Here is a 55,092-nt window from a genome sequence, read left to right on the forward strand (position 1 = left end):
TTGGCTACCGGGGGGCGGTGTCGGGTATTGTCTGGCGGCCGCCCCCCTTCCCCCCACTCGGGCCAACCCGCCCCCGCCAGTTAATCGGGGGGGGGGGGGCCCCCCTCGGGCCCCCCCCCCCACCGCTCACGAGGCCGGGGTCAGACCCGGGTGAGGCGTACGGCGTCGGCGATGACCAGGCCGGCGGTGTTGCTCCACCGGCTCACGCCCACCCGGTTGGCGTCACCGGCCGAAAGTGTGAACGTGCCGAGGACCCGCCACTGCCCGCCGGTGGCCCGTTGGTCGACCCGGACGGTCTGGTTGCCGGCGCTGGTGGCGACGATGTACGGGGCGGCGCTGTTGTAGCCGGAGTTCGCCGGCCACCATGCCTCGACGCGGTAGCTGGCGGTGGCCGGGACGTTGAACCTGTACCACGCGACGTCGCTGGCGGCGACCGGATCCGCGTAGCGGTAGTCGGCGCCGTAGCGCTGACTGGAGTACGACGACACGCCCCAGTTGGCGCTGGCGGCGAACCGACCGGTGGTGGTGTTGTCCACAGTGGAAGACCAGGCCGTGCCGCCACCGGCCATTCTCGCCGCCACGTCGGCGCGCATGACGTTCAGGTCGATGAAGGACGGGTCGATCTTGCCGGTGGTGCTGGTCTCCCGGTGGCCCCGGGCGTAGCTGCTGTCCCGGCCGAGCCGGGTGAGCACGGCGGCGGTGGCGGCGAGCGACGCGTTGTACTGCGCGGCCGTCATCTCCTGGTTGACGCCGTTGTAGTCGATCTCCCATCCGATCATCAGGGTGTTGCCGTCCCCGGCCGGGATCGGCCCGCTGCCGCCGCTGACCCCGGCGTGGTTGCACCGGCCGGCGGAGATGACGTGGAAGACGCCGTTGTAGTCGACGAGCGCCTGGCACAGCGGGCCCGGCAGGTCGGACCGGCCGTTGATGCAGATGCCGAGCGCCGGGTGCGGGTTGCTGGCGCTGGAGGTCGAGGCGGTGTGGTGCCAGAGCACCCCGATCGGGTCGAACGAGCCGGGCCGCATCCGGTTGAGCCAGTCCCCCTCGACCACGACCTGGACCCCGGCGGCGCGCAGCACGTCCACCAGCCAGGGAATGGTGGCCATCAGGCGTCCTGAAGCAGGTCGGCGAGGCACTCGGCCTTCGGCGCGGCGCTCGCGGAGGCGGGTCGGGTGACGACGGTCAGCGCGGCGACCACCAGGGCGGGGATGCCGAGCACCCCTCGGCGGGGCAGACGGATGGACGGGGTTCGGGCCATGGCGATCCTCCAGCGACGGCGGGTACGAACGGATCGACGAACGTGATGACGGGACGCTATACCGTCACGTACGTCGATGTCGATACCCTTCATTGCCGGGTCACGCGCTGAAGGAATTCGCCGATTCAGACCTCGCCGAGCGCGTCGATGTCGCGCATCTCCTCCGCCGTGAGCGAGAAGTGGAAGACGTCGAAGTTGGCGGTGATCCGCTCCGGGGTCACCGACTTCGGGATCACCACGATCTCGTGGTCGATGTGCCACCGCAGCACCACCTGCGCCGGGGACACCCCGTGCGCGCCGGCGATCCTGGTCAGCACCGGGTCACTGAGGTCGCTGGTCTTGAACGGGCTGTACCCCTCCAGCACCACGCCCCGGTCCCGGTGCTCGGCGTGCCGCTGCCGGTCGTACAGCGACGGGCTCCACCGGATCTGGTTGACCGCCGGGTTCTCCTCGGTGGACTGGATCAGCTCGTCGATCTCCGCGGTGCTGTAGTTGCTCACCCCGACCGCTCGGGCCAGGTTCTCGTCGCGAGCGGCGAGCAGCTCGCGCCAGAGTGGGATGCTGTCCCCCGGCGACGACGGCGGCCAGTGGATCAGCCAGAGGTCCACGTGCTCGACGCCGAGCGCCTCCAGGCTGGCCTCCAGCGTCGCGCGCTCCCGGCCCACCCGGTCCGGCGGGAGCTTGGTGGTGATGAAGAGGTCCTCCCGACGCAGCCCGCTCTCCCGTACCGCCCGGCCGACCTCCCGCTCGTTGCCGTACACGGTGGCGGTGTCGAGGTGCCGGTAGCCGGTGTCGAGCGCGGCCAGCACGGCGTCGTAACCGGCCTGGCCGGTGGCCTGCCAGGTGCCGAAGCCGAGCAGGGGCATCCGCACGTCACCGGGGAGCAGTGCGGTGGGCTGGTCGGTGAGGTCCATGAGGTCCGTTCTACCCCGCCGCGCCCCCGGCCGCCGAGCGAACCGGACACTCCGGCGTCCAGCGCACCGGTCCGGTTTGCCGGAGAATGCGGGTGTGACCGACCGGCTGGACGAGTACCGGCGACGGCGGGACGCGGCCCGCACACCCGAGCCGGTGCCGTCGGAGAGCCCGTCGCCGTCCGGCGCTGACGCCGACGCCGAACGCTTCGTCATCCAGCAGCACCACGCCCGCAGCCTGCACTGGGACCTGCGCCTGGAGCACGAGGGGGTGCTCGCGTCCTGGGCGGTGCCACGCGGCCTGCCCCGCGATCCGGGTCGCAACCACCTCGCCGTGCACACCGAGGACCACCCGATGGAGTACCTCGACTTCGCCGGTGAGATCCCCGCCGGTGAGTACGGCGGCGGCCGGATGCTGATTCACGACCGGGGCACCTACCGCTGCGAGAAGTGGCGCGACGACGAGGTGATCGTGACGCTCTCCGGAGAGCGGACCGCCGGCCGTTACGTCCTCTTCGCCACCGGAGGACGGGACTGGATGGTCCGCCGCACCGACCCCGCGCCGCCGGGCTGGACGCCGATGCCGGACGTGGTCCGACCGATGCACACCACGCCCGCCGCCGGGCTCCCCCGCGACCGCGCCGCCTGGGGGTACGAGCTGCGCTGGGACGGCGTCCGGGCGATGGCGTACGTCTCCGGTGGGCGGCTGCGGCTGCTCTCCGAGACCGACGAGGAGATCACCGGCGGGTATCAGTGGCTACGCGCGATGGCCGAGGCGCTCGCGCCCACCGAGGCGGTGCTCGACGGTGTGCTGGTCCGCATCGACGGCGCCGGGCGGGTCCGCCCGGTCCGGCCGGCCACCGGCAGCCGGGTCCCCGCCGGCGCCCAGTACCTGATCGTCGACCTGCTCTGGTTGGAGGGCGTGAGCAGCGTAGACGTGCCGTACGCGCAACGCCGGGAGCTGCTCGATGGGCTGGTCTTGTCCGGTACGCACTGGCAGACTCCGCCGTGGTTCCCGGGCGCGGGCGACGAGGCCCTGCGTGCCGGGCGGGAACAGGGCCTGCCGGGCGTGGTCGCCAAGCGACTGGACTCGGTCTACCAGCCGGGGCGGCGCAGCCGGCACTGGCTGAGCATCGACGCGGTGTGACGGCGAGGAGCGACGTGTACCTGACTCACCTGGACTGCCCGCGCTGCGGCAAGGAATACGCCGCCGACCGGTTACAGAATCTCTGCGGGTGCGGGTCGCCACTGCTGGCCCGCTACGACCTGCCGGCCGTGGCGAAGGCGGTCACCCCGGAACGCTTTCCGCTGCGCCCGGCCGACCTCTGGCGTTACCGGGAGGTGCTGCCGGTCGCCGACCCTCGGCACGTCACCACGCTGGGTGAGGGCTGGACGCCGCTGTTGCGGGCTCCGGCGTACGGCACCGAGATCGGCATCGCGGACCTGATGGTCAAGGACGAGGGGCTGGTCCCGACCGGCTCGTTCAAGGCCCGGGGCGCGGCGGTCGGGGTGAGCCGGGCCCGCGAGCTGGGCGTCGAGCGGATCGCGATGCCCACCAACGGCAACGCCGGGTCGGCCTGGGCCACCTACGCCGCGCGGGCCGGAATCGGCGCGACCATCGTCATGCCGCTGGAGGCGCCGAGCATCTGCCGGCGCGAGTGCGTGGCCGCCGGTGCCGACCTGCGCCTTGTCGACGGGCTGATCGGCGACGCCGGTCGGCTGGTGGCCGAGCTGATCGCGGAGTCGAACGGGGCGATCTTCGACGCCGGCACGCTGCGCGAGCCCTACCGGCTGGAGGGCAAGAAGACGATGGGGTACGAGATTGTCGAGCAGCTCGGCTGGCAGACGCCGGACGTGATCATCTATCCGACCGGCGGTGGGGTCGGCCTGATCGGCATTCACAAGGCGCTGCACGAGTTGCGCGAGCTGGGCTGGATCGGCGACAAGCTGCCCCGGCTGGTGGCGGTGCAGTCCACCGGCTGCGCGCCGATCGTGCGGGCCTTCGCCGCCGGCGAGGATCGGGCGCAGCCGTGGGCGGACGCGCACACTGTGGCGTTCGGCATCACGGTGCCGGCCCCGCTGGGTGACGAGCTGATCCTGGCGGCGCTGCGGGAGTCCTCCGGCACGGCGGTCGCCGTCGACGACGCGGACATCCTGGCCGATCTGCGGGACTTCGCCGCCCGGGAGGGGCTGCTGCTCTGCCCGGAGGGGGCGGCCTGCCTGACGGCGGCCCGGCAACTGCGCGCGGGCGGGTGGATCCGGGCCGGCGAACGGGTGGTGGTGCTCAACACCGGTGCCGGGCTGAAGTATCCGGACACTGTCGACGTCTCCGGCGTACCCCTGATGGGGTGAGGTGGCGGCGCCCCGCGGACCGGGCGGTACGCGGGGCGCCGTCGTGCCGCTCTACTGGTAGGTGATGTCCGAGGGTGAGTAGAGGCAGTTGACGCCGTCGGCGCCCTCGCCGATCTCGGTCGGCTCGCTGCCCTTCGGCACACCCTTGTACTTCACGCAGATCGAGGTCTCCCGGTCCGGGTCGCCGACGATGGTGATCCGGCTGAACCGGGCGGTGTCGCCCCAGTTGGTGTTGATGCCGGCGATCGCGTCGGTGTTCCGGACGATCACGTTGTCGATCACCACGTGCCGCTGGTACGACGTGGAGCAGTTGCCGCAGGCGCGGTAGAGCTTGCCGGCGTTCTCCACCCGGAAGTTCTTGATGTGGACGGTGCCCGAGCCGTTGTGCTGGAAGACCTTGTCGCTGGCGGAGCGGGCCCCGCCGCCGTCGACGGTGTACGTCGTGCCGCCGCGGAAGGTCGCCGCGTCCTCGCCGACGTCCTCCCACCAGACGTTGATCAGGGTGCAGTTGCCCTCGCAGTGCACGCCGTCGCCGGCCGGAGCACCGATGATCACGTTGCGCAGGGTGGCTCCCGCGGCCAGCTCGAACATCGGGTCCTGGCTCTCGCTCTGCCCGCCGTCGCCGATGCCGTAGTAGCGCTTGAGCCCACCGTCGAAGGAGCCGGAGACCGGGATCGTGGCGTCCACCTTCTGGCTGCCGGTGGGCGTCGGCCAGCCAGCCGGCGGAGGTGTGGTGGTCGGCGGCGGCGTGGTGGGTGGCGGCGGCGTGGTGGTCGGCGGCGGCGTGGTCGGGGTGCCTCCGCCGGACGAGTCGACCAGCACGTCGTCGAAGCCGCCACTGGCGTACGCGGTGACCAGGCCGATCCGGCCCGCGCCGGCCAGGCTGTTGCTGCCGGACGCGATCTGGGTGCCGTTGACGAAGCCACGGATGGTGCTGCCGCTGGTCTCGATGCGCAGGTTGTACCAGGTGCCGGTGCCGATGCTCAGCGCGGCGGAACCGATCGCCGTGACGGAGCTGCCGTTGACCGCCTGGAGCTCGGCGCGTCCGGAGCCGAGCAGGGCCAGCCGGTACATCTTGGTGCTGCTGGTGGAGCGGGCGGCGAGCCCGACCAGGGCACTGGACGAGCCGAAGCTCGTCGGCCTGACCCGGGCCTGCACGGAGTAGTTGGTCCAGCTGGTCTGGCCGGCGAACTGCCGGGCCAGCTCGCTGCCGGCGTTGGACTGGTTGAGCACGCCCGAGCCGTCGACGGTCCAGGTGCCGCCGGACTTGGACCAGCCGGAGGTGTCGCCGTCGGTGAAGTCGTCGCTGAAGACGGTGGCCGCGAAGGCCGAGGTCATGCCGGCGGCGAGGGCCGCCGCGGTCACCCCGGCGCCGACCGCCAGCAGGAGTGGTCGGCGGCCGGAGAGTCGTCTTTTCTGCACAGGTGTCCTCCTTGACGCATGTGGTGGCGATCCCTCGGCGGCCGTACCGAGACGTGTCGGCACGGCGTGCTGCGCTGAACGGGATCGGTGTGCGCCCCGCCGGACGCCCGGATCCGAAGCGGAGCGAAGTGGGATCAAAGCCCTGGGGAAAGGGCTTTCCCACTCCTTCGAGGCTAGGACCGCCCAACCATGAGCGTCAATGCCTGGCGTTTGCAGGTCTGTTGCAGGATTCCGGCCGGGACGAAACCCGGACCGATCAGTAGCTCTCCGGCTCGGTGATCCGCCAGGCCGCGTTGATCAGCCCGATGTGCGAGAGCGCCTGCGGGGTGTTGCCGAGCTGCGCGCCGGTGGTGAGGTCGATCTGCTCGCTGAACAGCCCCACGTCGTTGGCGTACCCGACGACCCGCTCGAAGAGCGCCTCGGCGCGCTGCGGCTCACCCGTCATCACCAGGCACTCCACCAGCCAGAACGAGCACAGCAGGAATCCGGCCGGGTCGGTCGTCCAGCGCCGCAGCAGGCCGTCCTCGGTGCCCAGCTCGCGCTCGACCATCGCGATCGTCGAGCGCATCCGCGGGTCGGTGGCCGGCAGGAAGTGCGTGACCGGCAACGCGAGCACCGAGGCGTCCAGCTCCGCCGATCCGAACGCGCCGGTGAACGCCCCGATCCGTTCGTTCCACCCCTCGCGCAGCACCGTGTCGCGGATCTCGTCGCGTATCCGCGCCCAACGATGGAGGTCGGCCCGATCACCGAGCCGGTCGGCGAGCCCCACCGCCCTGTCCATCGTCAACCAGCAGGACACCTTGGACGAGACGTAGTGGCGCTCCTCGTCGCGGGTCTCCCAGATGCCCCGGTCCGGCAGGTGCCACGTCGCGGCCACCTGCTCGGTCAGCCCGAGCACCATCTCCCGCAGCTCCTCCTCGAACCGCGCGCCCAGATAGTCGCGCAGCCGCCACACCGCCGACATCACCTCACCCGGCACGTCGAGCTGCCGCTGCCGCCAGGCGTCGTTGCCCACCCGCACGGGTCGACTGTCGCGATAGCCGCGCAGGTGGTCGCAGTGGTGCTCGGAGAGGTCACGCTCCCCCTCCAGCCCGAAGATCACCGGCACGGGCTCATCGCCGAACCGGCCGATCGAGCGGGTCGCCCAGGCGAACAGGCGGGACGTCTCGTCGGGGCAGGCCGCCACCCAGAGAGCCCGCATGGTCAACGAGAAGTCCCGCAACCAGGAGTAGCGGTAGTCGTAGTTCCGGTCGCCGCCGATCTGCTCCGGCAACGAGGTGGTCAACGCGGCGGCGACAGCGCCACTGCGGGCGTACGTGAGGCCGGTCAGGACCGTCGAGCTGTGTTTGACGAGTTCGGGGTAGCGGCCGGAGTACCCGTGCGTCTTCCGGAACGCCTGCCACGCCTCTGTCGTCTCGGCGAGGGTGGTCAGCGGGTCCACCCGGGCCGGCGGGTCGCCGTACGCCTCGCCGAACGCGAGGTCCATCCCGATCACCTGACCGGCGGAGACCTCGAACTCGTGGGTCACCCGGTCGGTGCCCGCCCGCAGGTGCAGACCGGCGGCGCGCAACATCAGCACCACCGGGCCGGCGCCGGCCAGCACGCCGCCGTCCGGCTGCTCGTGCAGGTACGGCGTGAGCAGGCCGTACTCCGGGCGGGGCGCGAAGTCCAACGCCATCCGTACCCGCCCGGAGAGCCCCTCGACCACCCGGATCAGCACGGCGGGTGAGTTCTTGCCCAGCTCGTGGGCGCGGGCACCGACCTCGGCGGCCAGCGCGTCGGTGACCGCCACGCTGCCGTGCGGGGTGTGGTGCACCGTCCGCAGCACCAACGTGTCCGGCAGGTACGCGCGCTCCATCCGGTGACCCGGGCCGCCGACCCCGACCGGCGCCAGCCGGAAGTGGCCGGCTCCCGGGTCGAGCAACCGCGCGAACACGGACGACCCGTCGAACCGGTGCGGGCACCACCAGTCGATCGAGCCGTCCTTGCCGACCAGGGCACCCGAACGAGAGTCCGAGAGGAACCCGTAGTCGGAGATCTGCGGCTGCTGCTCCACCCGCCGGGGGTACCCGCATCGGCCCGGATCAGACGGATCACTCGGTCGGTGGCTCGTCCTCGCCCGCCGCCTCGGCCGCGTCGGCCTCTTCCTTGGTCTTGTGCACCGCCTTGTCGGCGTGCTCCGGCGGCCCGTAGACCGTGTAGAGCACCAGCGGGTTGGGACCGGTGTTGACGAAGTTGTGCTTGGTGCCCGCCGGCACCACTACCAGGTCGCCCGCGACGACCTTCCGCTTCGCCCCGGCGACCCGCGCCTCGCCGACGCCGCTCACGAAGGTGAGGATCTGGTCGATGTCCTCGTGCACCTCCTCGCCGATCTCGCCGTCGGCGGGGATGGTCATGATGACCAGCTGGGTGTGCTCACCGGTCCACAGCACGCGCCGGAAATCCGGGCTCTTCTCGGCGACAGTCGCGATAGTGAAATGCTCCATGTCCACGCTCATACCCCGTCCGGGGGCGCGTCACGCCGGGACTGGCGAATGGTGCAATTCCCCACTGCTGGCGGGTTTGGATCCTCCCGGACCGGGGATCGACAACGCTGACCGGCGCGAACGGCCGGTCGAGCCAGGTCCCCGCCGACGTACCGCCGAACGGCTGCGGTGGTGGGAGACGGCCAGAGCACGGCGACGTTCCGACCACTGTCGAAACGGCGCCGTGCGCTCTTGTGGGCCTGGGGCCTAGCGGTGCAGCCAGGTGAGCAGATCGGATGGGGCCAGCGCCGCGACCCGTTGCTGGTAGCGGGCCAGACCGGTCTCGTCCAGCAGGTCGCGTCCCTGGCCTGAGCCTCCCCGGCGAAAGAACGCCTGTCGGTCACGCAGCACGCCGAGCGTGTCCGGTGCGAGCCGGTCGGCGCGCTCCCGCATGCGAGCGAAGGTGGCAGCCTCAACCAACTCCGGCCCCGGGCTGGGGAGCCTCCACCTGTCGGCCAGCCGGCGCATCTCACCGCCCAGATCCGCCAGCAGGTCGTCGTAGTGCACCAGCTCGACGTTCGGCTCGTGCCGGCGCGCCCACGCGTCACTGAGGTGCATCAGCACCCCGGGCAGCGAATCCAGCTCGACGCGGGGGTCCACCTCCCGGTCGACCCAGCTCAGCAACCACTCCCGCACCGGGAGCCGCTCCCGGGGCGGCCCGTCCGGGGCGGGTTGGCCGGTCAGCTCGGCGATGCGCGCCCGGTCCAGGTTGGCGCTCTGGTGGTAGAGGGAGACCGCCAGGTCCAGCGGGTGCCGGGCCACCACCACGTAGTGCGCCCGAGGGGCGAGCGGCACCCCGTCCAGCGGGGTGTGCGTCTTGATGAACCGCCGGTGTGGTTGGGCGGCCAGCCGGGCGTACACAGTGGCCTGCGGCTCGCCCAACCAGTCCAGCCACGGCGACAACACGGTCAGCGGCGCCGGCAGCTCCGGGGTACGAAGCACCAGGAGCGCACAGATCATCTGCATCCAGGTGGTGCCGCTCTTGGACCGGGTGCTGATCACGAGGTCGCCGTCGCGGAACGGGAAACCGGTCCACCGCGCGCTGTCCTCTTCGTCGGACTGGTAACGGCGAATCGGCGTGGGCACCGGTGGATGGTAGTCGCCGAACCGACAGTCGAGCAGCCGAATTCCGGCTTACATTCCTGGGGCATGTGCGTATGCCTGGCTAGATTGAAGTATGGTGCCCGCCCACGGGGGCCGGGCGGCGACACCGGTCTACCGCCCCATCCTCGCCAACCGACGAGGCGAGCTTGAGGCCCTGAGCCACCTCGATCCCGCGTACGCCGCGCTGGTCGCCCCGGTCCTGGAGATCGGCGCGATCGGTCGGTCCACGATGGACGCCATTCGCCGGTTGCCGTCCGGCCTGCTGCCCGCCATCGACGTCAGCGCGCTGCCCGACATCCCCGAGGCGGAGCTGACCCGTTGGGGCGTACCGGTGGTGCCGGTGATCGGGCTCTCCGAGAGCGACCACCGGCTGGTCGCGCACGGCGCGGCGGCGCGGGCGTACGGCCGGTGCGCGCTCGTCCGGCTGCGGGCCGGTCGGGACCGGGCCGGGCCGGACGCGAGCACCACAGCTGTGGAACCAATCTGGCGGTTCACCGGCCTCGCACCGGAGGAGTGCGACCTGCTGGTTGACGCGGGGGACGTCTGCTGCCCGGCGGACGTACGGACCGCCGAGCCCCGGGTACGCCACCTGCTGGACTGGGCACGCCGACACGCCTGGCGGTCGGTGACGGTGGCGGCGGGCGGTATGCCGCCGACGCTGTCCCGGTTGCCCACCGACGAGCCGGTCCGGCTGGACCGCTGGGACTGGCAACTGTGGCGACGACTGGCCGACGCCGGGGTCGACTACGGCGACTACGGCGTCCACCCGGCAGGGCCGGGCACCGGTGACCCTGGCGACCGGCTGCCGACCGTGCGCTACACCGACGACGGCAGCTGGTGGGTCTACCGGTGGGCGCGACGCGGCGGCCGGGGCGACGACCGGTTCGCCGACCTGTGTCGCACGCTGGTGTCGGCACCGCACTGGCCGACCACCGGGGCAGCCTTCTCCTGGGGTGACCATGAGCTGCTGCGCCGGGCCCGCCGGGGCGCCGGGGCCGGCTCGACCGCCAACTGGGCGGCGTGGAGCACCTCGCACCACCTGGCCCACGTGCTGACCACGCTGTTGCACCCGGCTGGGGAGAGCGCGCCGCGGTGGCACCCCGGGCAGGGGCCACCGCAGCGGGGACGATCGCTGCGGTGAGGCCGGGTCTACTGCTTCTCGGTGAAGCCGAACTGGATGATGCCCTCGTCATCGACGGTGGCGTCCACCGACGCGTCGCCGAGCAGTTCGGCGGCGTCCTCGTCCAGGAAGATCCGGGCGCCCTGGTTGTCGACCACCCGATCGCCCTGTACCGGTTCGGGCACCAGCTCGACGGTGAGCGAGCCGGCCTCGGTGTCGGCGGCGATACGCACGCCGCCGTCCTGGGCGACGTCCTGTTGGTTGGCGAGGTCACGGATGACGAGCACGGCGTTATCGGTCATGGTGAGCATTTATGGAACTCCTCGTGAATTGTCGGCTCGCGGTCGGAAACCGCGCGGACCGGACAGTCGGCCCGCGTACGAGCACACGTGGGAGGCGACAGAGGGGCGAACGGTCATCACCGTCGCATCGAATCGGGGCAGCTGACGGCCCCGTCACTCCCACCGTGCCCGCTGGCCGACCATCCGTCAAATAGAGCCAGGTCAGTGGAGAGCGGCGGCCGGCGCCAGCCAGGCGCGAATCTCGTTGACCGCCGCGCGGCCGGCCCGGTTGGCACCGATCGTGCTGGCCGAGGGGCCGTACCCGACCAGGTGAACTCGCGAATCGGCGACCACCCGGGTGCCGTCCATCGTGATACCGCCCCCGGGCGCGCGCAGCCCCAGCGGGGCGAGATGGTCGATGGCCGCCCGGAAGCCGGTGCACCACAGGATCACGTCCGCCGGCACGAACCTCCCGTCCGTCCAGGCCACCCCGTCGGGCGTGATCCGGTCGAACATGGGTAGCCGGTCGAGGACGCCGCGCTCGCGCAGTCGGCGTACCTCCGGGGTGACCGGAAGCCCGGTCACGCCCACCACACTGCCCGGCGGCCGGCCGGAGCGGACCGCCTGGTCCACCCGAGCCACAGCGGCGCGGCCCAGTTCCGGGCCGAACTCCTCGTCGTTGAACGTCGGCGGCCGGCGGGTCACCCAGGTGGTGGCCGCCGCGACGGTGGAGACCTCGCCGAGCAGTTGCACGGCCGAGGTGCGGCCGCCGACCACCACCACGCGCAGGCCGGTGAACTCGGCCGGCCCTCGATAGTCGGCGGTGTGCAACTGGCGTCCCCGAAACGTGGACCGGCCCGGGTAGTGCGGCCAGAACGGTCGGGTCCAGGTGCCGGTGGCGTTGATCAGGGCGCGGGCGGTCCAGGTGCCCCGGTCGGTGTGCACGTCCAGTCGTCCGTCCGGGCGGGAGTGCACCCCCCGGACCCGTACCGGCCGCCGCACCGGCAGGTCGAAGGCCCTCTCGTACGCGGCGAAGTAGGCGGCGACCTGCTCGGAAGCCGGGCGATGCGGCTCGGTGGGCGGGAGCGGCAGCCCGGGCAGGTCGTGGAAGCCGTGCACCCGATCGAAGACCAGCGTCGGCCAGCGGTGCTGCCAGGCGCCACCGGGCCCGTTGTCGGCGTCGAGGATGACGAAGCCGCTGCCGGGCGCGAAGCCGGTGCGGTGCAGGTGGTAGCCGGCGCTCAGGCCGGCCTGCCCGGCGCCGATCACCACGACGTCCGCGGAGTGGGTGTCCACGTGGGCTACAACGCGCCGGCCGTCACCGCTGTGCCCGTCCCCGACCGTCGCGCCGATCACAGCCGGCCATTCCGGCTTCGGCCACCTGACCTGCACCTACGCTGAGTGAATGAGCGACTTCCGTCGGTACGCGGGCGAGTTCCTCGGCACCCTGCTGCTGGTGTTCTTCGGGGTGGGCAGTGCAGTCGCCGCACGGGTCCAGGGCGGCGTGGTGGTGGTGGCGCTGGCCTTCGGGTTCGTGATGGTGGCCCTCGTCTACACGATCGGCCCACTCTCCGGCAGCCACGTCAACCCGGCGGTAACGCTCGGTGTGCTGCTCTCCGGCAAGATCTCGGTGCTCGGGGCGGTGGCGTACTGGATCGCGCAGTTCGTCGGCGCGACCGTAGCGGGCTTCGTGCTCTGGGCGCTGACCCGATGGGGTGACGTCGCGGACCAGACCGGGGCGCTGGGCACGAACGGTTACGGCGCGCACATCAACCGGGGCGGCGCGGCCGTGCTGGAGGTCGTGCTGACCTTCCTCTTCGTGCTGGTCGTGCTGGTGGTGACGAGTCGGAGCGAGAATCCGGGCACCGCCGGGCTGGCCATCGGGCTGGCCCTGGCCGTGACCCAACTGGTGGGCGTGACGCTGACCGGAGCTGCGGTCAATCCGGCCCGCGCGTTCGGTCCGGCGGTCTTCGAGGGCGGCGTGGCGCTGCGGCAGCTCTGGGTGTTCATCGTCTTCCCGCTGCTCGGTGGGGCACTCGCCGCACTGGTGGCGCCGCTGGTCATGGGGGCGCAGCGGCACTACTGGGGTGGCCACGAAAAGACGGTCGGTGGGCCGAAGTAGCCCAGACGGCATTTTCTTTCGCCTGAGGGCCTTCTCCGGCGAATATCTCCGTGACAGCATCAGCGGATGCATCGCCGTCACTTTCCCCGGGCCCTCGCGCTGCTCGCGCTGGTAGCCACTGCGGCCACCGCCGCCGCGCCCGGTGCCACGGCCGAATCGCCCACCCCCGCGACGACCCACCTGCGTGCCACCATCGACACGATCCTCGCCGACGCCCGCTTGGCCGGCGCGCAGGCGTCGGTGGTCGTGGTCGACACCAGCACGGGACAGCCGCTCTACGACCGCAACGGTGACCGCCGGCTGGTCCCGGCGTCCAACACCAAGCTGCTGACCTCGACGGCCGCCCTTGAGCTGCTCGGCCCGGGCCACCGCTTCAGCACCGACGTACGGGCCAGCGGCAAGCGCCGGGCGGGCCTGCTCTCCGGCAACCTCTACCTGCGCGGCGGGGGCGACCCGACAATGCTCGCCGCCGACTACGACGCGCTCGCCGCGCAGGTCGCCGCCGACGGCGTACGGGTGGTCACCGGAAACCTGGTCGCCGACGACACCCGCTACGACCGCACCCGGCTCGGCCCCGACTGGACCTGGGACGACGAGCCCTACTACTACGCTGCCCAGGTCTCCGCGCTGACCGTCGCCCCGGACACCGACTACGACGCGGGCACCGTGATCGTGCACGCCGCACCGGCCGACCGGGCCGGCGCACCGCCGGTGGTCACCACCACCCCCGCCACCGGGTACGTCCGCGTCGACAACCGCGCCCAGACGGTCAGCGACGGCGACACCTCGATCTCGATCGAGCGCGAGCACGGCGACAACACAGTCGTGGTGACCGGTCAGATCGCCGTCGGCGACGAGCCCGCCAGCGACTGGGTCACCGTCTGGGAACCCACCGGCTACGCGGCCGACGTGTTCCGGGCGGCGCTGCACCGACACGGCGTCCGGGTGCTCGGCCGGACCGTGCTCGGTCAACCCACCCCGGAGACGGCCGACCCGGTGGCGCGCCACGACTCGATGAGTCTGGGCGAGCTGATGACGCCGTTCTTGAAGCTGTCCAACAACGGGCACGCCGAGGTGTTGACCAAGGAGATCGGCCGGGTGCTCTCCGGTTCAGGCACCTGGACGGCCGGTCTCACAGCGATCAGCGAGTACGTCGCCGACACCGGAATGGACACCGGGAGACTGCGCCAGCGTGACGGCTCAGGACTGTCCCGGCGCAACCTGATCCCGGCGGCGGAATTCGTCGACCTGCTGAGCGCCGTCCGCGCCGAACCGTGGTTCGCGACCTGGTACGCGGCGCTGCCGATCGCCGGTCAGCCCGCGGTTCGTCGGCGGCACCCTGCGCAGCCGGATGGCCGGCACGCCGGCCGCGGGCAACGTGCACGCCAAGACCGGCAGCCTGACCGGTGTCTCCGGGCTCTCCGGCTACGTCACCAGCGCCGATGGTCGGCTGCTGGCGTTCTCCATCCTGCTGAACAACTACCTCACGGCGTCGGTGAAGTCGTTGGAGGACCAGATCGCCGTGGCACTGGCCGGCTTCCGCGAGGGTGGTGCGTCGACGGCTCGGGTGGCCGCGCCGGCGGTGCCGGAGACGCCGCGCACCCCGGAGGGCGTCGAATGCTCCTGGGTCAAACCGATCACCTGCTGAGCGACGGCCGGGAGGCGCGAACGCGCCTCCCGGCCCGGCGAGCGCTCAGGCCGGACGGTCCGGTGGGGGGACCACCGCCGTCGGGTCACCACGTTCGATGAGCGCGGCGATCTCAGCGGCCCGCAGCCCGCGCAGCGCCAGCACCCGGGTGCCCCAGCGGTGCAGGCGGCACGGGTGCGGGCTGGCATCGTTACGGCAGACCACGCCCCCGGACCACCGTCGGGGGGCGTGCACCACCACCGCCCGTACGGCGAACTGGGTGTCCTCGCCCGTCACGTACGGCGGCAGGGGAATGTCGCGAAGAACCTCCCCGGACGCTTCACCGGTGCCGGACGAAGCGGCACGACGGACGCGGTGGGCGGTGCTGCTACTCATCTCCGCTGCCTCCACACTGGATGGTCGGATGGGGACAGCAGAAAGTTACGGCGCATTCGACGGTCCGCGACGGACAAACTGTCCCGCTGTCCGAACGCACAGCGATCAGTCAGTCAGTCAACGCACCGCCACGGCCTGGAGGCCGACGTTGCCGCAGTGCGGCGTGAAGACCTTCTCGACGGTCCAGTTCAGCAGCAACCGGGCACCCTTCGGCAGTGTGAAACGGATGGTGAACTGGGCGCTCTGACTGGTGTACGGGTCTTCCAGTCGGGCGGTGCTGGCCGGCCCGCCGGTGGACAGCCGCGCTTCCAGTCGCCCCCGCGCCATCCAGATGCCGCCGTAGAGCTGGACCGTGCGCGGCTCACCACTGCCGGCGACGGCGAGGCTGAACCCGTTCCCGGCACCGCAGGCGTAGACGCCGTTGGAGCTGCCGTTCGTCGACCGCTCCGGCGTGCCGTCGGCCCAGCGCACGTACTCCTGGTTGCCGTCCCAACCGACCCGCCGGCCCGGGCCACCCCGGTCGACGATCTCGCCGGAGCCGGAACGCTTGCGGTTCGTCGACCTGCCGCCGCGCTCCCCCCAGTGCACCCAGTCCCGGGCGCCCACGGCGGTGAGGTCGACGATGGCGGGCATCTCGCCCCGGCTCACCGTCAGCGCCGGCGAACCGGGCTTCGGCGGTGGCGGGGCGGGCGCGCTGGCCGACGGCGTCGGGTCCGGTGAGGGTGGGCGCTGGCGCGGACGCAGGCCGGGCGTCGCCGGCCCCGCCTCGCCGGTGCGCGCGTCGGCGGCCGGAAACCCGGGGGAACGGGCGGGGACAGCGCCCGGACCGGCCTGGTCGTCGTCCGGCGCCGGACCGGACCGGGTGGCGAGGTACGAGATCAACACCACCAGGCAGACGAGTACGGCGGCTCCCTCCACCGCCCAGCGCCGCCGCTGTCGGGCGCGGCGCAACACGCTGCGGGTCGTCCCGGCGGCAATGGCACGCGGACGGTGCTTCGGCGGCTCGTCGCCAGCCCTCGAACCAGCCCGCGTGCGGTCTTCGTCCGCCACCGACCCCTCCAACTCCGCCGCCCGGCCGTTTTGGACCGCCGAGGACCACACCATCCACTGTGGGCAGTTTCACGTTTGCCCGGGCGTGGACGACACGCTAGATCCGGACTGCCGGACGTGTCCAGCCCACAATGGGACGCCGCCGGACAACCCGGCCGCCCCGGACGGGCACCTGGGCAGACCACCAGCGCCTTTCGGGTCAGCCGATCCGGAAGCCGAGCAGTTGCGCGACGACCACGGCCTGCTCGACGTCGATCACGGCGCCGGCCCGCTCGACGACCGTCGGGTCCAGCGCTGTGAGATCGCTGCCCCGCAGGTCGGCGCCGCCGAGCCGGACGTTTGTCAGCTGCGCCCCGGAAAGATCGACACCGGTGACCGTAGCACCGGTGAGGTTGGCCCTGGTGAGGTCCACCTCCCGCATGCGCACCCCGGTCAGCCGGACGCCACGCAGGTCGGCACCGGGCAACGCGACGAAGGACCAGTCACCGCCGTCCACCGTCAACGGACGCAGATCGCACTCGCTGAAGGTGCTGCCGACCAGCTTGCAGCCGGTGAACTCGGCCTCGAAGAAGTTGCACCGCCGAAAGACGCAACGGGTGAAGGCGGAGTCGACATGCCGGGAGGCGTTGAACGCCACGTTGCCGAACGTGCACCCGGTGAAGACCGCGCCTCTGCTCACCGCCTCGGTCAGGTCCATCCCGAAGAACTCGCAACCCACGAAGTGCCGGTCGGTCAGCTCCTCGCCGTACCAGTCCTCGTTGCGAAAGGTCACGTCCTCGGTCAACTCCGGCATCCGGCCAGGCTAGTGGGCGCCGCCGACAGCCGACGGCCGGCGGGCCGGCGCCGACCCCCTTCCGGTGTCGGTCTACCGGCGAGTAGGTTCGGCGGCGTGAGTGTGGCTCGGAGCAAGGACCCGGATCAGATCGGCTTCGACAGTGTGCGGCTGGCACGGATCGACGAGCACTTCGGCCGGTACGTCGACGACGGCCGACTGGCCGGCTGGCAGGTGGTGGTCACCCGTCGCGGCGAGGTGGCGCACTCCTCGACGTACGGGCTGCGCGACCGGGAGTCGGGCGCACCGGTAGAGGCCGACACCCTCTGGCGGATCTACTCGATGACCAAGCCGGTCACCTCGGTCGCGGCGATGATGCTGTGGGAGGAGGGCCGGTTCGAGCTGACCGACGAGATCAGCCGCTGGCTGCCCGAGTTCGCCGACCTGCGGGTCTACTCCAAGGGGTCGGCGCTCAAGCCGTACACGGTGCCGGCGGTCGAGCCGATCCGGGTCTGGCACCTGCTCACCCACACGGCCGGCCTGACGTACGGCTTCATGCAGACCTCGGTGGTCGACGGGCTCTACCGGGCTGCCGGCTACGACCTGTACCCGCCGGCGGACGTCGACCTGGCCGGCGCCTGCGCGGCCTTCGGCGAGCTGCCGCTGCTGTTTGAGCCCGGCTCGGCGTGGGGCTACTCCGTCGCCACCGACGTGCTGGGCCGACTCGTCGAGGTGATCTCCGGGCAGAGCCTCGACGCGTTCTTCGCCGACCGGATCTTCGGCCCGCTGGGCATGACCGACACCCGCTGGTGGGTGGAGGGCGACGAGGCCGACCGGCTGGCCGCGCTCTACGTACCGGAACCGCGCAGCGGCCGGGCCGTCCGCTACGACAGCCTGGGGTCGCTCGCGTTCAACAAGCCGGCGCTGCTCTCCGGCGGCGGTGGCCTGATCTCCAGCGCCGCCGACTACCACCGATTCACGCAGTTGCTGCTGCGCGGCGGCGAGCTGGACGGCGTGCGGCTGCTCGGGCCGCGCACGGTGCGGTTCATGACCCGCAACCACCTGCCCGGCGGTCAGGACCTGGGCACCCTGTCCACCGGCGGCTTCGCCGAGACCACCCTGGACGGGATCGGCTTCGGCCTCGGCTTCGCGGTGGTCGACGACCCGATCCCCAGCCGGGTGCCGAGCAGCCTCGGCGAGTACTACTGGGGCGGGGTGGCCAGCACCGCGTTCTGGGTCGACCCGGCCGAGGAGATCACCGCGCTGCTGTTCACGCAGCTGATGCCGTCGAGCACCTACCCGCTCCGCTCCCAGCTGCGCCAGCTCGTCTACGCCGCCCTGGTCGACTGAGCGCTGACGGAACGGTCAGTCGGCGAGGCGGGCCGGGAAGCCACCGGTGGCGATCGGACCCCAGGCGTCGATAGTGACCCGGATCAGCGACTTGCCCTGACGCACCATCGCCGCCCGGTAGTCGTCCCAGTCCGGGTGCTCACCGGAGATGCTGCGGAAGTATTCGACCAGCGGTTCCAGTGCCTCGGGCAGGTCGAGCACCTCGGCGGTGCCGTCGATCTGCACCCAGGGGCCGTTCCAGTCGTCGCTGAGCACGCAGGCCGAGACCCGGGGGTCGCGGCGGAGGTTGCTCACCTTGGCCCGCTCCGGGTAGGTGGAGACGACCAGCCGCCCCTGCCCGTCGACCCCGGCGGAGACCGGGGAGGACTGCGGTCGCCCGTCCGCCCGGGTGGTCATCAGCACGACGCGGTGTCGCGGCCGGAGGAAGTCGAGCAGGCCGTCCCGGTCGACCCGGGTGTTCCTTGCGATGCTGCGTGCCATTCCCCGTTCCTACCAGGGTGCGGGCGCAGCGGGGTCGGCGGGTCAGCGGGGTCGGGCCGCGGCGCGGTGCACCGCCTGGGTGGGCACCCGGGGACGGCCGGACGGACGCCAGGCCCGACCGTTGGCGTAGATCACCCGAAAGCCGAGGTACGAGGCGAGCGGCGCCCAGTGGGCGGAGCCCATCCGCAGCTCGGCGGCATTGTGTCGTTGGCCGTTGGCGAGCACGTCGAGGAGCACGGTTTCGAAGGCCGCCGATTCGACCCAGTCGACTTCGCGGGTGAAACCGCAGATCAGAGCGGCTCCGGTGACCTCCAGGAACTCGCGCAGCACCGCGTCCGAGGCGCGCAGCACCGAGCAACTACCGAAATAGAGTCGCCGTCCCTCCGCGCGGCCGGCCATCAGCTCGGCCACCTCGTTCAACTCCACCGACTGCCAGTCGGTGAGGCAGAGCCGGCTCGGCTCGCCGTGCATGGCGAAGAAGCCGACCCGGTGGTCGGCGTACTGCTTGAGCAGCCAACGGTCCAGGAAGTAGAACAACTCGTCGCGGGTGGCCGCGTCCTTGTGGATGAAGCGGATCTTGCCCAGCCGCTCCAGCAGCTCCAGCGTGGGCAGCACCGAGCCCCGCTCGTTGAGGTCACGGTGCCACTGACCCTCGACACAGAAGACGCCACCGCGTGCCATGCGCACCTCCGCCAGTCCGCCACCCCGGAGCTGACGGTACCGGCCGCCATCACCCCGGGAACATCACCCACCGTGTGGCAGATTGCGACGTTCGGTGCCCTTGGCCGTAGGAGAGGTGATCGGCCGGAAATGGCTGTTTCGCAAATCAGCCGAATTCCCAGCCAATACCCAGGGACAGCAGATTGTGAGCACGATTCTCGTTAATCACCTCCAACGGCACTGATCGGTGCGAGGGTGGAAATCACGGGACTTCTCGGTCGATGTCCTGGAGCCACCCCATTCGCTCTCCTATCGGGAGGACTTCTGTGCGCGTAAACACCTTGAAGCGGGTCGCCGTCGCATTCGCCCTGGCACTGCCCGGGGCCGCAATCGCCACGGTGGTCGCCGCACCGGCGGCGCACGCGGACGGCTGTTACACCTGGAACCGCACCCTGACCCAGGGGCGCTCCGGTGACGACGTCCGCCAGTTGCAGATCCGGGTCGCCGGGTGGGCCGGCTACCGGGACATCGTGGAGAACGACGGCCGCTACGGGCCCAAGACCGCCGCCGCGGTCAAGCGGTTCCAGCAGGCGTACGGGCTGCGCGCCGACGGCATCGCCGGCCCACAGACCTTCGCCAAGCTGTACCAACTCCAGGACAACGACTGCACGCCCGCGCACTTCACCTACGGCGAGCTGGACAACGGGTGCGGCGGGAGCGGGTGGAGCGGCGGCCCGCTGTCGGCGAACCAGACCAAGCAGAACGCGCTGCGCACCATGTGGAAGCTGGAGGCGCTGCGCAAGAGCCTCGGTGACAAGCCGCTCAACGTGTCGAGCGGTTTCCGCAGTCGCGCCTGCAACAACCAGGTCGGCGGCGCGTCCGACAGCCAACACCTGTACGGCAACGCGGCCGACGTGACCTCACGGACGTCCTCGCTGTGCCAGGTCGCCCGCAGTGCCCGTAACAACGGCTTCAGTGGGATCTACGGGCCGGGCTACCCCGACCACGACGACCACGTGCACGTCGACTCGCGTCGGGAGAACAACAGCGACGACAGCTCGAACACGACGAGCTGGTCCGCCCCGGACTGCGGGGTCGGCAACTGAGCCCACCGCTCGAAGCGACGTCGGCCCGACGCGGAGGGGGAATCCTCGCGTCGGGCCGACGTCGTGTCGCCCCGGGTCGGGTGGGCGGAGGGGTAGCGCGCTCAGCTCGCCCGGGGCCAGCGCGGCGCGGTGACGGGGGGAGTCACCGGCCGGCCAGCAGCGGTGGGCCGTACCCCCTGGGGGACGACCCGAGCGGCCTGTTGCCGCGACGGCCCGGTCGCCGTGAACGGGAACGGCACGTGCACGAACGGATTGCCATGCCGGATCAACGCCTCGATCTGCCGCTCGTTGAGCCCGTGTGTCTCCAACACCCGACGCCCCCAGCGGTGCAGCCGGCACGGATAGGAAGCGCCGTCGTTGCGGCACAGCGGCCCGGTGGGCCACTCCTCGGCGGTGTGCACGACCACCGCCCGGACCGCGAGCCGGACATCCTCCGGGGTAAGTGGTGCCGGCATCGGCACCTCACCCAGTACCTGATCGATGGGATCCGTCGACTGCTCACCAACTCGCACGGCAGGCCTCCCGCAGTTCGGCAGCGGTACGGCGGACCTACCGCACCGACATCCTCGGCCATGGGTACGGCGGACACCGGACGAAAGTTCAATTCCGGTACGCGGTAAGCAGATCCTCCGCCGACAACACCCGGATGCCGTCGACGGCGGTGCCGCTGCGCGACACGGCGACGACCGGCACCGATTCGTCGGCGCCGGGAAGCTGAGACCGGTGCTGGAGCAGCCGGCCCAGGTCATGCGCGTCGAAGGGTCGGTTCTCCTGCCACTTGACCGATCCGACGAAGCTGATGCTCCGAGCGACGGGAGCACGGTCGGCGCCGACTATGTCGATCTCCGGGTCGTTGGTCCGGGTCCAGTAGCCGCCGATCGTCGCCGCCTCCGCCGGTAGATGGTCACCGGGCAGCCGGCGCAGCGCCTCCCGGACGACAGGTTCGATGGCCCGCCCCCGCCAGGACGTCCACGACCGGTCGATCCGGTCCAGGGTCAGGTCGCCCCGCCCCCGCTCGATCTCGGAGAGGTGTGGCCCCAGGAACGACAACCAGAAACGCAGGTACGGATCGGCCACCGCGTACCGGGTCTCCCGCGACGGCTTGGTCGACAGCGGAACGGTGACCTCCACGGCCCGTTTCTGGGTCAGCAGGCGCAGGGCGCGGTTGAGGGACGCCTGCGGAAGATTCCCTGCCGCGCGGGAGATCAGCGAGAAGGTCCGCTCACCGGAGCCGATGGCCCGCAGCACCAGACCCGCCTGGGACTGGGGCGGGAACTCCGCCGCCAGTGCCCGCTCGCCGCTGACCAGCAGGGCAGAGGTCGGATCCCGTACCGCGTCGGTCAGATACTCGTGGACGGATGCACCGGTCGGCCACTCGTCGAGGATCAGCGGCAGACCGCCGGACACCAGGTAGGCGTCGAACGCGTCGGCGGCGGACAGGCCGAGCATGTCGCTGACGTCGGCCGGGCTCAGCGGCGGAATGACCATCTCCGTGGCTCGCTGGTGGAACGGCTGGCCGTAGTCGTTGAGGGCTTCCATCATGGCCAGGTCCGATCCGACGCAGATCAGGAGGACCGGTCGCCGGGACAACTCGCGATCGAAGACCTTCTGCAACGTTCCCTCGAAGCCCGGGTCGCCCGCGATGAGGTACGGCATCTCGTCCAGGACCACGACGCTCGGCCGGTCGGACGGCAGCGCGGCGGCGAGCAGGGTCAGCGCGGCGTCCCAGGTCTGTGGTTGCTGCTCCCGAAGGATCTGCGCACCCGGCAGTGTCGAGGCGGCCGCCTCCTCCACGAAGAGGGCGAGCTCGGCTGCGACGGTCGGCTGCGCGGAGGCGGTGAAGAAGAGGTACGGCACCTCGGCCCGCTCCACGAACTCCTCGACCAGTCGGGACTTGCCTACCCGCCGGCGACCGCGCATGAGAAGGGCCCGCCCAGGCCGACCAGCACGGCCACCCCGTTGCACCCGAGAAAGCACGCCGCCCAGGAGGTCGAGTTCACGGTCCCGTCCGACAAAGCCGTCCACGATCACTCCTGACACAACCAGCGATGGAACAACCAAAAATGAGTGTAAGCTCATCCGCGTTGGTATGTCCGCCATTGGCCCCGGCAACGCCTCGTCAGACGAGGCCGGCGTCGTGCACGAGCAGCGCCACCTGGACCCGGTTGTTCAGCTCCAGTCGGGTCAGCAGCCGGGAGACGTACGCCTTCACCGTCGCCACGCTCATGAACAACTCCCCCGCGATCTCCGCGTTGGTGTGGCCCCGCCCCAGCGCGACAGCCACCTGCCGCTCGCGCTCGCTGAGCCCGGTGAGCAGCCGCAGCGCCCGTTCGCGGCGCGGGTCCGGGCCGACCGGGCCGGGGGCGGCGGCGGTCACGTGGGCGATCAACGTCCGGGTCACCGTCGGTGAGAGCGTCGCCTCGCCCGCCGCGACCCGGCGTACGGCACGCACGATCTCCGCCGGTGGGGTGTCCTTGAGCAGGAAACCGGCCGCCCCGGCGCGGAGCGCCCGCAGCACCTGTTCGTCGGCGTCGAAGGTGGTCAGCACCAGCACCTCCGGCGGGTGCGGTTGGGCACGCAGCGCCTCGGTGGCGGTCAGCCCGTCGACCCGGGGCATCCGGATGTCCATCAGCACCACGTCCGGGGCGTACGCGGCGACGGCCGCCGGCACCTCGCCACCGTCGGCCGCCTCGCCGACCACGACCAGGTCCGGCAGACCGCCGAGGATCATCGAGAGCCCGGCCCGGACCAACGCGTCGTCGTCCACGATCAGCACGCGTACCGGTGGAGCGGCCGCCCCGGTCGCGTCCGGCGGTCCGGCTGCGCCGGCAGGGCTGGTCACGCCGGCCACGGCAGCCAGGCGGCCAGCCGGAAGTCACCGCTGTCGTCCCGACCGTAGGCGAGCCGCCCGCCGGCCAGGGTCACCCGTTCGCTGATGCCGACCAGGCCGGTGCCGGCACCCGGCAGCGTGCCGCCGGCCGGCGCCCCGACCGGCCACCGGTTGCCGATCGCCACGGTCAGCCCGGCGCCCGGCCCGCCGGCCACGTCCACGGTGACGGCCGCGCCGGCAGCGTGTTTGCGGGCGTTGGTCAGCCCCTCCTGCACGATCCGGTACGCGGCCCGGCCCAGCGCCGCCGGCACCTCCCCCGGGCTGGCGACGCTGTCGCTGACGTTCACCCGCACCCCGGCCGACCGCGACTCGGCGATCAGGGCCGGCAGGTCGGCGAGGGTGGGCTGCGGTGGCTCGGGGGCGTCGCCGGCACCGTCGTCCTCGGCCCGGAGCACCCCGATCACCTCCCGCAGGTCCTGGAGGGCGGCGTGCGCGCTGCCCCGGATCACCCCGGCGGCCCGGGCCACCTCGTCGGCCGGCGCGTCCGGGCGGAACTCCAGCGCACCCGCGTGCAGGCTGAGCAGCGAGATCCGGTGGGCCAGCACGTCGTGCATCTCCCGGGCGATCCGGGTGCGTTCGAGGTGGCGGGCCTGGGTGACGCGCAGCTGCTGCTCCGCCTCGGCCCGCTCGGCCCGCTCCCGCAACGACACGATCAACTGCCGGCGGGCCCGGACGAACATCCCCCAGGCCAGCACGGCGAAGCTGAGCACCACGCCCCAGGACGCGGTGGCCCAGTACGACATGGCTGGGTCCGGGCGCAGCCAACTGAAGACCATGTTGGTGACGAGGCCGACGCCGGTGACCGCGATCGCCACGGCGGTCCGTCGGTGCACCACCACAGTGAAGTAGAAGATCAGCAGTGGGATGGCCGAGGCCATCGAGAACAGCGACAGAGGTGTCGTGGCCACCAACAGCCCGAGCGGCCACCGTCGACGCAGCCAGAGCAGCCCGCAGCAGACCAGCCCGAGCAGGGCGTCCGCGCCGGTCATCCAGCCGTGCGGCAGCGCGGTGGCCATCGACGGGTCGGGCGACAGGGCGTCGGCGGTGGCGAACAGCACCCAGAGCAGGGAGACCAGGAACGCGATGGTGTCCACGAGCCAGTCCCGGGTGGTGCGGCGCGGATGGGTGCGCGCACGGTCGACCGGCACGGCCAGCTCCCCCGGCAAGAGCCAGGGGTGCTCCGGGACGGCGATGCTGGTCACGCGCCCATGCTAGGCAGCATCGGCGCCCGACAACCAGCTACCAAAGTCGAGATCCGATGATCGACCAAGGTCGACGGGGCACCGACCGGTGGCCGCAGCGGATGGCCGGGCGGCGCGGGCAGGCTCAACCGCATGATCACCGTTGAGAACCTCACCAAGCGATACGGGCCACACCCGGCCGTGGACGACGTGTCGTTCCAGTGCGAGCCGGGCACCGTCACCGGCTTCCTCGGCCCCAACGGCGCCGGCAAGTCGACCACCATGCGCATGATCTGCGGGCTGACCGCGCCGACCGCAGGCCGCGCCACCGTCTCCGGGCACCCGTACCGGGAACTGCCCAACCCGGGGCGGGAGGTCGGGGTGCTGCTGGACGCCTCCGCCCAGCACGCCGGGCGCACCGGCCGCGAGGCGTTGACGCTGTCCGCGTACACCATGGGTCTGGACCGGCGCGAGGTCGCCGCGAAGCTCGACCTGGTCGGGTTGAACGCGGTGGCCGCGAAGCGTCGGGTACGGGCGTACTCGTTGGGCATGCGCCAACGGCTCGGGCTGGCGCACGCGCTGCTCGGCGACCCCCGGGTGTTGATCCTCGACGAGCCGGCCAACGGCCTGGACCCGGAGGGGATCTTCTGGATGCGCGGCCTGCTGCGCGACTTCGCCGACCGGGGCGGCACCGTGCTGCTCTCCTCCCACCTGCTGCGCGAGGTGGAGGCGGTCGCGGACCGGCTGGTGGTTATCGGGGGCGGCCGGATCGTGGCCCAGGGCGACAAGAACGAGCTGCTGGCCGGCGGTGGCACCGTGGTCCGGGCCCGCGACGGCGCGGCGCTGCGCCGGGCGCTGGAGGTGGCCGACCTGAGCGCCGCCGACAGCTCGGAGGGGCTGCTCGTGCAGGCCGACGCCGAGGCGGTCGGCCAGGCCGCCGCCGATGCCGGCGTCGCGTTGGCCGAGCTGCGCCCCGCCAGCGGCGGCGGCCTGGAACAGCTCTTCCTCACCCTGACCGCCGGCGAATCGACGAAGGAGTCCGTCCGATGACCACCACCACCGCGCCCGCTGCCGGCACCGTAGCGCCCCGGCACCACACCCCGGTACGCCGACCGTCGCTGCTCCGCCTCACCGGCGTTGAACTGCGCAAACTCGTCGACACGCGGGCCGGCCGCTGGCTGTTGATCACCATCGGCCTGATCGCCGCCGTGGTCGTCACCCTTCAGTTGATCTACGCCGACGAGGCCGACCAGACGTTCGGCAACTTCTTCGTCCCCTCGCTGCTGCCGGTGGGCGTGCTACTGCCGGTGCTCGGCATCCTCTCGATCACCAGTGAGTGGTCGCAGCGGACCGCCCTCACCACGTACGCCCTGGTGCCCCGCCGGGAGCGGGTGGTGACCGCGAAGCTGGTCGCGGTCATGGTGGCGGCGCTCGGTTCGGTGCTGGCCAGCCTCGCCCTCGCCGCCGTAGGGACGCTGGTCGCCTCCGCCACCGGCGGCGCGGGCACCTGGCAGCTCGACGGCTCACTGATCCTGAACGCGGTGATCCTCCAGGTCACCGGCGTGCTGATGGGCGCCGCCTTCGGTCTGCTGCTGCTCAACCCGCCGCTCGCCATCGTCGGCTACTTCCTGCTGCCCACCGTCTGGGGAGTGCTGGGCGAGATGGTCCGACCGCTGCGCGGCCCGTCCGAATGGCTGGACACCAGCAAGACCATGGAACCGCTGTTCAGCAGCGACGCGCTCAGCGGGGAGCAGTGGGGGCGGATCGTCGTGTCCCTGCTGGTCTGGATGGTCCTCCCGCTGGCCGCCGGCCTGTTCCGGACGATGCGCCGCGAGGTGTCCTGACCATGGACATGGCCAGCTACCGTCCGCGCACCGTGGTCAGCGGCGGCCCGCTGGAGCTGGCGGTCATGTGGGGTGGCTTCCCGCTGCTCGGCGCGGGCGCCGGATGGCTCCTCGCGGCGGCGACGGGCTGGCTCGCCCGGCTGCCCTGGGTGCCGTTCGGCGACCTGATCGAATGGTTGGACCGGCTGCCGGAGCCGCAGGCCACCGCCGCCACCATCGGGGTGGGCGTCCTGGCCGGTCTGGTCATCGCCGGGATCGGCACCGCCGAACGGTTGATCGTCACCGTCGACGGGGCGCAGGTCCAGCTGCGCCGCTCCGATGAGAACCGGACCATCGCCCGGGTCGACACCCGGGTGGTCTTCCTCGCCGACAAGCACCTGGTGCTGCTGGACGCCGACGGCGCGGAACTGGTCCGGGAGTCGACGGACCTGCCGGCCGCCCAACTGGCCGCGGCGTTCCGGGCGCACGGCTGGGGCTGGGCGGACGACGACCCGCACCGGTCGGCGTACCGGCTGTGGGTTCCGGACCTGCCCGGGTTGCCGGCCGGCGCGGACGCGCTGCTGCGGGCCCGGGATCGGGCCGTCGAGCGGGACCGCCGCGACGACGCCCGAGAGTTGCGCCGCGAGCTGGGCCAGATCGGGGTGGTGCTGCGCGACGAGGGCAAGCGGCAGTACTGGCGGTTGACCACCCGGGCCCTCGCCCCCGGGCCGGAGCGGCCCACTTCGGCCGAGCGGGAGCCGGACGGGCGGTAGCGTCTGTCCCAGCAGACCCTGGGAGCCGCGCCATGACCGAACAGCAGCCGTACCGGGTGGTGTCCCGACACCCCGGCTTCGAGCTGCGTCGATACCCCGCCCACCTGGTGGCCGAGATGCAGATCCAGGCGTCGTTCACCCGGGCGCCGATCGAGGCGTTCCGGCCGCTGGCCGCGTACATCGGTGGCGCCAATCGGGCCCGGCACCCGATCGGCTCCGCCGCGCCGACGATGGCGGCGGCCAGCGGCTCGGAGAAGATCGCCATGACCGCGCCGGTGGTGCAGATCGAGGGTGAGTGGCCGGGCGCGTACCTGATCCAGTTCGTCATGCCGGCCAGCTTCACCACCGCCACCCTGCCCGAGCCGGTGGACGCCCGGGTGCGGATCCGCGCGGTTCCGGCGCGGCTGGCGGCGGCGATGCGGTTCTCCGGGCGGTGGACGGAGCAGGCGTTCAGCCAGCGGGCCACGATGCTCGGCCGGTCGGTGACCGCGGCCGGGCTGCAACCGACCGGCGCCATCCGGTACGCGCGCTTCGACCCGCCGTGGAAGCCGTGGTTCCTGCGCCGAAACGAGGTAGTGCTGCCGGTCGTCGAGTGAGCTAGCGGAGCCGCCGACGGTCTTCGACGCTCGGCCGAGCCAGCAGCACAGCCATACCCAGCCCGGAGAGCAGCCCGGCCAGGGAGACCAGCAGGTCGGAGTCGGCGGCGTGGATCGGGCTGTTGCCGGCCAGTGCGGTGAACGTCGCGCCGATCGGCATCATGATCATCATGGGGATGGCCGTGGCCACCAGAAACACCAACGGGCCCACGAGCGCGACGAGCGCGGCCAGGGCGTGGTGCGACCAGATCGGCCGACCACCGGGCCAGTCCCAGGCCAGCACTGTGACCCCGGTGAGCAGCACCGCCCCGAGAGCGACCTCCGGCAGGAGGCGTGTGCCGGGCGCTGTGTCACGGACCAGCCCGACGCCGAGCAGAGCCACCACGGTGAGGCCGGCCGCCAGCCCGACGCGAACCCGGGTCCGCGTCGGAGCCGCCGCCAGCGCGGCACCGACGGCCAGTGCCACCAGCAGCGCCGCCGTGGCCAGGGCGCCCTGGTTCAGCTCCGGCTCCCGGTCGGTCGGTGACTCCATAGCTGCCGCCACCAGTGTCAGGACCCCGGCCACGCAGGCCGCCCCGGTCAGCACCCGCCGGTCGGTGGCCGGAGGCGTGCCGCGCTCCCGCCCCGACGACGTGTCAGGCTCGCGTGCTGGCGGGGTGCGGCGCTCCCACCACAGCAGAAGCGCCGCGACCACACCGAGCACGGCGCACCCGGCGACGGCGAGCAGCACCGTCGCGTCGGAGCCGATCGGGTCGGCCCGGTCGATCGCCACGTCGGCGGCGACCCAGCAGCCGCCCAGCACCACCGCCGGGCCGCTCCACCGCATCTGCCCCCGCCCGGCCAGCACCAACCCGAGCGGCACCGCCATGATCGCCATGAACCGCAGGTCGCGCGCCCAGTAGGCGTTGTTGCCCGGCAGGTGCTCCGACCACGGGCCGAGCGGCTCGGTTAGCGGTTGCCACCTGGTCATGCCGTACGCCCAGAGCACGACGGCGGCGGCGGAGAGGAGCAGCCCGACCGGGCGCGCGGATCGCATCCGTGGACGGTAGCGGCCCAACCGCCCGTGCGGGGGCGCGGTCATCCACCGACCGGTGACCGGGCGGGACGGTGGCGCAGCAGCCGCCACGTCGGCAACACACTGGACAGCACCGCGAGCAGCAGGCACAGGCCCACCACCCCGGCGACCACCGACCACGGCATCACCAGGTCGACGGGTGCACCGACCTGCTCGGCGAGGCCGGCGCTGATGCTGAGCAGACCGCCGAACGCGACAGCCCCACCCAGCAGCGCACCGATCAGGACCACCAGTGCGGACTCCGCCGTGACCAGCCAGATGACCTGCCGTCGGGTCGCCCCGGCCATCCGGATCAGCCGCAGGTCCGCGGCGCGGCCGGCGGCGGCCAGCAGCAGCGTGTTGGCCACCGCGATGGCCCCGTAGCCGGCGGACACCCCGATCAGCAGCACTGTGAAGAGCCAGACGAGCCGGTCCTCGGCGGCGTCCGCCTCGGCCGCCCAGCCCGGGACGTCGAGGATCCGCGCGCCGACCGGTGGATCGACGCGGTCCCGGACGTACACGGTGGACGTCAACGCCGAGGGGTCGTGCGCCCGCACCACGGCCCGGGGCACGAGCAGATCGCCGGGGATCGAGGTGTCGTCGACCACGGCGACGACGCGCAACGCCACCGTCGTCCCGTCGGCGAACACCACCGGGTACGGCTCGGACGGCAGCCGGTTCGCCGAGACGCCGACCACCACCGTGTCGTCACCCCTCAGGTCGTTCAGCGAACCGGTGACGACGGTGAGCACCCGGTTCGCGGCGGCGAAGCCCTCCGGGTCCACGCCGAGCGCGGTCATCGGCCGGTCCTGCGGCGACGTTCCGGGGTCGGTGCGGTAGACGGTGGTCGGCAGGAGCGCGGTGCCACCGGTGGCGGCGACGGCCCGGTCGGACAGGCCGGGTGCGCGGTCCGGCACGACGATCCAGCCTGCGTTCACGTTGTCCGCCCGACCCGCCGCGTACGCGGCGGTGCTGGTGCGCACCATCCCGGACACCAGTACCGCGAACGCGACAGTGAGCAGCACCGGCGCGGCGATGGCGGCGGTCCGCCGGGTCGCTGTCAACGCCCCGCCCCGGACCAGCATCCCGATCGCGCCACCGGGCCGACGCACCGGAGAACGCAAAAGCCACACCAGCGGCCCGACCACCACCGGGGCGAGCACTGTGGTGCCGGCAACCAGCGCCATCACCGCGTAGAGCGCGTACTGCGCCCCCACCCGCGCCTCGTCGGCGGTCGCCGTGCCCAGACTGAGAGCGGCCCCGGTCGCGAGGAGCAGCACTCCGGTGGCGCCGCGCAGCCGACCGATCGGTCGCTGTTCCACAGCGGCCTCGCGTAGCGCCTCCAACGGGCGGACCCGCGCCGCTCGGCGGGACGCCGACCAGACGGCCAGCAACGCGATCACCGGCCCGGCGGCGAGCGAGACCGCGACCGGCCAGAGTTCGTAGCGGACCCGGAAGGTCGACGGTTCGTAGCCGACGTCGACCAGCAGCCGACCCAGCAACGGGGCGAGCGCCGCGCCCACCAGCAGGCCGACGAGCCCTGCCGAGACGCCGACGGCGAGCGCCTCGGCGTAGACCATGCGGCGGACCTGGCGCCCGGTGGCGCCGACGGCGCGCAGCAGGCCCAGCTCACGGCGACGCTGCGCGATGGTGAACGCGAAGGTGGAGGCGACCACGAACACCGTGACGAAGCCGGCGAGGGCCGCCGTGGCGGTGAGCACCTGCATGCCGATCCACCGGGTACGGGCGTCGCCGCGCGGCTCCAACGCACCACGGGCGGCGCCGGTGAGCACCCGTCCGTCGCCGCCGACGACTCCGCGAGCCGCCGTGGCGACCCGCTCGGGATCGGCGTCCGGCGCGAGCACCAGCCCGATGGCCCGCACACCGGGCGCGAGCGCGGCGGCGACCTCGTCCGCGACGTGGACGCCGGGTCCGTCGACCAGACCGGTGACTGTGTACGACTCCGGGCCCACAGCGGTCAGCAGGGTGACCGGTGCGCCGGCGCGCAGTCCGAGCGTGCTGTCGACGACCACCTCGCCGGGCCGGCGGGGTGGCTCGCCGGCCGTGAGGCGCAGCCCACCCAACTGGGCGCTGGACCAGCCGTGCCCCTGGTAGGCGTCCTCCCGCCGGGTGTCGGCGACCGAGGGCCGGCCGTCGACGAGCGGCTGCGCGTAGAAGGTGCGGTCCGGCACCGCCGCCACCACGTCCGGCAGACCGGCCAGCCCGCCGACCAACTCCGCCGCCGTGGTGGCGGACCAGGGGCGGGTCGGCACGAACTCGTCAGCGGACGCACCCGCCTCGGGGCTCTGCACCACGACCGCCGCCCGCGCCAGCCGGTCCGGCACCTGCGGGCGGCCGGAAGCGAGCAGCAGGGTGGCCGCCGCGACCAGTGTGACCCCGATGGCGACTGCCACGAACGCGCTGGCCGATCGCCGGACGCTCAGCACGACGACTCCGCGACGGTCTCCCGCTCGGCGATCCGGGCGGCGACGGCGGCGGCGGTGATCGGGCCGGTCAGCTCGTCGACGACGCGGCCGTCGGCCAGCAGGAGGACCCGATCGGCGTACGCGGCGGCGGCGGGATCGTGGGTCACCATCACGACGGTCTGCCCGTGGTCGTCGACGAGCGCCCGCAGCAGCCGGAGCACCTGCCGGGAGGAGGCGCTGTCCAACGCCCCGGTCGGCTCGTCGGCGAAGACCACCGCCGGACGGGTGATCAACGCTCGGGCCACGGCGACGCGCTGCTGCTCCCCGCCGGACAGCTCACTCGGCCGGTGCCCGGCCCGGTCGGCGAGGCCGACGGCGTCGAGGGCTGCGGCGACGTCCACGGCCGGCGGGCGGCGGCGGGCCAGGCGCGACGGCAACTCGACGTTCTGGGCGGCGGTCAGCGTGGACACGAGGTTGAACGCCTGGAAGACGAAGCCGATCCGGTCCCGCCGCAGCCGGGTCAGCTCGTCCTCACCGAGGTCGTTGAGGCTGGTGCCGTCGATCGTGACGGTCCCCTCGGTCGGGCGGTCCAGCCCCGCCGCGCAGTGCAGCAGGGTGGACTTCCCCGAGCCGGAGGGGCCCATCACCGCCGTGAACGTGCCGCTCGCGAAGGCGGTGGTCACGCCGTCGAGCGCCGTCACCCGCCGGGTTCCGGTGCCGTACACCGCGCGCAGCCCCGTCAGGGTCACCGTGTCTGTGGTCATGACCGTTACGGTGCCGAATGCCGGGGGTGCGGCGCGTCGTGCCTGGGCTGGCACTTTCCGCCCCTCCCCCGGGTGGAGTCGACGGCCCGCACACGCCGGCACGTCGTCCTGCGGGATGACCACCCGCAGGCGGACGCGGCCGACCCGGCCGGCCGTTACCGTTCGACGGGTGACCGCTCTCCTGCTGACCCGACGGATGCGGCCGGTGGACCTGTACACCGTGGACGCCCTGCTGGCGGTGGCCGTCGGTGGGCTGCTCTGCCCGTACGCGGCGCTGGAGTCGCCGCTGCACGGCGGCGTACGCGAACCGCTGTGGGTGTCGGTGCTGGTCGGGATGGCCCTCGGGCTGCCGTTGGCCGTCCGGCGACGGTGGCCGATGGCGGTGGCCGTCGTGATCAGCTCGATCGCCACCGTCGCCCTGATCACCGGGGTGATACCCAACTTCGCGGCCGCCGCGCCGGCGTTCGCCATCGGCCTGTCCTTCTACACGGTGGCCGTGGCGACGCCCACCCGCCGCTCGATGCTCTGCGCCGCCGGTTGTCTGGCGCTGGTGAGTGTCGGCCTGGTGCTGACCGCGGGCGACCTCTGGTCACGGACCGGTGCGGTCGCCTACGCCACCGTCATGGTCGCGCCGGCCTGGGTGATCGGTTGGCTGATCCGGGAGCGACGCGCCCTCGCCGCCCGGCAGAGTGATCAGCTGGTCCGTCAGGCCGCCACCGAGGAGCGGTTGCGGGTGGCGCGCGAGCTGCACGACGTGGTCGCGCACACGCTCAGTCTCATCGTGGTGAAGGCGGCCGTCGCCAATCACGTCGCCGAGGCCGACCCCCGCGAGGCGGGCGCCGCGCTCCGGGTCATCGAGGAGACCGGCCGCACCGCGCTGACCGACGTACGTCGGGTGCTCGGCGTGCTGCGCGAGGACAGCCCGTACGCGCCGACGCCAGGGCTGGACGAGTTGCCCCTGCTGGCCCGTCAGGCGGCGATCGGCGGCGTCGACGTGCGGCTCGACGTGCGGCGGGACGAGCCGGCCGGCGCGGTGCCGGAGTCGGTGGGCCTCGCCGTGTACCGGATCGTGCAGGAGGCGGTGACGAACGTGGTGAAGCACGCGGCGCCGGCCGCCTGCCGGGCCACGGTGACCGTCCTGCCCGACGAGGTGCGGGTGGAGGTGACCGACGACGGCCAGCGGCCGGTCCTGCTCGGCGGGGAGGGGCACGGGTTGATCGGCATGCGGGAACGGGTGGCGTTGCACGGCGGGGAGTTCCGCGCCGGCCCCCGCTCCGACGGTGGCTTCGTGGTGACGGCCAGCCTCCCCTACCGGGTGGCCGCGTGATCCGCGTGCTGATCGCCGACGACCAGGCGTTGCTGCGCGGCAGTTTCCGGCTGCTGGTCGATCTCAGCCCGGACTGCACCACTGTCGGTGAGGCGGGCACCGGCGTGGAGGCTGTCGCGTTGACCGAGCAGCACCGGCCGGACGTGGTGCTGATGGACGTCCGGATGCCGGAGATGGACGGCATCGAGGCGACCCGGCGGATCTGCGCCGACCCGGCGACGGCCGGCACCCGGGTCATCATCCTGACCACGTTCGACCTCGACGAGTACGTCTACGGGGCGCTGCGCGCCGGGGCCAGCGGGTTCCTGCTCAAGGACACCCCACCGGCGGACCTGCTGACCGGGATCCGGGTGGTCGCCGCCGGGGAGGGGCTGCTCGCGCCGACGGTGACCCGCCGGCTGATCGACGAGTTCGCCCGGCAGCCGGAGCCGACCCGGCCGCTGCCCCGGCAGCTCGACGGGGTGACCGATCGGGAGCGGGAGGTGCTCGCGCTGATCGCCCGGGGCCTGTCCAACGCGGAGTTGGCCGCGCACCTGAACCTCAGCCAGGCCACAGTCAAGACGCACGTGGGGCGGCTGCTGACCAAGCTGGCGGTACGCGACCGGGCCCAACTGGTCATCGTCGCGTACGAGACGGGCCTGGTGGGGCCGGGCGGCCTACGCTGAGCCGGTCGGTCCGCACCCGAGCAGCAGCCATGACCAGGTACTCCCGCAACTGGAAGTCGGTGCGGGCCCTGGCGGAGATGACCACCGCCTGACCGGGGTGGGGGCCGCGGCTCGGCGACCCCCACCGACGCTGCTCAGAAGTGGTACGCGGTCTCGTACTCGGGCACCAGCACGCGGCTGCGCGGCGAGATCCGGCGCACCGCCGCGATCATCTCGTTCAGGCGGGTTCGGTCGGTCGGGGCGACCGGCGGCGGGTTCTGCAACGCCGTCTCGAAGTTGTCGTAGTGCACCGGCACCACGACCTTCGGGTAGTCGAGGCCGGCCAGCAGCCGGGGCAGGTAGTCGCCCGTGGTGGTGGCGTTCTGCATGGCCACCATCGCCACGTCGGGTGCGAGGCCGGTGAGGTTCCGCTCGGCCACGTCGCTGGCCCCGGTGAAGTAGACCGACGGTCCGCCGTCGACCCGCAGCAGGTAGCCCAGCGTGTCGCCCTCCGGCAGGTCGGCGATGGTGGCCGGCTGCGGCGGCGGGCTCACCCGCACCCCGGGAAAGGCCACCGAGTACGACGGGTTGCGGCTGTGCAGCGAGCCGACCACCTCGACGCTGTGGTCCCCGAAGTCCAGCACCTCCCCACCCTTGACGGCGCTGAGCTGCGTCGACGGCAACCCGTAGGCCAACCCCAGGTGGTACGCGGTAAGCGTGCCGAACACCCGTGCGCCGGTGCGCTTGGCGATGTACGGCACGTCCATGAAGTGGTCCCAGTGGGTGTGCGTGACCAGCACCGTCGTGGCCCGGTCGACGCGCGGGTCGATCACGTCGGTGCGCACCGTCAACGCGGTGTCGGTCTTGAAGGCCCCGGTGAACAGCCCGGTGTCGATCCGGCTGAGGAACGGGTCGACGAGAAGGGTGCGGTCGCCGATGTCGACGCGCCAGCCGGCCGTACCCCACCAGCGGAAGCTGACCGCGCCCTTGCGGCGAGCGGTCGGCGTGGGAGCGGCGGTCGAGGGTGCGGCCTGGGCCGGGGTGGCGACGCTGGCGGCGAGGCCACCGGCGGAGACCAGGGCGGTGGTGGCGGCGGCGTCGCGCAGGAAGCGTCGGCGGTCGAGACTGGGCATGCGGATTACTCCCCGTGGTCGGGTGATGTGTCGACCACGAGCCAACCAGCGGCACCCGGCCACGGTCCAAGATCAAGCGCCGTCGGCTTCGATACGCCGGCGGATATCGGTGCTGCTCAGCGGGGGTGTGGCGGCACCCGGAGGGTCGCGAAATCAGTCGCCGCGCAGCGCCTCGACGGCCGTCCGGGCGGCCTCCCCCATCGCCAGGTCCACGTCGATGCGGCGCGGGGTCAACCGTTCCGCGCGGGCGAAGACGGCGATCGCGTACCGGCCCCCGTCGGGGTATTCGGCGACCCCGGCCTCCAGGTGGAACCCGGGCAGGGTGCCGGTCTTTCCGGAGACCCGGACGCCGGGCGGAAAGCCGGCGGCCAGCCGGGTCCAGAAGATCTGCCGGGCCATCCAGGTGCGGACCATCGCGCAGGCCGCCGCCGGCCCGGCCTCGTCCCGCCAGATCAACGTGAGCAGCCGGGTGATCTCCCGGGCGGTGCTGGACGTGGTGTGCGCGGGGTCGAAGACCCGCATCGCCCGGACCCGCTCCGCCGGCAGCGTGGGGAAGATCCGGGCGAACTCCGCCTCGGTCCGGGCGCCCACGTCGGCGAGCATCATCTCGACCAGCTCCCGAGGGCCGCCGAGGACGCGGGTACGGGTCAGCCCCAGCTCGACGGCGAGCATCGGCAACAGGTCCGGGCCGACCCGGCGCAGCAGCAGGTCGGCTGCCGTGTTGTCGGTGACCGACATGGCGAAGTACGCGAGGTCGCGCAGCGACACCTCGGCGTCGTCGTCGCAGCCGGCCAGACCCCACCCACCGAGCCGGTCGGCGGCGGTGACCACCACCCGCTCGGTCGGGTCCACCTGACCGGCCTCCACCTGCCGGGCGAACTCCAACACCAGCAGGATCTTGAAGATCGAGGCGATCACCACCTGCTCGTCGGCCCGCACCCCGACCTCACGAGCGCCGTCGACCGGTCCGCCGCCCTCGACGGCGCTCAGGTCGACGGCGTCCAGGTCCACGACGTGCAGGCTGGCTGTCACCCCGACGGCGGCGAAGATGGCCTCGATCCGTTCCTCCACGTCCACGCCAGCACGGTATCCAGCGCCGCAGTGGTCGCGCTGGCGTAGGGTCCGGCCGTGGATCTGCTCCGGCACCTGCGGCACTTCGTGGTGGTAGCACGCGAACTGCACTTCGGGCGGGCCGCGGAGCTGCTCGGGATGGCCCAGCCGCCGCTGAGCCAGTCGATCCAGCGACTGGAACGGGAACTGACTGTCGAGCTGTTCGACAGGTCCCGCCGCCAGGTACGCCTCACCACCGCCGGTGAGCTGCTGCTCGGCGAGGCGGAGGAGCTGCTCGCCGGCGAGGGTCGACTCCGCAGCCTGATGGGGCAGATCCGCGCCGGTGAGCTGGGCGTACTCCGGGCCGGGGTGCCACCGGAGACGCCCGCCGTGACGCTGCGTTCGCTGCTGGACGGGCTCGCCACCCGGGCGCCCGGCCTGGACGTGGAGCTGCACGAGCTGACCACTGCCGAGCAGGTGCGGATGCTCACCGAGCGGACCCTGGACGTGGGGCTCGTACATCACCCGGTGGCGGCGGACGGGCTGCGCTTCGGCGCCCCGGTCGACGTACCCCTGGGGGTGCTGCTGCCGCGGACCTCCCCGCTGGCCCGCGGCCGTGAGGTGACGCTCGCGTCGCTGGCCGGTCTCGATCTGGTGGCCGCTCCCCGCGCCACCGCCCCCGGCTGGCACGACCACCTGCTGGCGGTGTGCCGGCAGCACGGGTGGCGCCCGGCCCGGGTGCGTCCGGCCCGCAACCCGGAGTTCCTTTGCGGGCTGGTGTTGGCCGGCGGCGGGGTGGCCGTGGAACCGGCGGCGGTGGCCCGCCGGGAACCCCGGATGGCCTGGCGGCCGATCAGCGACGCGCCGCTGGCCAAGCGCACCTCGGCGGCCTGGCCGGACCGGTCGGCGCACCCGGCGGCGGCGATGTTCGGCCAACTCGCCGCGGAGGTGCTGGCCGACGCCGAGCCCACAGCGCCCGCGCCGGCCGCGACGTCGGGGCCGGCGGCACGGCCGTGGCCGGTGCTGTTCGACACGACCGGGTGAACCGACCGGCCGTTGCCTCCGTCACCCCGATTGGGCGGTGGATCGTCCACCCACCCGGGTATGGATGACAGGAAACGAAGACGCGAAGGAGCCGCAGTGGCAATCACGATTCCCGACATCAGCCTGAACGACGGCACCACCATTCCGCAGCTCGGCTTCGGGGTGTTCCAGATCGAGCCGAAGGACACCGCCGCGGCGGTGACCACTGCGTTCGAGGTGGGCTACCGGCACATCGACACCGCTGAGATGTACGGCAACGAGGCCGAGGTCGGCGAGGCGGTACGCGTGTCCGGCCTCGACCGGGGCTCGGTCTACGTGACCAGCAAGCTGAACAACGGCTTCCACCGCCCCGACGACGCCCGCAGGGCGTTCGACTCGACGCTCGCGGCGCTGAAGATGGACTACATCGACCTGTTCCTGATCCACTGGCCGCTGCCGACCCTGTACGACGGCGACTACGTCTCGACCTGGAAGGTGCTGGAGGAGTTCCAGCGCGACGGCCGGGCCCGCTCGATCGGCGTGTCCAACTTCCAGGTGTCGCACCTGCAGCGGCTGGCCGCCGAGGCGAGCGTCGTGCCGACGGTCAACCAGATCGAGGCGCACCCGTACTTCACAAACGACGAGGTCCGCGCCTACGGCCGTGAGCACAACATCCTCACCGAGGCGTGGTCGCCGATCGCGCAGGGCAAGGTTCTCGACGACCCGACGGTCGTCGACATCGCCGAGCAGCTCGACCGGACCCCGGCGCAGGTGGTGCTCCGCTGGCACGTGCAGCGCGGCGACATCATCTTCCCGAAGTCGACCACCCCGAAGCGGATCGAGGAGAACAGCCGGATCTTCGACTTCGAGTTGGACGACGCGGCGATGGAGCGGATAACCATGCTGGACAAGGGCGAGGCCGGCCGGCAGGGCCCGAACCCGGACACCTTCGCCTACCTGCCCAGCTGACCTGAGCCGCCGAGGGGCGGGCGCCACCGCGGTGACGCCCGCCCTCCCTCCGGCTGGCGACCCCCTGGTCAGATCCGGCCCACGGAGTCCTGGTTCTGCAGCACCAGCCACCGGCCGTGCTGGTAGGTATAGCTGACCCCGATCAGCAGCGGCACCCTGGTGCCGGTGGCCGGCACCGCGTAGACGGAGTCGAACAACACGAACCCGGTCCGGCAGCCCACCACGGTCTGCTTCGCCACACTGAACGACTGGGTCCAGGAATCGTCGGCGAAGAACCCGCGCAGCCAGTCCACTGTGGCCCGTTTGCCGTCGAGCACCTCCCCGTCGGAGGCGAAGACGGAGGTGACCTCGGGGTGCAGCAGCGCGGCGAAGCCGTCCAGGTCGCGCCGGGCGGTGGTCTCCACGTACGCCCGGACGGCGCGGTCGAAGGCGCGCTCGCAGCCGCGGGCCGCCGCGTCCCCGGTTGTGGTGTCGCCCGGACCGGGGGTGGCGGCCGACACCGCTGCCGGAGCGGCGGCGAGCAGGCCGGCGGTGAGCCCGAGCAGGGCGATCGTGCGGCCGAGCCGGCCGGCGGGACGGGCGGAGGCGGATGGACGCATCGGGTTCTCCTTCGGACGAGTGGTTGTGCCGTCGCAGCAAACCGGCCCGCCCCGCGGTCGGCCAGTGATTCGAACCAGCTCGAATGCCGACAGCACATCGATGCCACCGCTTGTACGATCCGCGTTGTGATGGTCGCGCACCTGGACGGTTCGAGCCTCGCCCGGCTCCGGTTGGCGATCTCGCCGGCCTGGGAGGTGACGTCCTGGCTGCGGGCCGCGCTCTCGCGGTTCGGGCATCCGGTGCACGGCGATCCCGGTCCGGCCGCCCGCGCCGCGCTGCGGCACCCCGACGTGGCTCTGGTCGCGGAGCTGGTGACGCCGCCCGGCCGGCTCGGCTACACGCCGGACCTGCTCACGCCGAAGCCGCCGCTGGGTCCGCTCGACGCGGCCTTCGAGCAGCAGTTGGCGGCCACGGCCGCAACGCCCGCCGACGAGGTGGCGGCGCAGGTGAACGAGCGGTTTCCGGCGGGCGGGATCCCGGCGCGGGTCCGCGCGGCGGTCGAGGACGGCACCCTCGCCCGGCGGGTCACCGATGGGCTGCGGCACTTCTGGCAGACCTCGCTCGCCGAGCAGTGGCCGGCGGTGCGGGCCACGCTGGAGGCCGAGCTGGCCGTGCGAGCCACCGCGATGGCCACCGCCGGAGTGGGCAGCATGCTGAACGGCCTGCACCCGAAGGTCGGCTGGACCGGCAGGTCGCTGACCATCGACAGCTCGTACCGGATCACCACGGCGCTGACCGGCGCGGAGCTGGTGCTCGCGCCGTCGGCGCTGGCCTGGCCCCAGCTCTCCACCCAGCTGTGCGACGAGGGCAACGCCGTGCTGGTCTACCCGGTCGGTGCCGGGCCGACAGTCCAGCGCAGGGCGGATCGGCTCGGTGACCTGGTCGGTGCGAGCCGGGCGGCGATCCTGGCGGACCTGGACGTGCCCCGGTCCACCGGGCAGCTCAGCGAGCGGCACCGGCTGGCCCCGGCCACCATCTCCTACCACCTGGGGGTGCTGCTGCGCTCCGGTCTGGTGGTGCGCACCAGGGAGCGGCACAGCGTGTTCTACCGGCGGTCCGACGACGGGGACGGGCTGGTCGGCTGCCGGCCAGGTCAGGGCGCGACGCGCTCGGCGAGCCGGCGGAACACCGCCTGAGTGGGCGAGCCGGGCTCGGGGACGTAGACGATCATTCGCTGGTCGGTCTCCGGAACGTACAGCACCCGGCACTCGAACTCCAACGACCCCAGCTCGGGATGCGGCACCCGCTTGACGATGGGGCGGCGCTCCTCGACATCATGCTCCGCCCAGAGCCGCGCGAACCGGGGCGAGGTACCGAGCAGCTCGGTGACCAGCTCGCGGATGGCCGGGTCGGCCGGGTAACGGCCGTAGGCGGCCCGCAGGTCCGCCACCGTGCTACGGACGAAGCAGATGGTCTCGGCGTCGGTCCAGTGGCTGTCGGTCGCCGGATGCCGGAAGGTCCAGCGGATCATGTTGCGGTCCGCGTCCGGCACGGCCGAGAGGTCGCCCATGAAGTACGTGGCCAGCCGGTTCCAGGCCAGCACCTGGTACGCGGCGTCGACGAGGTACGCCGGAGTCTCGGTCATCGCGTCGATCAGGTGCCGCAGCCCGGGGGTCACCTCTCGGCTCGGCCCGCCGGCCGGCAGCGGATTCTCCCCGGCGATCCGGAACAGATACTCGCGCTCGTCCCGACTCAACAGCAGCGCCCGGGCCATCGACGCGAGCACCTGCCGCGACGGGTGCGGTCCGCGGCCCTGCTCCAGCCGGATGTAGTAGTCGATCGACATGCCGGCGAGCTGGGCGACCTCCTGCCGGCGCAGCCCGGGGGTGCGTCGGCGTCCACCCTCGGGGAGCCCGACCTCGGCGGGGCGCAGCCGGGCGCGGCGGGTACGCAGGAACGCCGCCAGTTCGTCACGCCGCAGGCCGCTGCTCGTCATGCCCCCAGCATGCCCCGGGCCGGGCCGGCGAGGGTGGTACCGCCGGTCCCAGCCTCGGCCCGTCTCTCCCCGGGCGCGGCCAGCCCGGCGAGGCTCGACGGCATGACGAACATGATCGCCCTGATCACCGGGGCCAACAAGGGAATCGGCTTCGCCACCGCCCGGCAGCTCGGCGCCCTCGGGATGACAGTGCTGGTGGGCGCCCGGGACGCCGAGCGGGGCCGGGCAGCCGAACGGGAGCTGCGCGACGGCGGCGCGGACGCGGTGTTCCTGCCGCTCGATGTCACCGATGCCGAGTCGGTGACGGCCGCCGCGAAGCGGGTGGAGGCGGAGTACGGCCGGCTGGACGTGCTGGTCAACAACGCCGGCATCATCCTCGCCGACGGCGCGCGGGGGCTGCCCAGCGACACGACAGTGGGGACGCTGCGCCGGCTGTACGAGACGAACGTCTTCGGCGTGGTGGCGGTGACCAACGCGCTGCTGCCGCTGCTACGCCGGGCACCGGCCGCCCGAATCGTCAACGTGTCGAGCGAGGTCGGCTCGATCGCGGTGATGACCGACCCGAACGGCGCGCTGTTCGAGCTGACCTCCGTGCCCTACCCGTCGTCGAAGGCGGCGCTGAACATGCTCACCGCGATGTACGCCAAGGAGCTGCGGGACACCCCGATCACTGTGAACGCCGCGAACCCGGGCTACTGCGCCACCGACCTGAACGCCAACAGCGGCTTCCGCACGGCCGAGCAGGGCGCCGAGGTGAGCGTGCACCTGGCGACCCTGCCGGCCGACGGGCCGAGCGGGCTGCTCTGGGGCTTCCAGATGGACGCCGGCGGTGGGTACGGCGTGCTGCCCTGGTGACCTGAGCGCTTGACCTGGAGTGCGCTCCAGCCGGCAGGGTGACCTGTGCGCCCACCGGTAGGGCGCACGAGAGGAGATCCCCATGCGGTACCGCACGATCGGCACCGACCCGGCGACCCGGCGCGACGTCAGCGTGCTCAGCCTCGGCGCGATGCTCTTCGGCAGCGCCACCGACGAGGCCACCTCGTACGCGATCCTCGACCGGTACGTCGAGGCCGGCGGCACGTTCATCGACACGTCGGACAACTACGCGTTCTGGGTGGACGGTGGCCAGGGCGGGCAGAGCGAGGAGCTGCTCGGCCGGTGGCGGCGCAGCCGGGGCGTCGGCGCCGAGATCGTCATCGCCACCAAACTGGGCGCCCGACCGCTGGCCCCGGGGACCAGCTACCTGGACAACGCCGAGGGCCTCTCCGCCAAGGTGATCCGCGAGTCCGCGGAGCGCAGCCGGGAACGGCTCGGGGTGGAGCGGCTGGACCTGCTCTACGCCCACATCGAGGACCGGACCGTGCCGCTCCAGGAGACCGTGGAGGGCTTCGCCGAGCTGGTCGCCGAGGGCACCGTGGGTCTGCTGGGCGCCAGCAACCACCGGGCCTGGCGGGTGGAGCGGGCCCGCGCGTTGGCCGCCGCCGCCGGCCTGCCGGGGTACGAGGTGCTCCAGTACCACCGCAGTTACCTGCCGAACCGCACCGACCTGACCAGCGAACTGGACCCGGACGGCGAGCCGGGCGGCGTCAGCGGTGACCTGCTCAGCTACCTGCGTGCCGAGCCCGAGCTGACCCTGGTCGCGTACTCGCCGCTGCTCAAGGGGGCGTTCACCCGGGCGAACAAGCCGCTCAGCTCGGCGTACGACCTGCCGAGCGCGCCACGGCGACTGGCCGCGCTGCGGGAGGTGGCCGGGCAGAGCGGCGCGACTGTCAACCAGGTGGTGCTCGCCTGGTTGCTGGGCGGTGAGCTGCCGTCCATCCCGCTGGTGGGCGCCTCGTCGGTGGCGCAACTGGAGGAGAGCCTGGCAGCGGTCGACCTGGAGCTGACCGCCGAGCAACGGCACCGCCTCGACACCACCTGGTGACCTGTCGCCGGCCGCCCCGCCGACCTCAGCTCACTGTCGGTGGGGCGGTCAGGTCGAGCTGCCAGTCGTTGGCGCGCATCATCTGCCCCGGCGGGTATTCGAAACCGGTCTCGCCGAGCAGCGTGAAGCCTGCCTTGCGGCACACCGCGTTCGAGGCGGGATTGTCGACCGAGGGGTAGGCGTGGGCGTAGTGCCGGTCCCGTCGGGCGCGGGCCACGTCCACCACCGCGCGCACCGCCGCGGTCGCCAGCCCCTGCCCCCGGTACGCGGGCAGCACCGCCCAGCCCAGCTCGTAAACCGGCTGGTCACGCCACTCGCGGGCCCAGTAGCCGACGCTGCCCGCCCGCACCCCGTCCGGCAGCACCATCGTGAACATGCAGCCCTGCTCGGTGCCGGAGAAGTGCACGTACCGGTCGTGCCGGGCGAGCACCTGCTCGTCGGTCTCCGGGCCGCCGGTGTGCTTGCGGGTGTCCGGTGAGTTGAGCTGCCGCAGCAGGTCGAGGTCGTCCTCGTGCCACGGCTCGATGCGTACCTGTGCCATCGCGCCCCCGTTCGTCGACCCCCAGTCAAGCCGATCCCACCGACATTTCGCCCCGAACCGCGCCCGCTAGATCGGATCTAGCGGGCGCGTGTCGTCACCTCGCGCCTTCATCGTGGAAGGGGGGTGGGCCATGGCACCGTTGCGGATCGCCGTGATCGTCGGCAGCACCCGGGAGGGACGGGTCGGCGACCGGCTGGCGCACTGGTTCGTCGAGCACGCCGCGCGGCACGACGACCTGGCGGTGACTGTCGTTGACCTGACCGAGTACGACTTCCCGGCCAGCTACCCCGCCGAGCCGACCGCGTCCATCCGGGCGTTCGTCCGCGAGGTGGGCCGCGCGGACGCGTTCGTCGTGGTCACCCCCGAGTACAACCACAGCTTCCCGGCACCCTTGAAACAAGCCATCGACTACGCGTACGACGAGTGGCAGGCCAAAGCGGTCGGCTTCGTGTCGTACGGCTGCCGGTCCACCGGCCTGCACGCGGTCGACCAGCTACGTACCGTCTTCACCGCACTGCACGCGACGACGGTGCGCGACGTCGTCGGGATCGACCTGCTCGCCGGCGAGCCGACCGCCCAGTGCACCGACGAGCTGCAACGCGACGTCGGCGTCCTGCTCGACCAGCTGCGCTGGTGGGGGCTGGCACTGCGCGACGGCCGGGCGGCTCGACCCTACGTCTCCTGAACACGTCCAATACGAAAGGCAAGGATCATGAGTAGACGCACCACCGGTCTGGCCATCGAGGCCGAAGGGCTCACCCGCTCGTTCGGGGACACCCGGGCGCTGGCCGGCATCGACCTCCAGGTGCCCGCCGGCACCGTCTACGGTCTGCTCGGCCCGAACGGCGCGGGCAAGACCACAGCGGTCCGGGTGCTCGCCACGTTGCTGCGACCCGACGGCGGCTCGGCCCGGGTCTTCGGGCACGACGTGGTCACCGAGGCCGACAAGGTTCGTTCCCGGGTCAGCCTCACCGGCCAGTACGCCTCCGTCGACGAGGACCTGACCGGCACGGAGAACCTGGTGCTTCTCGCCCGCCTGCTCGGCCTGCGCAAGCCGGCCGCTCGGGAGCGCGCCGCGGCGCTGCTGGCCGCGTTCGGTCTGACCGAGGCGAGTGACCGCCAGGTGAAGAAGTACTCGGGTGGAATGCGGCGACGCATCGACATCGCCGCCAGCATCCTGAACACCCCGGATCTGCTCTTCCTCGACGAGCCGACGACCGGCCTCGACCCGCGCAGCCGCAACCAGGTGTGGGAGATCGTCCGGGCGGTGGTGTCGCACGGCACGACGGTGCTGCTGACCACCCAGTACCTCGACGAGGCCGACCAGCTCGCGGGGCGGATCGCTGTCGTCGACCACGGCCGGGTGATCGCGGAGGGCACCCCGGGTGAGTTGAAGTCGTCGATCGGCTCCGGCACCGTCCACCTGCGACTTCGCGACCCCGCTCAGCGCCCCGAGGCGGAGCGGGTGCTCCGGGAGGCGCTCGACGTGCCGGTGCAGCTCGCCGCCGATCCGGTGGCGTTGACCGCCCGCGTCGGCGACGCCGGCACCGACCTCGACGCCAGCGCCCAGGCCGCTCGCGTGCTCAGCGACCTGGCCCGCGCCGGCATCGTTGTCGACAACTTCTCCCTCGGCCAGCCGAGCCTGGACGAGGTCTTCCTGGCCCTGACCGACCACCCCGCCGTGCCGACCGACGAGCGCGACGACGAGCTGGAGGCAGCCCGATGAGCGACACCACGACCACCACTACCGAACGGGCGCCGACCGTCTACGTCCCGTCCGCCGAGGCGCTGGCGACAGTGCTCGCGCCCGGTTCCCGACCGCCCCGGCCGAGCGCGCTGAGCGCGTCGCTCACCTTCGGCTGGCGGGCCATGCTGAAGATCAAGCACGTGCCGGAGCAGCTCTTCGACGTGACCGCGTTCCCGATCATCATGGTGCTGATGTTCACGTACCTGTTCGGTGGCGCCCTCGCCGGCAGCCCGCGCGAATACCTGCAGTTCTTCCTGCCCGGCATCATGGTGACCAGCGTCGTCATGATCACCATGTACACCGGCATCGGCCTCAACACCGACATCGAGAAGGGCATCTTCGACCGGTTCCGGACGCTGCCCGTCTGGCGTCCGGCCGCCCTGGTCGGCATGATCTTCGGCGACGTGCTGCGCTACATCCTCGCCGCCGTGGTGATCCTGGGTCTCGGGCTGGTGCTCGGGTTCCGCCCCGAAGGCGGGGTGGCCGGGGCTGTCGTCGGGATCGGGCTGCTGGTGGTCTTCTCGTTCGCGTTCTCCTGGGTGTGGACGTTCTTCGGGCTGATCCTGCGCAGCGAGAAGTCGGTGATGGGCGTCAGCATGATGGTGCTGTTCCCGCTGACGTTCCTGAGCAACGTCTTCGTCGAGCCGAGCACCATGCCCGGCTGGCTCCAGGCGTTCGTGAAGGTCAACCCGGTGACGCAGCTGGTGGCCGCGATCCGCGGAGCGATGAGCGGCGAGTCGGACCCGTCGGCCACGATGTGGCTGCTGCTGTGGAGCGCCGGCTTCGTCCTGGTCTTCGGCACCCTGACCATGTACAGGTACAACCGCCGCTAACCAGGTCCCCTCACCCCGCCCCCACCCCCGCGATCTTGCACTTACTGTCCCGACAAGGGTGGCAAATCCACCTGAACCGGCGACCGAAAGTGCAAGATCGCGGAGGGCTGGGGTGGGGTGGGGTGGGGTCAGAGCCGCCAGGGCAGCGGCGCGGGGGGTAGGTAGCGGCAGGTGGTGCCGGTGGAGACGGAGTCGCGCAGGTGGCCTGCCAGTGCCGGGTGCCGGTCGTCGAGTTTGCGGAGCGTGTCACGGATTCGCGCGGTCACCGTCTTGCGGGCCCGTTCGACCTCGTCGCCCAGGCGGCGGCTCCGGCCAGCCAGCCCTGCTGCGGCACGCAGCTCGTCGAGCAACGCACCCCGCTCGGCGTCCAGCTTGGACACCTTCCGGTCGTCGTCCCGGGCGGCGGCCCGATCGATCTCCTCGTCGAGGCGGGCCAGGTGCCGCCGGTAGCGGGCCTTCGCCTCGTCGTCGAGGACCGGGTCGGCACCCATCCGGCGGGCGGCGACCAGCTCCGGCCCGGCCGCCGGGTCGAGCAATTCGACCGCCGGTACGTCGGTGCCCGGGCGGCTGAGCAGCAGATGCAGGTCGTGCAGACCCTTGGCGTCGGGCAGGTGCACGACGACACCCTCGTACGCGAGCTGCCAGACCGGCCCGTCGCGCCGAAACTCGTACCCCTCGATCGCAGCCGCGACCGGCGCGGCCTGGCCGGGCGCGACAACCTGACCCCACCCAGCAACCTGGCCCGACGCCACAAGCTGGCCCGACCCGACGGCCTGGTCCGGGAGGTCGGCGTCGAGGGCTGTTGGCGCGGCGAGCCGGTGGAGCACCTGCGTCATGCCGAGGGCGGTCGCCTCCTGGACGGCGGCGGCACGCAACGCGGTCGACGTCGCGGTGTCGCCCGGGTGACCTCGGCCGGCGAGGGCGTTCACGAGGCCGGTGCGGGCGAGCAGCGACCAGGGCCGCGAGCCCAGCCGGTCGGCGGAGTCCCGAGCGGCGGTGAAGCCGGCGACGGCGTCGTCCCAGCGTCCCTGGGCGGCGTCGATCAGTGCCAGCCAGTGGTCGACGGGGCCACTGATGTCGCAGCCGAAGAGCCCTACCGTCCACTCTCCACGGTGTGGGGCCAGCGCCGCCCGCGCGGCGTCGCAGCGCTTCGGGTCGGCGGACGCGGCGGCGGCCTGCGCGCGTAACCGCAGCCAGAGCGGTGACACCGGGCGCGGGTAACGGATGGCGGCGGCCTCGATGCCGGCGGTCAGCCGGACCGCCGTCTCGCCGTCGCCCCGCTCCGCCGCGGTGATCGCCCGCAACAGCTCCCGATAGGGGTAGTCGATCGGGGCCAGCCCGTCCACCAGCGCGGCGGCCTCGGCGACCCGGCCCTGGAGCAGCAGTCGGGACCAGCGCAGGTGGTGGCCCATGAACCCGAACTCGGTGTGGCCCGGGTCGGTCTGGTCGGTGAGGATCGCGAACCGCTCGTCGGCAGTGGCGAAGTCACCCTGGAACGCCGCGATGATGCCGCTGTCGACGGCCGCGGCCATCCGGTGCCGGGCGAAATCGCCCTGTCGTTCGGCGTCGACGAAGGTGGTGAGCTCCTCGGCGAAGCGAGGGTCGCCCAGCTCCAGCAGCGCCACCCATCGCAGCGAGGTGGCCCACAGCTCGGTCTCCCGGTCGCCCGTCCGCCGGGCCACGTCCCGGATCTCGACGGTGAGCGCGGCTCGGGTCGCGGCGGTGCCCAGCCCCCACGTCGTGTCGTGACGGGCCCAGAGGCTGAAGGTGAGCGCCTCGTCGTCCTGCCCTCGACGGGCGATCGTCTCGCTGGCGGTGATCAGGTCCGCGACCAGGGCGCCGACCGTCGCGGTGGCGTCCGGTTCGCCGATCAACCGGCGGTACGCCTCGCGCACCAACTCCGCCGCCTCGATCGACTGGGCGGTCTCCACCTGGCGGGCGCGGTTCACTGTGAGCGCGACCCGGGCCAGCAACACCGGGTCGTCCAGTGATCGGGCCAGCCTGGCGGCCTCGGCCAGCAGTCGCGTGACCTCTTCCCGGCCGGCGTGGTGATAGTGCGACTCGGCGAACTCGACCAGGATCCGCACTCGTTGTGCCCGGTCTTCGACGACCTCGAGGGCTCGGCGGAAGTGCACCGCCGCCTCGTCGCCGGCCAGCCGGGCGAACGCGTCCCGCCCGGCGGCGACCAGCAGCGTGGCCACCCGGGCCCGGTCGAGCGCCGGGCCGGCCAGGTAGGCGTGGCGGGCGAGGTCGGCCGGGATCAGCCGGTCGGTGAGCTCCCGCAGATCGTCGACCGCCCGGACGACAGCGCCGTGGCGGGCCCGCCGGTCGTCGTCGGTCAGCCCGTCGTAGAGGGTCTCGCGGACCAGGTCGTGGGCGAAGGCGAAGCGGCCACCGCCCCGGGCGACCACCAGTCGGGCGGTCACCGCCCGGTCGAGCAGCCGGTCGACCTGCGCCGCCGGTGCGGCCGCGCAGGCCGCGAGGACCTGACGGTGGAACTCGCGACCCAGTACGGCGGCGACGGTCAGCGCCTCCACCACGGCGGCGGGCAGTTGGGCCAGGCGGCGGCGCACCGCCTCCCGTACGCCGGGTGCGATGGTGCCGATCGCGTCGTCGGCGTGCCACAGCCGCGCGGTCTGCTCGACGAAGAACGGGTTGCCGCCGGTGCGCCGGTGCACCTCGTCGACAAGGCTGGCCTGGGGTTCCCGGCCGGCGGTCCGGGTCATCAGTGCGGCCACCTCGTCGCGGGTGAAACCGGTGAGGGTGATAGTGGTGGACTTCGCGACCAGCGGCATCAGCAGCGGGCGCAGCGGATGCTCGCCCGACTCGACCTCGGCGTCGCGGTAGGTGCCGATCAGCAGGAGCCGCTCGAACCAGGTGTGCTGGGCGGCGAAGCTCAGTAACCGCAGCGAGGCAGGGTCGGCCCAGTGCAGGTCGTCGAGGACGACCACTACCGGCCGGTGCTGGGAGACGGCGACCAGGGCGGCGGTCACCGCGTCGTACAGCGCGAACGCCTCCTGGTCGGCGGCGTCCGGGCCGCTGTCGACGCCGGCCCAGCTGGCAAGGCGACCGGCCTGCTCACCGCCGGCGCCGGACTGCCCGAGCAGGGCCGCGAGGGCCGGCTCGGCGGACTGCCGCGCCACCGCCCAGTCGTCGGCGGAGCGCCGCAGGGCACGCAGCACCTGCACCCACGGCCAGTAGCCGGGGGCGCTGTCGGAATCCCAGCAGGCGGCGCCGAGCACCAGCGCGCCTCGCTGCCGGGCCTCGCGGGCCGCCGACGTGACGAGGGTCGTCTTGCCGATGCCCGGCTCGCCGGTGACCAGGGCGAGACCGCCGTGGCTGGTGGTGGCGCGGTCCAACTCGGCGCGCAGCAGACCCGCGGGGTGATCCCGCCCGATGATGGCGTCGCCGAGCGCGTCCATGGTTTCCAGACGGTACTGGACCCGTCCGACAGCGCGAGCGAGTTAGCCGGCCGAACGCCTCACGGGGCCTCGCCGGCCCAGGTGGCTTCGGAGCCTTTGGAGCTGATGTCGCCAACGAGTCGGCCCCATCGCTCCCTATGCTTTCCTATCCGGGTATCGTAGGGAGCGATGACGGAAGAAATGTACTCAGTTGAGCAGGTGGCCGACCGGCTCAACCTGCATGTGCGCACCGTGCGCGGCTACATCCGCTCGGGCCGGCTGCGCGCGGTGCGGATCGGCAAGCAGTACCGGATCGCCGCCGGTGATCTCGACGCGCTGACCGGCCAGGCCCCGACCGCGCCCAGCGTCGCCAGGCAGGCGGAGGTGTCGAGCATCGTCCAGATCGACGGTGTCGACAGAGCCGCCGCCGACCGGCTCGGCACGCTCGTGCTCACCAGCGCCAACACCGGCCACGACCAGGCCAACCCGCTGCGGGTGCAGACCGTGTACGACGAGCAACGCCACCGCATGAAGATCATCATCCTGGGTGACCCGGCCGCCACCGCCGAGTTGCTGCACCTGCTCGACGCCGTGCTCAACGCCGACAACGGCCTGCTCGACCGGGAGGTCCACGATGCCTGACGAGATCCAGGAACGCGCCGGGGTGCCGGTGCTGGTCTGCGACCCGGCGGGGCCACCGGTGGCCACCGAGCAGGACGCGCTGGACCTGATCGGGGCGGCGTTCCTCGGCGCCCAGGTGGTCGCCGTGCCGGCCAACCGACTCGACGAACGCTTCTTCTCGCTGGGCACCCGCTTCGCCGGTGACGTGATGCAGAAGTTCGTCAACTACCGGGTGCGGCTGGCGGTCGTCGGCGACATCTCGGCGCAGCTCGCGGAGAGTTCCGCGTTGCGCGCGCTGGTGCACGAGTCGAACCAGGGTGGGCAGATCTGGTTCGTCCCCGACCTCGACGCTCTCGACACCCGCCTCCGCGCCGCCCGATAGCCACCTCACGGGTCGGGCACTTCTGCCCGCCGTCCGCCGACGGCAAATCGCGGTATCGATTGCAGGTGCGCCTGTCTTGCGGGGAGCCAGCATCCGGCGGGGTCGTGAACGTCGCACTGTTGACCTACGGTGCTCCCGTGCTTCCCCGAAACGTGAAAATCATCGATCAGGTCCGCGCCGAGGCGCTGCGCCGCGACATCCCCGCCGACGACGTGGAGCGCTGGCTGGAGCTCGCCCGCCCGTCTGCCTTTCTGACACAGAGGGGTGACGGGCCGGTAGTGGGCACCATCCGCGGGCCGGTGATGCTTCCGGCCGACGCCGAGGACCCCGAGTACCCCTTGATCGCCACCATCGACTGCGCTGCTCTTCCGGCAGACGTGACTGACCTTCCACTACCGTCCGACGGCCAACTGCTGCTGTTCGGCTGGCCCGAGGAAAGCGGCTGGGGCGAGGTCAGGTACGTGCCGGCAGGCGTGGCTGTCGAGGAGCGAGAGCAGTATCCGCCTGACTTCCCTCCAGATGATGAGGAGTTCGCCGAGGTCTACACGGAGATCCCGCAGGGCGATCTGCACCTCACTGTCGACATCTCTCTGCCCTACGTCAAGACGATCCCGGGGCCCCCGTGGTCTCCGCCAATGCCGGGAGATCCCCCGTTCGAAGAGCTGACCGACGTGTGGAAGGAAGTCCTGGCCAAGGTGCCGGACGGCCCGTTCTCCTATGAAGACGGGACGACGCCGCTGCTGTTGGGCGGCTACGGCACTGACTGCAACGGTTTCAACCCCGCGTGGTTGGGCGCCAATCCTTCAGGCCGGTCCGGCCACGACGAGTCGGACCATGGTGACTGGGTTGTGCTGGCCGAGTTCCACGGCGGCAGACAAGGCGGGGCGAGCATCCACTGGGTGATCCAGCGTGCCGACCTGAAGGACCGACGCTTCGACCAGGCCAGGGTCCTCGTCTACTGGAACCCGTGAGTGCCAGTACCGATAGCCACCTCACCGGTCGGGACGGCACTGAAGCTGACGGGGGCTCAGGACTAGCCGCACAGTGACCGGGTACGCGCGATCCATGGGTAGCCACAAGCAGAACAAACACGACAGCGGCGGCGAGTCGGCACGAGGCGGGCGGCATTCGGGCAGCGGCGCTCCGGGCCGCCAGGGCTCGCCCGTGGAGCACTCGCCCGACCAACGGCACCGCCGCACCGCGACCGGCCCGGCCGGCACCGAACGCGACCTGGGCCGGGCCAAGGTCTCGGGCGACGGGCGGATCCAGCGCCAAGGCGGCTCCTGAGCCGAGCACTCAGCCGGTGCAGCGGCCCGCACGTTCGCAGGGCTGCTGCACCGGCTGAGCGGTTTCTACGGCGTGGCGCAGATGGCGTACGCCGTGTCGGACCAGTTCCCGGCGAACGCGTCCTCCTCGTACGCGCCGGACGCCGCTGACGTCGGGGCGGTGGCGGGGCCGCCGTTGGGGCGGAAGTCGTCCACGATGCCCTCGCCGGTCACCCCGTTCAGCTCGTAGCCGGCGCCGGTCAGCACCTTCCCGACCGGGCAGGTCGCCGTGACGCTGCGGAAGTCGAGGGAGTTGCTGGCCCCCACGGCCGAGGTGCGCACCAGGCCCGCGAGGGGGTTGGCGCAGATCGCGTACGCGGTGGCGGACCAGTTCAGGGCCGTGGCGTCCGACTCGTACGCGCCGACGGTGACCGCGGTCGGCGCCGTGGCGACGCCACCGTTGGGCCGGAAGTCGTCGACGACGCCTTCGCCGGTGATGCCGTTGAGTTCGTAGCCGGTGCCGGTCAGCACCTTCCCGACCGGGCACGTCGCCGTGACGCTGCGGAAGTCGACCGAGTTGGTGACGCTGGTCGCGGCGACCCGCACCAGACCGGGCAGCGGGTTGGCGCAGATCGCGTACGCCGTCACCGACCAGTTCCCCGCGAACGCCTCGGTCTCGTAGGCGCCGACGGTGACCGCTGTCGGTGCCGTGGCGACGCCACCGTTGGGACGCAGGTCGTCGACGACGCCTTCGCCGGTGATGCCGTTGAGTTCGTAGCCGGTGCCGGTCAGCACCTTCCCGGCCGGGCACGTCGCCGTGACGCTGCGGAAGTCGACCGAGTTGGTGACGCTGGTCGCGGCGACCCGCACCAGACCGGGGACCGCGGCGGACGCCGGGCTCGCCGGGGCGAGCACCGCTCCGGTCGCGACAAGACCGAGCACGAGTACGGATGCTCGGGCGCCGTACCGCCGGCTTTTGTTCTGAGCACGCATGTGTTTCTCCCGTCTGAGGCCCAGACGGGCGGCAGGTGAGACGCCGGCGTCCGGGCCGTTCGTGATGACGGGTTCACGCTAGGTAGCCACGTGACCAGGCATTATCTCCAAGTTGACTACGTCGCGTAACGGACTGAATCCGCCTCCGCCGTCATTGGCCTGACGGAGGATGCACGGACATCGATGGTGGTGCATACCATTCGGCTATGTCTGCTCGCCGTGTCGCCGCCACCGTCGCCCTCGCCGCGCTGGCGAGCCTGCTCGCCGTCAACGCCGCCCGCGCCGACGGCCCGGCGATCAGCACCCCGGGCACTCCCACGGTGGTGGCAAACGAACCCCATCAGCTCACCCTCAGCTGGGCGCCCTCCGCCTGGGTCGAGCCCGGTGCGGAGCAGCCGATCAACTACGAGGTGCAGGTGCCGCTGGGCCCGAACACGTACCGCTTCCTCGGCTCCACCACCGACACCACGATTACGCTGACCGACCTCGCACCCGGCACGACGTACCGGATCGCGGTTGCCGCCCGCGCGCTCGGCGGCTACTCCGACACCTCGCCCACCACCACAGTGCGCACCGCGGCCGGCCGCGCGACGCTCAGCTACCTCAACCTGGACTGGTCCCCCACGAACAACCAGATCCAGCACCTCCTGAAGGTGACGAACACCGGCACCGCGCCGCTTGACCTGAGCACGGTGCGGGTGCGCTACCACCTGCGCTTCGAGGGCGCCAACACCTCGCTGGTGCCGAACTGCGACTGGGCCGCGCTGGGTTGTGACCGCATCGAGCAGACCGTGCAGTTCTTCATCCCGCCGGGCGGGCCGCCCGGCGCGATGACGACGCCAGCGCCGCCGGGTTACCCGATCCCGGGAACGCCGGTCCCCGGCTGGGTGGAGCTGACCTTCACCGACGGGACGCTCGCGCCGGGTCAGTCGACCGGGCCGATCCAGCTACGGCACCACCGGCACAGCTGGAGCGACATCGACGAACGCGACGACCCGAGCTGGGTCGCCGCCACCGGCCAGTGGACCGAGAACGACCGGATCACGCTGGACGTCGACGAGGTACGCGAATTCGGCGACACCTACTCCTGACCGCACCCGGAGCACGTCGCGCCGCCTCAGGCGAGCAGCCGCTTTGTCGCTTCGCTCCGGTGGTGGGCCAGCGCGTCCTTGTCCGGTCGGTCGTCCACTGGCGGGAGCGAGAGGCGCTGCCCGTCCAGTTCGGCGTAGTGATCCAACCCGGCCGCCACACGGACCCGGTAGGACCCGTCGATCCACAGGTAACCTCGATCGAAGAGATTGTGCAGATCAGCCCGAAGCAGCAGGCCGTTCGTGACGCGATTGGTGGCGGGTCCGTCATACGGAGAGATGTGCGCCGCTTGCAGCACGGCCTCGACGTCGCAGCCAGTGATTGCGCACCGTCCGTCGTACGCCGCAAGTAGCCGCAGTCGGAAGTCGGCCTGGCCCTGCCGCGCGGTGACCTGCGCGAGGCGGCGCCGCCGGCCCTCGGGCAGGCCCTCCGGCTCGGGGGCTCGAACGTCGGCCAGCACCTTGCTGAGCATGTCGGTCTCGCCTTGCCGCAGTGCGCGCACCCGCTGGACCTGCACCTCCAGCACGTCCGACGCGGCAACGACTGTCGATAGCAGGAAACGGGTCAACCCCAGGTCCCAGCGGATCTCCAACGTCCAGTGCGTGTTGCCGCCGTCCACTCGTTGGCACGGATTCGACCAGGCGATGCCGGCAGCAATGACACGCTGATGAGGTGCCGTGGCGTAGACCCATATCCGGTCACCAGCCTTGATCTGGTGGAAGCAGGAGGAGAGGTGCCACTCGGCGACATCACCCTCGCGGATGCCACGGAAGGTCTCGACGACTCCCGGATCATCTCCCCATGCCGCACTCCGCTCGTTGGCCGGGTAGATCCACTCGGCAGGACGGGCAGCGCGACCCAGGACGTGGTCGACCAGTGAGTAACTGTGGCCGGCACCTTGCATCGTCCGCACAGCGAGCAGTGACGCGGTCAGGTCACGTACCGCAGCGGCGAAACGCTCGTCCGCGAGTGCGGCGATCAGCTCATCGTGCCAGCCGATGACCCGTACCTGATCCGCACCCGCGTCCTCGTAGTCGCAATCCTCGAGCGTCAGTCCGGGAAACGCCTTCTCAAAGGCCCGACGCTTGGGCCAGTATCGATCCAGGACTGACCGCCGTACGATCACAAAACCCTCGGCCCTTCCGTCCATCCCCGGCCTGGTGGGCTCGTGTAGGACGAAGGTCTCCATCGTCTTCATGGAGACAGCAGAGAGCCGGCGCGGACTCAGTGTTGTCTTCGGAAGACAGGAGAGAGTCCAATACTCCCGCTCAGTAGCGGACGCGTCGGGAACGGCCACCTTCAGATAAACACGATTCGCAGCCACCACCGCCGAGTAGAACGGGCCGGCCACCAAGCGCTCGAACTGACTCTTGCCACCATGCTCGTCAGGCATGCCGCGACTCCTCATCGACCAAGGCGGACGGCTCGCGATGTGCGCGAGGCCGAGGAAGCGTGATGCTAATGAGTTCCGAGACCCTCCACCGCCCCGCCGACTCCGCCATGTGCGGTACGGACCATTCATCCGATCAGCAGCAACCAAGGTGGACAGTGCTCGACCACCGGCCGGCCGG

Annotated in this window: 55 protein-coding genes and 1 pseudogene; 27 read left to right on the forward strand and 29 right to left on the reverse strand. The window is 72.0% G+C overall.

Annotated features, from left to right (window positions below; genetic code table 11):
* Positions 1 to 140 precede the first annotated feature (140 nt).
* The 3 genes from ABZ794_RS07290 to ABZ794_RS07300 all read right to left on the reverse strand — a co-directional run bounded on the left by ABZ794_RS07290 (position 141) and on the right by ABZ794_RS07300 (position 2,172).
* A complete protein-coding gene (locus ABZ794_RS07290) occupies positions 141 to 1,106 on the reverse strand; it encodes an N-acetylmuramoyl-L-alanine amidase (RefSeq protein ID WP_357514667.1) in 966 nt (321 codons plus the stop codon).
* A complete protein-coding gene (locus ABZ794_RS07295; protein ID WP_238691172.1) occupies positions 1,106 to 1,258 on the reverse strand; it encodes a hypothetical protein in 153 nt (50 codons plus the stop codon). The genes ABZ794_RS07290 and ABZ794_RS07295 overlap by 1 nt, the downstream gene beginning before the upstream one ends.
* Positions 1,259 to 1,383: 125 nt before the next feature.
* Entirely contained in the window at positions 1,384 to 2,172 is a 789-nt protein-coding gene (locus ABZ794_RS07300; RefSeq protein WP_203120964.1) for an aldo/keto reductase, read from the reverse strand.
* Between the two features lie 94 nt (positions 2,173 to 2,266).
* Between ABZ794_RS07300 and ABZ794_RS07305 the strand changes: the two genes are divergently transcribed.
* Both ABZ794_RS07305 and ABZ794_RS07310 read left to right on the forward strand, forming a co-directional pair.
* Positions 2,267 to 3,316 (forward strand): DNA polymerase ligase N-terminal domain-containing protein, encoded by a 1,050-nt coding sequence (locus ABZ794_RS07305; protein ID WP_357514670.1) that lies wholly within the window; start codon positions 2,267 to 2,269, stop codon positions 3,314 to 3,316.
* A gap of 14 nt (positions 3,317 to 3,330) precedes the next feature.
* Positions 3,331 to 4,521, forward strand: coding sequence for a threonine synthase (locus ABZ794_RS07310; RefSeq protein ID WP_357514671.1), 1,191 nt, complete (start codon positions 3,331 to 3,333; stop codon positions 4,519 to 4,521).
* 51 nt (positions 4,522 to 4,572) lie between these two features.
* On the opposite strand, the gene ABZ794_RS07315 is transcribed toward ABZ794_RS07310, so the two are convergent.
* The 4 genes from ABZ794_RS07315 to ABZ794_RS07330 all read right to left on the reverse strand — a co-directional run bounded on the left by ABZ794_RS07315 (position 4,573) and on the right by ABZ794_RS07330 (position 9,554).
* Positions 4,573 to 5,943, reverse strand: a complete 1,371-nt coding sequence (locus ABZ794_RS07315; protein WP_357514673.1) for a pectate lyase — start codon at positions 5,941 to 5,943, stop codon at positions 4,573 to 4,575.
* A 256-nt stretch (positions 5,944 to 6,199) separates the two neighbouring features.
* Positions 6,200 to 7,999, reverse strand: coding sequence for a glycoside hydrolase family 15 protein (locus ABZ794_RS07320; protein WP_357514675.1), 1,800 nt, complete (start codon positions 7,997 to 7,999; stop codon positions 6,200 to 6,202).
* Between the two features lie 37 nt (positions 8,000 to 8,036).
* Positions 8,037 to 8,429, reverse strand: coding sequence for a cupin domain-containing protein (locus ABZ794_RS07325; RefSeq protein WP_091397116.1), 393 nt, complete (start codon positions 8,427 to 8,429; stop codon positions 8,037 to 8,039).
* Between the two features lie 246 nt (positions 8,430 to 8,675).
* A complete protein-coding gene (locus ABZ794_RS07330; protein WP_357514677.1) occupies positions 8,676 to 9,554 on the reverse strand; it encodes a sulfotransferase domain-containing protein in 879 nt (292 codons plus the stop codon).
* A 91-nt stretch (positions 9,555 to 9,645) separates the two neighbouring features.
* Here ABZ794_RS07330 and ABZ794_RS07335 point away from each other — a divergent pair, with 91 nt between their 5' ends.
* Positions 9,646 to 10,713, forward strand: coding sequence for a beta family protein (locus tag ABZ794_RS07335; protein WP_357514679.1), 1,068 nt, complete (start codon positions 9,646 to 9,648; stop codon positions 10,711 to 10,713).
* An 8-nt stretch (positions 10,714 to 10,721) separates the two neighbouring features.
* On the opposite strand, the gene ABZ794_RS07340 is transcribed toward ABZ794_RS07335, so the two are convergent.
* Positions 10,722 to 11,003, reverse strand: a complete 282-nt coding sequence (locus tag ABZ794_RS07340) for an adhesin (protein ID WP_091393621.1) — start codon at positions 11,001 to 11,003, stop codon at positions 10,722 to 10,724.
* Between the two features lie 192 nt (positions 11,004 to 11,195).
* Positions 11,196 to 12,269, reverse strand: a complete 1,074-nt coding sequence (locus ABZ794_RS07345) for an NAD(P)-binding domain-containing protein (RefSeq protein WP_357514681.1) — start codon at positions 12,267 to 12,269, stop codon at positions 11,196 to 11,198.
* 109 nt (positions 12,270 to 12,378) lie between these two features.
* Between ABZ794_RS07345 and ABZ794_RS07350 the strand changes: the two genes are divergently transcribed.
* The 3 genes and pseudogenes from ABZ794_RS07350 (at position 12,379) to ABZ794_RS07360 (ending at position 14,743) form a co-directional block, all read left to right on the forward strand.
* Positions 12,379 to 13,095 (forward strand): aquaporin, encoded by a 717-nt coding sequence (locus tag ABZ794_RS07350; protein WP_091393624.1) that lies wholly within the window; start codon positions 12,379 to 12,381, stop codon positions 13,093 to 13,095.
* A gap of 66 nt (positions 13,096 to 13,161) precedes the next feature.
* Positions 13,162 to 14,355: pseudogene (gene dacB / locus ABZ794_RS07355) on the forward strand (D-alanyl-D-alanine carboxypeptidase/D-alanyl-D-alanine-endopeptidase); the annotation flags it as partial.
* 91 nt (positions 14,356 to 14,446) lie between these two features.
* On the forward strand, positions 14,447 to 14,743 hold the full coding sequence (locus ABZ794_RS07360) for a D-alanyl-D-alanine carboxypeptidase (protein ID WP_357514950.1): 297 nt from the start codon (positions 14,447 to 14,449) through the stop codon (positions 14,741 to 14,743).
* Positions 14,744 to 14,788: 45 nt separating this feature from the next.
* Here the strand turns inward: ABZ794_RS07360 and ABZ794_RS07365 are convergent, their stop codons facing one another.
* From ABZ794_RS07365 to ABZ794_RS07375, 3 genes are all read right to left on the reverse strand, one after another.
* A complete protein-coding gene (locus ABZ794_RS07365; protein ID WP_030331319.1) occupies positions 14,789 to 15,118 on the reverse strand; it encodes a hypothetical protein in 330 nt (109 codons plus the stop codon).
* Between the two features lie 117 nt (positions 15,119 to 15,235).
* Positions 15,236 to 16,168 (reverse strand): hypothetical protein, encoded by a 933-nt coding sequence (locus tag ABZ794_RS07370; RefSeq protein ID WP_357514683.1) that lies wholly within the window; start codon positions 16,166 to 16,168, stop codon positions 15,236 to 15,238.
* Positions 16,169 to 16,367: 199 nt separating this feature from the next.
* Entirely contained in the window at positions 16,368 to 16,961 is a 594-nt protein-coding gene (locus tag ABZ794_RS07375) for a pentapeptide repeat-containing protein (RefSeq protein ID WP_210787535.1), read from the reverse strand.
* A gap of 96 nt (positions 16,962 to 17,057) precedes the next feature.
* Between ABZ794_RS07375 and ABZ794_RS07380 the strand changes: the two genes are divergently transcribed.
* A complete protein-coding gene (locus tag ABZ794_RS07380) occupies positions 17,058 to 18,290 on the forward strand; it encodes a serine hydrolase domain-containing protein (protein WP_357514685.1) in 1,233 nt (410 codons plus the stop codon).
* A gap of 15 nt (positions 18,291 to 18,305) precedes the next feature.
* On the opposite strand, the gene ABZ794_RS07385 is transcribed toward ABZ794_RS07380, so the two are convergent.
* Together ABZ794_RS07385 and ABZ794_RS07390 are read right to left on the reverse strand one after the other, a co-directional pair.
* Positions 18,306 to 18,770: a PPOX class F420-dependent oxidoreductase gene (locus ABZ794_RS07385; RefSeq protein WP_112582263.1), complete on the reverse strand. Its 465-nt coding sequence runs from the start codon at positions 18,768 to 18,770 to the stop codon at positions 18,306 to 18,308.
* 42 nt (positions 18,771 to 18,812) lie between these two features.
* Complete coding sequence (locus ABZ794_RS07390; protein WP_091393643.1) at positions 18,813 to 19,451, reverse strand: DUF6642 family protein; 639 nt, start codon at positions 19,449 to 19,451, stop codon at positions 18,813 to 18,815.
* Between the two features lie 305 nt (positions 19,452 to 19,756).
* Here ABZ794_RS07390 and ABZ794_RS07395 point away from each other — a divergent pair, with 305 nt between their 5' ends.
* Entirely contained in the window at positions 19,757 to 20,536 is a 780-nt protein-coding gene (locus ABZ794_RS07395) for a D-Ala-D-Ala carboxypeptidase family metallohydrolase (RefSeq protein ID WP_238691159.1), read from the forward strand.
* A 101-nt stretch (positions 20,537 to 20,637) separates the two neighbouring features.
* On the opposite strand, the gene ABZ794_RS07400 is transcribed toward ABZ794_RS07395, so the two are convergent.
* The 4 genes from ABZ794_RS07400 to ABZ794_RS07415 form a co-directional block, all read right to left on the reverse strand.
* Positions 20,638 to 20,991, reverse strand: a complete 354-nt coding sequence (locus ABZ794_RS07400) for a hypothetical protein (RefSeq protein WP_225855057.1) — start codon at positions 20,989 to 20,991, stop codon at positions 20,638 to 20,640.
* Positions 20,992 to 21,136: 145 nt separating this feature from the next.
* The gene (locus ABZ794_RS07405; protein WP_357514688.1) at positions 21,137 to 22,456 is read right to left on the reverse strand and encodes a DUF234 domain-containing protein; all 1,320 of its coding nucleotides are present in this window, start codon (positions 22,454 to 22,456) and stop codon (positions 21,137 to 21,139) included.
* 199 nt (positions 22,457 to 22,655) lie between these two features.
* Positions 22,656 to 23,396, reverse strand: a complete 741-nt coding sequence (locus tag ABZ794_RS07410; RefSeq protein ID WP_210787387.1) for a response regulator transcription factor — start codon at positions 23,394 to 23,396, stop codon at positions 22,656 to 22,658.
* Positions 23,375 to 24,628, reverse strand: a complete 1,254-nt coding sequence (locus ABZ794_RS07415) for a histidine kinase (RefSeq protein WP_210787385.1) — start codon at positions 24,626 to 24,628, stop codon at positions 23,375 to 23,377. Before ABZ794_RS07415 ends, ABZ794_RS07410 begins: the two co-directional genes overlap by 22 nt.
* Before the next feature lie 132 nt (positions 24,629 to 24,760).
* Between ABZ794_RS07415 and ABZ794_RS07420 the strand changes: the two genes are divergently transcribed.
* From ABZ794_RS07420 to ABZ794_RS07435, 4 genes are read left to right on the forward strand one after another with little or no spacing between them, the layout of a single operon-like run.
* Complete coding sequence (locus ABZ794_RS07420) at positions 24,761 to 25,657, forward strand: ATP-binding cassette domain-containing protein (protein ID WP_210787384.1); 897 nt, start codon at positions 24,761 to 24,763, stop codon at positions 25,655 to 25,657.
* Complete coding sequence (locus tag ABZ794_RS07425; protein WP_210787383.1) at positions 25,654 to 26,451, forward strand: ABC transporter permease; 798 nt, start codon at positions 25,654 to 25,656, stop codon at positions 26,449 to 26,451. The genes ABZ794_RS07420 and ABZ794_RS07425 overlap by 4 nt, the downstream gene beginning before the upstream one ends.
* A 2-nt stretch (positions 26,452 to 26,453) precedes the next feature.
* The gene (locus tag ABZ794_RS07430) at positions 26,454 to 27,203 is read left to right on the forward strand and encodes a hypothetical protein (protein WP_238691155.1); all 750 of its coding nucleotides are present in this window, start codon (positions 26,454 to 26,456) and stop codon (positions 27,201 to 27,203) included.
* Between the two features lie 32 nt (positions 27,204 to 27,235).
* Positions 27,236 to 27,799, forward strand: a complete 564-nt coding sequence (locus ABZ794_RS07435; RefSeq protein WP_357514692.1) for a heme-binding protein — start codon at positions 27,236 to 27,238, stop codon at positions 27,797 to 27,799.
* A 1-nt stretch (position 27,800) separates the two neighbouring features.
* On the opposite strand, the gene ABZ794_RS07440 is transcribed toward ABZ794_RS07435, so the two are convergent.
* From ABZ794_RS07440 to ABZ794_RS07450, 3 genes are read right to left on the reverse strand one after another with little or no spacing between them, the layout of a single operon-like run.
* Complete coding sequence (locus ABZ794_RS07440) at positions 27,801 to 28,835, reverse strand: hypothetical protein (protein WP_357514694.1); 1,035 nt, start codon at positions 28,833 to 28,835, stop codon at positions 27,801 to 27,803.
* A 41-nt stretch (positions 28,836 to 28,876) separates the two neighbouring features.
* Entirely contained in the window at positions 28,877 to 31,300 is a 2,424-nt protein-coding gene (locus ABZ794_RS07445; RefSeq protein WP_357514696.1) for an ABC transporter permease, read from the reverse strand.
* The gene (locus ABZ794_RS07450) at positions 31,294 to 32,043 is read right to left on the reverse strand and encodes an ABC transporter ATP-binding protein (protein ID WP_357514698.1); all 750 of its coding nucleotides are present in this window, start codon (positions 32,041 to 32,043) and stop codon (positions 31,294 to 31,296) included. The genes ABZ794_RS07445 and ABZ794_RS07450 overlap by 7 nt, the downstream gene beginning before the upstream one ends.
* Positions 32,044 to 32,212: 169 nt before the next feature.
* Here ABZ794_RS07450 and ABZ794_RS07455 point away from each other — a divergent pair, with 169 nt between their 5' ends.
* Together ABZ794_RS07455 and ABZ794_RS07460 are read left to right on the forward strand one after the other, a co-directional pair.
* Positions 32,213 to 33,370, forward strand: a complete 1,158-nt coding sequence (locus tag ABZ794_RS07455) for a sensor histidine kinase (protein ID WP_357514700.1) — start codon at positions 32,213 to 32,215, stop codon at positions 33,368 to 33,370.
* Entirely contained in the window at positions 33,367 to 34,035 is a 669-nt protein-coding gene (locus ABZ794_RS07460) for a response regulator transcription factor (RefSeq protein ID WP_357514702.1), read from the forward strand. Before ABZ794_RS07455 ends, ABZ794_RS07460 begins: the two co-directional genes overlap by 4 nt.
* A 134-nt stretch (positions 34,036 to 34,169) precedes the next feature.
* On the opposite strand, the gene ABZ794_RS07465 is transcribed toward ABZ794_RS07460, so the two are convergent.
* The gene (locus ABZ794_RS07465) at positions 34,170 to 35,147 is read right to left on the reverse strand and encodes an MBL fold metallo-hydrolase (RefSeq protein ID WP_357514704.1); all 978 of its coding nucleotides are present in this window, start codon (positions 35,145 to 35,147) and stop codon (positions 34,170 to 34,172) included.
* Between the two features lie 153 nt (positions 35,148 to 35,300).
* The gene (locus ABZ794_RS07470; protein ID WP_357514706.1) at positions 35,301 to 36,224 is read right to left on the reverse strand and encodes a serine hydrolase; all 924 of its coding nucleotides are present in this window, start codon (positions 36,222 to 36,224) and stop codon (positions 35,301 to 35,303) included.
* 51 nt (positions 36,225 to 36,275) lie between these two features.
* Here ABZ794_RS07470 and ABZ794_RS07475 point away from each other — a divergent pair, with 51 nt between their 5' ends.
* Together ABZ794_RS07475 and ABZ794_RS07480 are read left to right on the forward strand one after the other, a co-directional pair.
* Positions 36,276 to 37,241: a LysR family transcriptional regulator gene (locus ABZ794_RS07475; RefSeq protein WP_357514708.1), complete on the forward strand. Its 966-nt coding sequence runs from the start codon at positions 36,276 to 36,278 to the stop codon at positions 37,239 to 37,241.
* 96 nt (positions 37,242 to 37,337) lie between these two features.
* Positions 37,338 to 38,189, forward strand: a complete 852-nt coding sequence (locus ABZ794_RS07480) for an aldo/keto reductase (protein WP_357514710.1) — start codon at positions 37,338 to 37,340, stop codon at positions 38,187 to 38,189.
* 68 nt (positions 38,190 to 38,257) lie between these two features.
* Here the strand turns inward: ABZ794_RS07480 and ABZ794_RS07485 are convergent, their stop codons facing one another.
* Complete coding sequence (locus ABZ794_RS07485) at positions 38,258 to 38,788, reverse strand: nuclear transport factor 2 family protein (protein ID WP_238691144.1); 531 nt, start codon at positions 38,786 to 38,788, stop codon at positions 38,258 to 38,260.
* Positions 38,789 to 38,917: 129 nt separating this feature from the next.
* Here ABZ794_RS07485 and ABZ794_RS07490 point away from each other — a divergent pair, with 129 nt between their 5' ends.
* A complete protein-coding gene (locus tag ABZ794_RS07490; RefSeq protein ID WP_357514952.1) occupies positions 38,918 to 39,925 on the forward strand; it encodes a DUF5937 family protein in 1,008 nt (335 codons plus the stop codon).
* On the opposite strand, the gene ABZ794_RS07495 is transcribed toward ABZ794_RS07490, so the two are convergent.
* Positions 39,883 to 40,725 carry a helix-turn-helix transcriptional regulator gene (locus ABZ794_RS07495; protein ID WP_357514713.1) on the reverse strand — a complete coding sequence of 281 codons (843 nt, stop codon included), beginning with the start codon at positions 40,723 to 40,725 and terminating at the stop codon, positions 39,883 to 39,885. The genes ABZ794_RS07490 and ABZ794_RS07495 overlap by 43 nt on opposite strands.
* Positions 40,726 to 40,827: 102 nt before the next feature.
* Here ABZ794_RS07495 and ABZ794_RS07500 point away from each other — a divergent pair, with 102 nt between their 5' ends.
* Positions 40,828 to 41,580: an SDR family oxidoreductase gene (locus ABZ794_RS07500; protein ID WP_357514715.1), complete on the forward strand. Its 753-nt coding sequence runs from the start codon at positions 40,828 to 40,830 to the stop codon at positions 41,578 to 41,580.
* Between the two features lie 82 nt (positions 41,581 to 41,662).
* The gene (locus ABZ794_RS07505; protein ID WP_357514717.1) at positions 41,663 to 42,649 is read left to right on the forward strand and encodes an aldo/keto reductase; all 987 of its coding nucleotides are present in this window, start codon (positions 41,663 to 41,665) and stop codon (positions 42,647 to 42,649) included.
* A 25-nt stretch (positions 42,650 to 42,674) separates the two neighbouring features.
* Here ABZ794_RS07505 and ABZ794_RS07510 read toward each other — a convergent pair whose 3' ends face one another.
* Complete coding sequence (locus ABZ794_RS07510) at positions 42,675 to 43,190, reverse strand: GNAT family N-acetyltransferase (RefSeq protein WP_357514719.1); 516 nt, start codon at positions 43,188 to 43,190, stop codon at positions 42,675 to 42,677.
* Between the two features lie 130 nt (positions 43,191 to 43,320).
* Here ABZ794_RS07510 and ABZ794_RS07515 point away from each other — a divergent pair, with 130 nt between their 5' ends.
* From ABZ794_RS07515 to ABZ794_RS07525, 3 genes are read left to right on the forward strand one after another with little or no spacing between them, the layout of a single operon-like run.
* The gene (locus tag ABZ794_RS07515; protein ID WP_238691141.1) at positions 43,321 to 43,875 is read left to right on the forward strand and encodes an NAD(P)H-dependent oxidoreductase; all 555 of its coding nucleotides are present in this window, start codon (positions 43,321 to 43,323) and stop codon (positions 43,873 to 43,875) included.
* A gap of 27 nt (positions 43,876 to 43,902) precedes the next feature.
* Positions 43,903 to 44,916, forward strand: coding sequence for an ATP-binding cassette domain-containing protein (locus ABZ794_RS07520; RefSeq protein WP_210786834.1), 1,014 nt, complete (start codon positions 43,903 to 43,905; stop codon positions 44,914 to 44,916).
* Positions 44,913 to 45,770, forward strand: a complete 858-nt coding sequence (locus ABZ794_RS07525) for an ABC transporter permease (protein ID WP_210786832.1) — start codon at positions 44,913 to 44,915, stop codon at positions 45,768 to 45,770. Before ABZ794_RS07520 ends, ABZ794_RS07525 begins: the two co-directional genes overlap by 4 nt.
* Positions 45,771 to 45,898: 128 nt before the next feature.
* Here the strand turns inward: ABZ794_RS07525 and ABZ794_RS07530 are convergent, their stop codons facing one another.
* The gene (locus ABZ794_RS07530; RefSeq protein WP_357514723.1) at positions 45,899 to 49,192 is read right to left on the reverse strand and encodes an AAA family ATPase; all 3,294 of its coding nucleotides are present in this window, start codon (positions 49,190 to 49,192) and stop codon (positions 45,899 to 45,901) included.
* 168 nt (positions 49,193 to 49,360) lie between these two features.
* Here ABZ794_RS07530 and ABZ794_RS07535 point away from each other — a divergent pair, with 168 nt between their 5' ends.
* From ABZ794_RS07535 to ABZ794_RS07550, 4 genes are all read left to right on the forward strand, one after another.
* Positions 49,361 to 49,813 (forward strand): helix-turn-helix domain-containing protein, encoded by a 453-nt coding sequence (locus ABZ794_RS07535; RefSeq protein WP_238691137.1) that lies wholly within the window; start codon positions 49,361 to 49,363, stop codon positions 49,811 to 49,813.
* Entirely contained in the window at positions 49,806 to 50,174 is a 369-nt protein-coding gene (locus ABZ794_RS07540; RefSeq protein WP_112669602.1) for a DUF4180 domain-containing protein, read from the forward strand. The genes ABZ794_RS07535 and ABZ794_RS07540 overlap by 8 nt, the downstream gene beginning before the upstream one ends.
* Before the next feature lie 104 nt (positions 50,175 to 50,278).
* Positions 50,279 to 51,145, forward strand: a complete 867-nt coding sequence (locus ABZ794_RS07545) for a hypothetical protein (RefSeq protein ID WP_357514725.1) — start codon at positions 50,279 to 50,281, stop codon at positions 51,143 to 51,145.
* Positions 51,146 to 51,239: 94 nt separating this feature from the next.
* Positions 51,240 to 51,461, forward strand: a complete 222-nt coding sequence (locus tag ABZ794_RS07550) for a hypothetical protein (RefSeq protein ID WP_357514727.1) — start codon at positions 51,240 to 51,242, stop codon at positions 51,459 to 51,461.
* Between the two features lie 65 nt (positions 51,462 to 51,526).
* On the opposite strand, the gene ABZ794_RS07555 is transcribed toward ABZ794_RS07550, so the two are convergent.
* Positions 51,527 to 52,432, reverse strand: a complete 906-nt coding sequence (locus ABZ794_RS07555) for a hypothetical protein (protein WP_357514729.1) — start codon at positions 52,430 to 52,432, stop codon at positions 51,527 to 51,529.
* A 206-nt stretch (positions 52,433 to 52,638) separates the two neighbouring features.
* Between ABZ794_RS07555 and ABZ794_RS07560 the strand changes: the two genes are divergently transcribed.
* Complete coding sequence (locus tag ABZ794_RS07560; RefSeq protein WP_357514731.1) at positions 52,639 to 53,523, forward strand: cellulose binding domain-containing protein; 885 nt, start codon at positions 52,639 to 52,641, stop codon at positions 53,521 to 53,523.
* Between the two features lie 26 nt (positions 53,524 to 53,549).
* On the opposite strand, the gene ABZ794_RS07565 is transcribed toward ABZ794_RS07560, so the two are convergent.
* Entirely contained in the window at positions 53,550 to 54,914 is a 1,365-nt protein-coding gene (locus tag ABZ794_RS07565) for an HNH endonuclease (RefSeq protein ID WP_357514733.1), read from the reverse strand.
* Positions 54,915 to 55,092: the final 178 nt, after the last annotated feature.

Origin of the sequence: Micromonospora sp. NPDC047187, assembly GCF_040643355.1 — a bacterium.
Taxonomy (GTDB): domain Bacteria; phylum Actinomycetota; class Actinomycetes; order Mycobacteriales; family Micromonosporaceae; genus Micromonospora; species Micromonospora salmantinae.

Excerpts from the sequence above, each read along its gene's own strand:
- ABZ794_RS07290 (WP_357514667.1), bottom strand. The coding sequence starts at position 1,106 with ATGGCCACCATTCCCTGGCTGGTGGACGTGCTGCGCGCCGCCGGGGTC.
- ABZ794_RS07295 (WP_238691172.1), bottom strand. The coding sequence starts at position 1,258 with ATGGCCCGAACCCCGTCCATCCGTCTGCCCCGCCGAGGGGTGCTCGGC.
- ABZ794_RS07300 (WP_203120964.1), bottom strand. The coding sequence starts at position 2,172 with ATGGACCTCACCGACCAGCCCACCGCACTGCTCCCCGGTGACGTGCGG.
- ABZ794_RS07325 (WP_091397116.1), bottom strand. The coding sequence starts at position 8,429 with ATGGAGCATTTCACTATCGCGACTGTCGCCGAGAAGAGCCCGGATTTC.
- ABZ794_RS07335 (WP_357514679.1), top strand. The coding sequence starts at position 9,646 with ATGGTGCCCGCCCACGGGGGCCGGGCGGCGACACCGGTCTACCGCCCC.
- ABZ794_RS07340 (WP_091393621.1), bottom strand. The coding sequence starts at position 11,003 with ATGCTCACCATGACCGATAACGCCGTGCTCGTCATCCGTGACCTCGCC.
- ABZ794_RS07350 (WP_091393624.1), top strand. The coding sequence starts at position 12,379 with ATGAGCGACTTCCGTCGGTACGCGGGCGAGTTCCTCGGCACCCTGCTG.
- ABZ794_RS07360 (WP_357514950.1), top strand. The coding sequence starts at position 14,447 with ATGGCCGGCACGCCGGCCGCGGGCAACGTGCACGCCAAGACCGGCAGC.
- ABZ794_RS07365 (WP_030331319.1), bottom strand. The coding sequence starts at position 15,118 with ATGAGTAGCAGCACCGCCCACCGCGTCCGTCGTGCCGCTTCGTCCGGC.
- ABZ794_RS07375 (WP_210787535.1), bottom strand. The coding sequence starts at position 16,961 with ATGCCGGAGTTGACCGAGGACGTGACCTTTCGCAACGAGGACTGGTAC.
- ABZ794_RS07385 (WP_112582263.1), bottom strand. The coding sequence starts at position 18,770 with ATGGCACGCAGCATCGCAAGGAACACCCGGGTCGACCGGGACGGCCTG.
- ABZ794_RS07390 (WP_091393643.1), bottom strand. The coding sequence starts at position 19,451 with ATGGCACGCGGTGGCGTCTTCTGTGTCGAGGGTCAGTGGCACCGTGAC.
- ABZ794_RS07400 (WP_225855057.1), bottom strand. The coding sequence starts at position 20,991 with ATGCCGGCACCACTTACCCCGGAGGATGTCCGGCTCGCGGTCCGGGCG.
- ABZ794_RS07405 (WP_357514688.1), bottom strand. The coding sequence starts at position 22,456 with ATGCGCGGTCGCCGGCGGGTAGGCAAGTCCCGACTGGTCGAGGAGTTC.
- ABZ794_RS07420 (WP_210787384.1), top strand. The coding sequence starts at position 24,761 with ATGATCACCGTTGAGAACCTCACCAAGCGATACGGGCCACACCCGGCC.
- ABZ794_RS07425 (WP_210787383.1), top strand. The coding sequence starts at position 25,654 with ATGACCACCACCACCGCGCCCGCTGCCGGCACCGTAGCGCCCCGGCAC.
- ABZ794_RS07430 (WP_238691155.1), top strand. The coding sequence starts at position 26,454 with ATGGACATGGCCAGCTACCGTCCGCGCACCGTGGTCAGCGGCGGCCCG.
- ABZ794_RS07435 (WP_357514692.1), top strand. The coding sequence starts at position 27,236 with ATGACCGAACAGCAGCCGTACCGGGTGGTGTCCCGACACCCCGGCTTC.
- ABZ794_RS07440 (WP_357514694.1), bottom strand. The coding sequence starts at position 28,835 with ATGCGATCCGCGCGCCCGGTCGGGCTGCTCCTCTCCGCCGCCGCCGTC.
- ABZ794_RS07450 (WP_357514698.1), bottom strand. The coding sequence starts at position 32,043 with ATGACCACAGACACGGTGACCCTGACGGGGCTGCGCGCGGTGTACGGC.
- ABZ794_RS07465 (WP_357514704.1), bottom strand. The coding sequence starts at position 35,147 with ATGCCCAGTCTCGACCGCCGACGCTTCCTGCGCGACGCCGCCGCCACC.
- ABZ794_RS07485 (WP_238691144.1), bottom strand. The coding sequence starts at position 38,788 with ATGCGTCCATCCGCCTCCGCCCGTCCCGCCGGCCGGCTCGGCCGCACG.
- ABZ794_RS07490 (WP_357514952.1), top strand. The coding sequence starts at position 38,918 with ATGGTCGCGCACCTGGACGGTTCGAGCCTCGCCCGGCTCCGGTTGGCG.
- ABZ794_RS07495 (WP_357514713.1), bottom strand. The coding sequence starts at position 40,725 with ATGACGAGCAGCGGCCTGCGGCGTGACGAACTGGCGGCGTTCCTGCGT.
- ABZ794_RS07500 (WP_357514715.1), top strand. The coding sequence starts at position 40,828 with ATGACGAACATGATCGCCCTGATCACCGGGGCCAACAAGGGAATCGGC.
- ABZ794_RS07505 (WP_357514717.1), top strand. The coding sequence starts at position 41,663 with ATGCGGTACCGCACGATCGGCACCGACCCGGCGACCCGGCGCGACGTC.
- ABZ794_RS07510 (WP_357514719.1), bottom strand. The coding sequence starts at position 43,190 with ATGGCACAGGTACGCATCGAGCCGTGGCACGAGGACGACCTCGACCTG.
- ABZ794_RS07515 (WP_238691141.1), top strand. The coding sequence starts at position 43,321 with ATGGCACCGTTGCGGATCGCCGTGATCGTCGGCAGCACCCGGGAGGGA.
- ABZ794_RS07520 (WP_210786834.1), top strand. The coding sequence starts at position 43,903 with ATGAGTAGACGCACCACCGGTCTGGCCATCGAGGCCGAAGGGCTCACC.
- ABZ794_RS07525 (WP_210786832.1), top strand. The coding sequence starts at position 44,913 with ATGAGCGACACCACGACCACCACTACCGAACGGGCGCCGACCGTCTAC.
- ABZ794_RS07530 (WP_357514723.1), bottom strand. The coding sequence starts at position 49,192 with ATGGACGCGCTCGGCGACGCCATCATCGGGCGGGATCACCCCGCGGGT.
- ABZ794_RS07535 (WP_238691137.1), top strand. The coding sequence starts at position 49,361 with ATGACGGAAGAAATGTACTCAGTTGAGCAGGTGGCCGACCGGCTCAAC.
- ABZ794_RS07540 (WP_112669602.1), top strand. The coding sequence starts at position 49,806 with ATGCCTGACGAGATCCAGGAACGCGCCGGGGTGCCGGTGCTGGTCTGC.
- ABZ794_RS07550 (WP_357514727.1), top strand. The coding sequence starts at position 51,240 with ATGGGTAGCCACAAGCAGAACAAACACGACAGCGGCGGCGAGTCGGCA.
- ABZ794_RS07555 (WP_357514729.1), bottom strand. The coding sequence starts at position 52,432 with ATGCGTGCTCAGAACAAAAGCCGGCGGTACGGCGCCCGAGCATCCGTA.
- ABZ794_RS07560 (WP_357514731.1), top strand. The coding sequence starts at position 52,639 with ATGTCTGCTCGCCGTGTCGCCGCCACCGTCGCCCTCGCCGCGCTGGCG.
- ABZ794_RS07565 (WP_357514733.1), bottom strand. The coding sequence starts at position 54,914 with ATGCCTGACGAGCATGGTGGCAAGAGTCAGTTCGAGCGCTTGGTGGCC.